This window comes from Rhodococcus sp. Ni2 (assembly GCF_021352185.1).
GTDB classification, from domain to species: domain Bacteria; phylum Actinomycetota; class Actinomycetes; order Mycobacteriales; family Mycobacteriaceae; genus Rhodococcus_F; species Rhodococcus_F qingshengii.
The window spans coordinates 1,967,676-2,025,346 of the sequence record NZ_WOXZ01000002.1 but is presented as its reverse complement, the minus strand read 5'-3'; the positions used below and the strand labels follow the sequence as shown (position 1 = coordinate 2,025,346).

At 62.0% G+C, this 57,671-nt stretch carries 56 protein-coding genes and 1 pseudogene (2 of these 57 cut by a window edge); 25 read left to right on the top strand and 32 right to left on the bottom strand.

The features are described from left to right. A protein-coding gene (locus GN300_RS23025) for an Lrp/AsnC family transcriptional regulator (RefSeq protein WP_228402203.1) crosses the window boundary here: on the bottom strand, window positions 1–416 show its start. It extends 583 nt beyond the left edge of the window; only the first 416 of its 999 coding nucleotides appear in the window; its start codon is at window positions 414–416; its stop codon lies beyond the left edge, outside the window. A 136-nt stretch (window positions 417–552) separates the two neighbouring features. Here GN300_RS23025 and GN300_RS23020 point away from each other — a divergent pair, with 136 nt between their 5' ends. The 7 genes from GN300_RS23020 to GN300_RS22990 all read left to right on the top strand — a co-directional run bounded on the left by GN300_RS23020 (window position 553) and on the right by GN300_RS22990 (window position 8,955). Then, a complete protein-coding gene (locus tag GN300_RS23020; RefSeq protein ID WP_007734920.1) occupies window positions 553–1,896 on the top strand; it encodes a DUF3100 domain-containing protein in 1,344 nt (447 codons plus the stop codon). 52 nt (window positions 1,897–1,948) lie between these two features. Continuing rightward, complete coding sequence (locus GN300_RS23015; RefSeq protein ID WP_063316567.1) at window positions 1,949–3,163, top strand: amidohydrolase; 1,215 nt, start codon at window positions 1,949–1,951, stop codon at window positions 3,161–3,163. Continuing rightward, on the top strand, window positions 3,160–4,518 hold the full coding sequence (locus GN300_RS23010) for an L-serine ammonia-lyase (protein ID WP_050656486.1): 1,359 nt from the start codon (window positions 3,160–3,162) through the stop codon (window positions 4,516–4,518). The genes GN300_RS23015 and GN300_RS23010 overlap by 4 nt, the downstream gene beginning before the upstream one ends. 126 nt (window positions 4,519–4,644) lie before the next feature. Next, entirely contained in the window at window positions 4,645–5,550 is a 906-nt protein-coding gene (locus tag GN300_RS23005; RefSeq protein ID WP_218960095.1) for a hypothetical protein, read from the top strand. 126 nt (window positions 5,551–5,676) lie between these two features. Next, window positions 5,677–6,825 (top strand): serine hydrolase, encoded by a 1,149-nt coding sequence (locus GN300_RS23000; protein ID WP_063316568.1) that lies wholly within the window; start codon window positions 5,677–5,679, stop codon window positions 6,823–6,825. A gap of 306 nt (window positions 6,826–7,131) precedes the next feature. Next, window positions 7,132–7,818, top strand: coding sequence for a TetR/AcrR family transcriptional regulator C-terminal domain-containing protein (locus GN300_RS22995; RefSeq protein WP_050656496.1), 687 nt, complete (start codon window positions 7,132–7,134; stop codon window positions 7,816–7,818). Window positions 7,819–7,827: 9 nt separating this feature from the next. Continuing rightward, window positions 7,828–8,955, top strand: coding sequence for an NAD(P)/FAD-dependent oxidoreductase (locus GN300_RS22990; protein ID WP_063316569.1), 1,128 nt, complete (start codon window positions 7,828–7,830; stop codon window positions 8,953–8,955). A gap of 15 nt (window positions 8,956–8,970) precedes the next feature. On the opposite strand, the gene GN300_RS22985 is transcribed toward GN300_RS22990, so the two are convergent. Then, window positions 8,971–9,822, bottom strand: coding sequence for an SDR family oxidoreductase (locus GN300_RS22985; RefSeq protein ID WP_063316570.1), 852 nt, complete (start codon window positions 9,820–9,822; stop codon window positions 8,971–8,973). Between the two features lie 102 nt (window positions 9,823–9,924). Beyond that, a complete protein-coding gene (locus GN300_RS22980; RefSeq protein ID WP_063316571.1) occupies window positions 9,925–10,668 on the bottom strand; it encodes a GntR family transcriptional regulator in 744 nt (247 codons plus the stop codon). Between the two features lie 96 nt (window positions 10,669–10,764). Between GN300_RS22980 and GN300_RS22975 the strand changes: the two genes are divergently transcribed. Genes GN300_RS22975 through GN300_RS22950 form a run of 6 tightly spaced genes read left to right on the top strand, consistent with a single transcriptional unit; the run spans window position 10,765 to window position 16,507 of the window. Then, on the top strand, window positions 10,765–11,892 hold the full coding sequence (locus GN300_RS22975; RefSeq protein ID WP_050656491.1) for a TIGR03364 family FAD-dependent oxidoreductase: 1,128 nt from the start codon (window positions 10,765–10,767) through the stop codon (window positions 11,890–11,892). Between the two features lie 25 nt (window positions 11,893–11,917). Next, window positions 11,918–12,595 (top strand): phosphonatase-like hydrolase, encoded by a 678-nt coding sequence (locus tag GN300_RS22970; protein ID WP_020907384.1) that lies wholly within the window; start codon window positions 11,918–11,920, stop codon window positions 12,593–12,595. A gap of 25 nt (window positions 12,596–12,620) precedes the next feature. After that, entirely contained in the window at window positions 12,621–13,670 is a 1,050-nt protein-coding gene (locus GN300_RS22965) for a 2-aminoethylphosphonate ABC transporter substrate-binding protein (protein ID WP_063316572.1), read from the top strand. A gap of 2 nt (window positions 13,671–13,672) precedes the next feature. Next, complete coding sequence (locus GN300_RS22960) at window positions 13,673–14,848, top strand: ABC transporter ATP-binding protein (protein WP_063316573.1); 1,176 nt, start codon at window positions 13,673–13,675, stop codon at window positions 14,846–14,848. Then, on the top strand, window positions 14,845–15,747 hold the full coding sequence (locus GN300_RS22955) for a 2-aminoethylphosphonate ABC transporter permease subunit (RefSeq protein ID WP_042450795.1): 903 nt from the start codon (window positions 14,845–14,847) through the stop codon (window positions 15,745–15,747). The genes GN300_RS22960 and GN300_RS22955 overlap by 4 nt, the downstream gene beginning before the upstream one ends. Continuing rightward, complete coding sequence (locus GN300_RS22950; RefSeq protein ID WP_003942733.1) at window positions 15,722–16,507, top strand: ABC transporter permease; 786 nt, start codon at window positions 15,722–15,724, stop codon at window positions 16,505–16,507. Before GN300_RS22955 ends, GN300_RS22950 begins: the two co-directional genes overlap by 26 nt. Window positions 16,508–16,563: 56 nt before the next feature. Here GN300_RS22950 and GN300_RS22945 read toward each other — a convergent pair whose 3' ends face one another. Further along, on the bottom strand, window positions 16,564–18,186 hold the full coding sequence (locus tag GN300_RS22945) for an AMP-binding protein (protein ID WP_003942743.1): 1,623 nt from the start codon (window positions 18,184–18,186) through the stop codon (window positions 16,564–16,566). Between the two features lie 178 nt (window positions 18,187–18,364). Between GN300_RS22945 and GN300_RS22940 the strand changes: the two genes are divergently transcribed. Continuing rightward, complete coding sequence (locus GN300_RS22940) at window positions 18,365–19,174, top strand: LuxR C-terminal-related transcriptional regulator (RefSeq protein WP_042450799.1); 810 nt, start codon at window positions 18,365–18,367, stop codon at window positions 19,172–19,174. A gap of 4 nt (window positions 19,175–19,178) precedes the next feature. Here GN300_RS22940 and GN300_RS22935 read toward each other — a convergent pair whose 3' ends face one another. From GN300_RS22935 to dxr, 5 genes are all read right to left on the bottom strand, one after another. Then, complete coding sequence (locus GN300_RS22935; protein WP_063316574.1) at window positions 19,179–20,993, bottom strand: penicillin-binding transpeptidase domain-containing protein; 1,815 nt, start codon at window positions 20,991–20,993, stop codon at window positions 19,179–19,181. A 69-nt stretch (window positions 20,994–21,062) separates the two neighbouring features. After that, window positions 21,063–21,899 carry a GNAT family N-acetyltransferase gene (locus tag GN300_RS22930; RefSeq protein ID WP_003942692.1) on the bottom strand — a complete coding sequence of 279 codons (837 nt, stop codon included), beginning with the start codon at window positions 21,897–21,899 and terminating at the stop codon, window positions 21,063–21,065. Between the two features lie 111 nt (window positions 21,900–22,010). Beyond that, the gene (gene ispG, locus GN300_RS22925; protein ID WP_007734888.1) at window positions 22,011–23,168 is read right to left on the bottom strand and encodes a flavodoxin-dependent (E)-4-hydroxy-3-methylbut-2-enyl-diphosphate synthase; all 1,158 of its coding nucleotides are present in this window, start codon (window positions 23,166–23,168) and stop codon (window positions 22,011–22,013) included. A gap of 87 nt (window positions 23,169–23,255) precedes the next feature. Next, window positions 23,256–24,467, bottom strand: a complete 1,212-nt coding sequence (locus tag GN300_RS22920; protein WP_030535658.1) for an RIP metalloprotease — start codon at window positions 24,465–24,467, stop codon at window positions 23,256–23,258. Window positions 24,468–24,474: 7 nt separating this feature from the next. Then, window positions 24,475–25,632, bottom strand: coding sequence for a 1-deoxy-D-xylulose-5-phosphate reductoisomerase (gene dxr, locus GN300_RS22915; RefSeq protein ID WP_063316575.1), 1,158 nt, complete (start codon window positions 25,630–25,632; stop codon window positions 24,475–24,477). A gap of 120 nt (window positions 25,633–25,752) precedes the next feature. Between dxr and GN300_RS22910 the strand changes: the two genes are divergently transcribed. Further along, window positions 25,753–26,022 (top strand): DUF2631 domain-containing protein, encoded by a 270-nt coding sequence (locus GN300_RS22910; RefSeq protein ID WP_003942762.1) that lies wholly within the window; start codon window positions 25,753–25,755, stop codon window positions 26,020–26,022. 78 nt (window positions 26,023–26,100) lie between these two features. On the opposite strand, the gene rlmN is transcribed toward GN300_RS22910, so the two are convergent. Then, window positions 26,101–27,210, bottom strand: a complete 1,110-nt coding sequence (gene rlmN, locus GN300_RS22905; protein WP_003942816.1) for a 23S rRNA (adenine(2503)-C(2))-methyltransferase RlmN — start codon at window positions 27,208–27,210, stop codon at window positions 26,101–26,103. A gap of 102 nt (window positions 27,211–27,312) precedes the next feature. Between rlmN and GN300_RS22900 the strand changes: the two genes are divergently transcribed. Together GN300_RS22900 and GN300_RS22895 are read left to right on the top strand one after the other, a co-directional pair. Continuing rightward, complete coding sequence (locus tag GN300_RS22900; protein WP_073512295.1) at window positions 27,313–27,723, top strand: lipopolysaccharide assembly LapA domain-containing protein; 411 nt, start codon at window positions 27,313–27,315, stop codon at window positions 27,721–27,723. A 95-nt stretch (window positions 27,724–27,818) separates the two neighbouring features. Continuing rightward, window positions 27,819–28,661: a CoA ester lyase gene (locus GN300_RS22895; protein WP_030535660.1), complete on the top strand. Its 843-nt coding sequence runs from the start codon at window positions 27,819–27,821 to the stop codon at window positions 28,659–28,661. Between the two features lie 79 nt (window positions 28,662–28,740). Here the strand turns inward: GN300_RS22895 and GN300_RS22890 are convergent, their stop codons facing one another. From GN300_RS22890 to rpsB, 6 genes are all read right to left on the bottom strand, one after another. Further along, a complete protein-coding gene (locus GN300_RS22890) occupies window positions 28,741–29,469 on the bottom strand; it encodes a class I SAM-dependent methyltransferase (RefSeq protein WP_063316576.1) in 729 nt (242 codons plus the stop codon). Between the two features lie 6 nt (window positions 29,470–29,475). Beyond that, window positions 29,476–30,372, bottom strand: coding sequence for a phosphatidate cytidylyltransferase (locus tag GN300_RS22885; RefSeq protein WP_003942673.1), 897 nt, complete (start codon window positions 30,370–30,372; stop codon window positions 29,476–29,478). Window positions 30,373–30,420: 48 nt separating this feature from the next. Further along, window positions 30,421–30,978 carry a ribosome recycling factor gene (gene frr / locus GN300_RS22880; protein WP_042924420.1) on the bottom strand — a complete coding sequence of 186 codons (558 nt, stop codon included), beginning with the start codon at window positions 30,976–30,978 and terminating at the stop codon, window positions 30,421–30,423. Between the two features lie 43 nt (window positions 30,979–31,021). Then, window positions 31,022–31,750: a UMP kinase gene (pyrH, locus tag GN300_RS22875; RefSeq protein ID WP_003942722.1), complete on the bottom strand. Its 729-nt coding sequence runs from the start codon at window positions 31,748–31,750 to the stop codon at window positions 31,022–31,024. Between the two features lie 200 nt (window positions 31,751–31,950). Further along, entirely contained in the window at window positions 31,951–32,778 is an 828-nt protein-coding gene (gene tsf, locus GN300_RS22870) for a translation elongation factor Ts (RefSeq protein ID WP_054781688.1), read from the bottom strand. Between the two features lie 152 nt (window positions 32,779–32,930). Beyond that, window positions 32,931–33,788, bottom strand: a complete 858-nt coding sequence (gene rpsB / locus GN300_RS22865) for a 30S ribosomal protein S2 (protein WP_003942709.1) — start codon at window positions 33,786–33,788, stop codon at window positions 32,931–32,933. 307 nt (window positions 33,789–34,095) lie between these two features. Between rpsB and GN300_RS22860 the strand changes: the two genes are divergently transcribed. Further along, window positions 34,096–34,596 (top strand): M23 family metallopeptidase, encoded by a 501-nt coding sequence (locus tag GN300_RS22860; protein WP_063316577.1) that lies wholly within the window; start codon window positions 34,096–34,098, stop codon window positions 34,594–34,596. Window positions 34,597–34,621: 25 nt separating this feature from the next. Here the strand turns inward: GN300_RS22860 and GN300_RS22855 are convergent, their stop codons facing one another. Next, window positions 34,622–35,731, bottom strand: a complete 1,110-nt coding sequence (locus GN300_RS22855) for a MinD/ParA family protein (RefSeq protein ID WP_003942711.1) — start codon at window positions 35,729–35,731, stop codon at window positions 34,622–34,624. A gap of 123 nt (window positions 35,732–35,854) precedes the next feature. Then, window positions 35,855–36,781, bottom strand: coding sequence for a tyrosine recombinase XerC (locus tag GN300_RS22850; protein ID WP_003942767.1), 927 nt, complete (start codon window positions 36,779–36,781; stop codon window positions 35,855–35,857). Between the two features lie 84 nt (window positions 36,782–36,865). On the opposite strand from GN300_RS22850, the gene GN300_RS22845 reads away from it, so the two are divergent. After that, entirely contained in the window at window positions 36,866–38,038 is a 1,173-nt protein-coding gene (locus GN300_RS22845) for a multidrug effflux MFS transporter (RefSeq protein WP_007734871.1), read from the top strand. Here the strand turns inward: GN300_RS22845 and GN300_RS22840 are convergent. From GN300_RS22840 to GN300_RS22820, 5 genes are all read right to left on the bottom strand, one after another. Continuing rightward, window positions 38,035–38,805, bottom strand: a complete 771-nt coding sequence (locus tag GN300_RS22840; RefSeq protein WP_063316578.1) for a siderophore-interacting protein — start codon at window positions 38,803–38,805, stop codon at window positions 38,035–38,037. The genes GN300_RS22845 and GN300_RS22840 overlap by 4 nt on opposite strands. Window positions 38,806–39,098: 293 nt before the next feature. After that, window positions 39,099–39,458 (bottom strand): Lsr2 family protein, encoded by a 360-nt coding sequence (locus GN300_RS22835; protein ID WP_003942721.1) that lies wholly within the window; start codon window positions 39,456–39,458, stop codon window positions 39,099–39,101. Window positions 39,459–39,919: 461 nt separating this feature from the next. Further along, window positions 39,920–41,047 carry a DNA-processing protein DprA gene (gene dprA, locus GN300_RS22830; protein ID WP_063316579.1) on the bottom strand — a complete coding sequence of 376 codons (1,128 nt, stop codon included), beginning with the start codon at window positions 41,045–41,047 and terminating at the stop codon, window positions 39,920–39,922. Beyond that, window positions 41,044–42,552 carry a YifB family Mg chelatase-like AAA ATPase gene (locus GN300_RS22825; protein ID WP_063316580.1) on the bottom strand — a complete coding sequence of 503 codons (1,509 nt, stop codon included), beginning with the start codon at window positions 42,550–42,552 and terminating at the stop codon, window positions 41,044–41,046. Before GN300_RS22825 ends, dprA begins: the two co-directional genes overlap by 4 nt. Beyond that, on the bottom strand, window positions 42,552–42,908 hold the full coding sequence (locus GN300_RS22820) for a YraN family protein (RefSeq protein WP_063316738.1): 357 nt from the start codon (window positions 42,906–42,908) through the stop codon (window positions 42,552–42,554). The genes GN300_RS22825 and GN300_RS22820 overlap by 1 nt, the downstream gene beginning before the upstream one ends. Window positions 42,909–43,174: 266 nt before the next feature. Here GN300_RS22820 and GN300_RS22815 point away from each other — a divergent pair, with 266 nt between their 5' ends. Further along, window positions 43,175–43,909, top strand: coding sequence for a hypothetical protein (locus tag GN300_RS22815; RefSeq protein WP_030535439.1), 735 nt, complete (start codon window positions 43,175–43,177; stop codon window positions 43,907–43,909). 115 nt (window positions 43,910–44,024) lie between these two features. Here GN300_RS22815 and GN300_RS22810 read toward each other — a convergent pair whose 3' ends face one another. Further along, window positions 44,025–44,831: an AraC family transcriptional regulator gene (locus tag GN300_RS22810; RefSeq protein ID WP_063316581.1), complete on the bottom strand. Its 807-nt coding sequence runs from the start codon at window positions 44,829–44,831 to the stop codon at window positions 44,025–44,027. Window positions 44,832–44,975: 144 nt separating this feature from the next. Between GN300_RS22810 and GN300_RS22805 the strand changes: the two genes are divergently transcribed. From GN300_RS22805 to GN300_RS22795, 3 genes and pseudogenes are all read left to right on the top strand, one after another. Further along, window positions 44,976–45,983 carry an iron-siderophore ABC transporter substrate-binding protein gene (locus GN300_RS22805; RefSeq protein ID WP_207623858.1) on the top strand — a complete coding sequence of 336 codons (1,008 nt, stop codon included), beginning with the start codon at window positions 44,976–44,978 and terminating at the stop codon, window positions 45,981–45,983. Window positions 45,984–46,064: 81 nt separating this feature from the next. Beyond that, a complete protein-coding gene (locus tag GN300_RS22800; RefSeq protein ID WP_003942716.1) occupies window positions 46,065–46,283 on the top strand; it encodes a hypothetical protein in 219 nt (72 codons plus the stop codon). Between the two features lie 97 nt (window positions 46,284–46,380). After that, a pseudogene (locus GN300_RS22795) lies at window positions 46,381–47,556 on the top strand (RtcB family protein); the annotation flags it as partial. Window positions 47,557–47,646: 90 nt separating this feature from the next. Here the strand turns inward: GN300_RS22795 and GN300_RS22790 are convergent. The 6 genes from GN300_RS22790 to GN300_RS22765 all read right to left on the bottom strand — a co-directional run bounded on the left by GN300_RS22790 (window position 47,647) and on the right by GN300_RS22765 (window position 53,342). Next, window positions 47,647–47,952: a DUF2469 domain-containing protein gene (locus GN300_RS22790; protein WP_003942715.1), complete on the bottom strand. Its 306-nt coding sequence runs from the start codon at window positions 47,950–47,952 to the stop codon at window positions 47,647–47,649. A gap of 37 nt (window positions 47,953–47,989) precedes the next feature. Further along, window positions 47,990–48,670 (bottom strand): ribonuclease HII, encoded by a 681-nt coding sequence (locus GN300_RS22785; protein WP_024487346.1) that lies wholly within the window; start codon window positions 48,668–48,670, stop codon window positions 47,990–47,992. A 50-nt stretch (window positions 48,671–48,720) separates the two neighbouring features. Further along, window positions 48,721–49,524, bottom strand: a complete 804-nt coding sequence (gene lepB, locus GN300_RS22780) for a signal peptidase I (RefSeq protein WP_172403453.1) — start codon at window positions 49,522–49,524, stop codon at window positions 48,721–48,723. A gap of 55 nt (window positions 49,525–49,579) precedes the next feature. Continuing rightward, window positions 49,580–49,921, bottom strand: coding sequence for a 50S ribosomal protein L19 (gene rplS, locus GN300_RS22775; RefSeq protein WP_003942791.1), 342 nt, complete (start codon window positions 49,919–49,921; stop codon window positions 49,580–49,582). Window positions 49,922–50,010: 89 nt separating this feature from the next. Continuing rightward, window positions 50,011–50,898: a hypothetical protein gene (locus GN300_RS22770; RefSeq protein WP_003942742.1), complete on the bottom strand. Its 888-nt coding sequence runs from the start codon at window positions 50,896–50,898 to the stop codon at window positions 50,011–50,013. Between the two features lie 104 nt (window positions 50,899–51,002). Next, entirely contained in the window at window positions 51,003–53,342 is a 2,340-nt protein-coding gene (locus GN300_RS22765) for a Tex family protein (RefSeq protein ID WP_047271289.1), read from the bottom strand. A 75-nt stretch (window positions 53,343–53,417) separates the two neighbouring features. Here GN300_RS22765 and GN300_RS22760 point away from each other — a divergent pair, with 75 nt between their 5' ends. Next, window positions 53,418–54,404, top strand: coding sequence for a serine hydrolase (locus GN300_RS22760; RefSeq protein WP_007729299.1), 987 nt, complete (start codon window positions 53,418–53,420; stop codon window positions 54,402–54,404). 26 nt (window positions 54,405–54,430) lie between these two features. Here GN300_RS22760 and rffA read toward each other — a convergent pair whose 3' ends face one another. Beyond that, window positions 54,431–55,573, bottom strand: a complete 1,143-nt coding sequence (rffA, locus tag GN300_RS22755) for a dTDP-4-amino-4,6-dideoxygalactose transaminase (RefSeq protein WP_003942806.1) — start codon at window positions 55,571–55,573, stop codon at window positions 54,431–54,433. Beyond that, window positions 55,563–56,549, bottom strand: a complete 987-nt coding sequence (locus GN300_RS22750) for a glycosyltransferase (protein ID WP_003942691.1) — start codon at window positions 56,547–56,549, stop codon at window positions 55,563–55,565. Before GN300_RS22750 ends, rffA begins: the two co-directional genes overlap by 11 nt. Before the next feature lie 172 nt (window positions 56,550–56,721). Between GN300_RS22750 and GN300_RS22745 the strand changes: the two genes are divergently transcribed. Then, window positions 56,722–57,671: the 5' end (the start) of a hypothetical protein gene (locus GN300_RS22745; RefSeq protein ID WP_063316740.1), read on the top strand. The gene runs 1,249 nt beyond the window's last position; only the first 950 of its 2,199 coding nucleotides appear in the window; it begins with the start codon at window positions 56,722–56,724; its stop codon lies beyond the right edge, outside the window.

Sequence of the window (57,671 nt, the reverse complement as noted above, 5' to 3'; positions counted from 1 at the left end):
TGAGTTCGCATCGCGGTGATCATCGGCAAGGATTGTGTTCGCTCCAACACGTACCTGGACAATTGATCGAGGTCAGTGCAGGTGAGCGTGACGAGCAGATCCCGATTGCCGGTTGTGAGATCGACTGTGAGAACTTCGGGATCGTGCGCGATCTGTTCGGCAACGCTCATGGTCTGTGCCGGTGCGCATTCGATCTCGAGAAGTGCGGTCGCCGACACGATGGGTCCACCACGGTACGCAGCGATCCACGCTATGCCTTGCGAGTGCAGACGCTCCCAACGCCTGGTCAGGGTGACCGGGTCGGAACCGATCGCGCGTGAAAGCTCGGACCACGACGCTCGCGGCCTGATCTGCAGTGCGTTCAACAGCCGAAGATCGTCGTCCTTGAGCATCTGATCCTGCACCGAGGACCTCACTTTCAAAAGAATGCTGCACCGAAACAGGATCGAAACGCGTCGATCCTAACTTCATCACATCAATAGTCCACCAAATCCTGAGCCTCGAGAACCCTTACTTCTTGCGTTCGTTCGCCCCCTCGAGAAAGACACCGACATGACCGAAGCATTCCCTGTCTCGCATGACGATTCCCCAGTCAGCGATCAAACCGCGACGCAAAAAGTCGTTTTTGCCATGCGGTCGCCACGGCTGTGGATCGTGGTGATTCTGCTCCTCGGGCTTGCGGCAGGCGCGCAACTGATCGGCCCCGCAGTGATTCCCGTCGGCGCTGCCGCCATCACGATCCTGCCCATGGTGTGGGGACTGATTGCCGGCGGTGTCGTCTCGAGCCAGAAGTGGAAACCACTCGGCCTCGACCTTCAGGCTGCGGCCTCGGCAATCATGGGCCTGGCTGTTCTCTTGCTTTGTGCAAGGTTGTCTTTCACCATCGGCCCGAACATCCAATTGTTGTTCGAGGCGGGCCCCGCACTGCTACTGCAGGAATTGGGGCACTTGTTCGGCACTATCGCTCTCGCACTCCCGCTGGCGGTACTCCTTCGGATGGGGCCGGCCACCGTCGGAGCAACCTTCTCCATCGACCGCGAGGGTTCCTTCGCGATGGTCAGCGAACGCTACGGCCCCGATTCCGACCAGTACCGTGGAGTCCTGTCGATGTACGTCTTCGGCACTCTGTTCGGTGCCGTGCTGATCAGCCTGATTGCGTCACTGGCTACATCCTTCAACATCTTCGACCCCCTCGCATTGGCGATGGGTGCCGGCGTCGGATCCGGCTCGATGATGGCTGCCGCTGCCGCCAGCGTCGTTTCGGCGCACCCCGAGATGGCCGACCAGGTACTCGCCGTGGCGGCCACATCCAACATCATCACCGGCCTCCTCGGCGTGTATGTCGGCATGTATGTCGCACTCCCCCTTGCTGATCGAATCTACGGCGCACTCACCAAGCGCTCGAAGACGACCAGCGAACGGAAAGCCGACACTGCCCCACGAGCGGTTGCGCCGAGCGTCACCGTGCCGCTGACCACGATCGTTCCGATTCTGTTCGTCGGTGGGGTCATCGTCTCCTCGATCGCAGCGGGTGGCGTATCTCGATCGATCATCGTCGGATACTTGATCCTCACCGGATTGTTGCTCCTGGGCGTCGGCGTGGCCCGCCTGACCCGCGGCAAGATCGCGGCGATGATCGCAATCATCACCATCGGCGCCTTGGCGACAACACCGTGGTCCCCCATCGGTGATTTCGTCTCGAGCACCGTCGGGACTGTCGACTTTCTCTCGATCTGCACCCTCACCTTGACTGTCGCAGGTCTCAGCCTCGGCAAGGACCTTCCCTTGCTCAAGACGATCGGCTGGAAGATCGTGCCCGTCGGAATCGTCGCGATCCTCGCCTCTTACCTACTTTCCGTGGTCGTCGCGGAGTTCGCGCTGGGCCTCTGGCACTAGAACTGCACCCGAAAGCGCTGAGAACCAAAGATGTTGAAAGGAACCAATACCCATGTCCATCGCTGACACCCGCACCCGCACAGACTCGGTTTCGAGCACGATCGAGAAGTGGGCATCACGCCTCATCGATGTCAGCCACACGATCCATGCTCACCCAGAGCTGGCATTCGAAGAGCATCGGGCATCCGCCCTCTTGGCGGACGCCGCACAGGAAGCCGGCTTCACGGTTACTCGCGCCGCCTACGGCCTCGAGACGGCATTCGAAGCGGTGCGGGGCTCCGGCCCTTTCCGCGTCGTCGTCTGCGCCGAGTACGACGCCCTTCCCGACATCGGTCATGCGTGTGGACACAATGTCATCGCCGCTGCCGGACTGGGAGCAGCGATCGCGCTCGGAGAGGTCGCGGAGGAACACGGCCTGACCGTCGTCCTTCTCGGTACGCCGGCCGAAGAACATGGCGGCGGGAAAGTCTTGCTGCTCGAACGTGGCGCATGGGAGGGCGCGGCGATGTCGATCATGGTCCACGGCGCTGCAGGTGAAGACGTCAGTTGCACCGTCACCGGAACGCAGGCAGTCGACCGGTTCGACGTGACCTACACCGGACGAGCCGCACACGCGGCCGCTGCGCCACACAAGGGCATCAACGCAGGCGACGCCGCCACGATCGCCTTGGTCGCCATCGGACTCCTCCGTCAACAACTTCCCTCCGACGTCAGGCTGAACGCCTACGTCGAGCACGGCGGCGAAGCAACAAACATCATTCCGGCCTCGACGTTGGTGCGAGCGGAAGTTCGGGCCGCAGAACTCGACGTGCTGTTGGACGCCAAACGTCGTATGCTCTCCTGCTTCGAGGGCGCAGCTGTGGCCAGCGACTGCTCCTGGTCGACCGAACGCGCCGAACCGCGCTACGAGGAGCTTGTTCAACATCGCGTGCTGGCGACGATCTGGGACGAGGAGATCGCGAGCCTGGGCCGCACCGCGGCCGCCCGAACTCCCCTGACCGGCGGCTCGACAGACATGGGCAACGTGTCGAAGGTGGTTCCCTCGATCCACCCGATGATCGCGTTACGCGGCGTTACCGGAGTTCCTCACACGATCGAGTTTGCCGCTGATGCCCGCTCCGCAGCGGGCGACGAAGCTGTTCTGCACGGAGCAATTGCAATGGCACGCACTGTGATCCGAGCCGCCACCGGGGACTCGCGCTCCAACCTCCTGACGATTACGGCCCAGCGCGAGTCAGGAGCGACTACCGTCACGAGCGCCGAATGAGCACCACCGGCGTCTATGTTTCCGCGCTCGAATTCTTCTCCATCGGCATCGGGCCCTCCAGTTCACACACGGTCGGTCCGATGCGAGCCGCCCGCACTTTTGTCGGCGAGCTCTCCGACGCCGGCTTGACCGCGTCGGTCGACCGAATTCGCTGCAATCTGCACGGCTCTCTCGCCGCCACCGGAATAGGGCACTGCACTCCCGACGCGGTGATCGCGGGACTTCGTGGGTTGGATCCTGAAACGTGCGAGCCGAACGACATTCACGGGCGCTGGGCCGAGCTCTCGGACGGCGGATCGGTGAAGCTCGTCGGCGGCTCACTCGGGCACGTTGTGTTCACTCACGAGGACATGGTGTTCGAGCCGCTCGTTCGCCGTCACGGGCACCCCAACTCGATGACACTGACCGCCTTCAGCGGTCGCGAAATCGTCTGTACGAGTACATATCTGTCGATCGGTGGCGGATTCGTACTGCGTGCCGGAACGGAGACGCAAGCAAGCGCGCATTCGATCAACTCACGCTATCGAACCGCGAAAGAGCTACTGGCGGAATGCGGCTCCGGAACTATCGCCGAACTGGCACTGTCGGACGAAATCGCGATACACGGCCAGGATCGGGCATTCACCGGCATCGACGCGATCTGGTCCGCGATGCGCGACTGCATCGAACGCGGCACCCAGACCGAAGGTGTATTGCCCGGGCGTCTCGGAGTTCGCCGAAGAGCACGGTCTGCGAACATTCAACTGGAACAACGTAACTGCGCACCCTCCTCACGCGAGTGGCTGACCGTCTACGCCATGGCGGTCAACGAAGAAAATGCAGCAGGTGGCCGCGTGGTAACGGCTCCGACGAACGGTGCCGCAGGAATCGTGCCGGCAGTGCTATACCACCACATACGTGCGGCGGGCGCCGGTGTTCACGACGTTCGAACCTTTCTCCTCACCGCTGCCGCAATCGGATCGATCATCAAGGCGAATGCCTCGATCTCGGGCGCGGAGGCGGGGTGCCAAGGCGAGGTCGGAGCTGCCTGCGCGATGGCGGCAGCCGGCTTGTGCGCTGTCATGGGCGGATCACCACGACAAATCGAGAATGCCGCTGAGATTGCCATGGAACACCATCTGGGGCTGACCTGCGATCCGGTTGGTGGCCTGGTCCAAATCCCATGCATCGAACGAAATGCCGTAGCCGCCTCGACTGCAGTCACCGCAGCTCAGCTCGCATACCTCGGTGACGGGACGCATGTGGTGAGCCTCGATACCGTCATCGAAACCATGCGCCAAACCGGAAACGACATGTCCGTGCGTTACAAGGAAACAAGTGAAGGCGGGCTCGCCGTCAATGTCGTCGAGTGCTGAGGGGGATGTCGACGGCAGCGGCGAGGGCGGGCGGACGCCGTCGCAGGAAATATCATCCTCTCGAACGATGAAGTCCGGTGTACCGATTTCTACACTCGGTGACATGACTTTGTGGACGGTGACCAGATGATCGCTCATCACGCTGGAGGAATCCCACTGCACAATTCTTCACGGCACAACACTGCGGGGCCGTCGCGCTCGACGCAGTCCTCCGGTCGCAAGATCGCCGCGTTGATCGCGTTGGTCGCCGGATTCTCCGCTGCCTTCGTTCTCGCCCCGGGCATGCTGACGAGTAGGCCGGGTGATGGGTACGCAGACCAGGGAGAACTCGTCGAGACGGTCCGCGCCGCGTTCGTCGAATACTGGAGTTCCGGTGTCCAAGCCTTCTCGCCGAGCTTGGAGTCCGCTGTCGACTACTGGCTGCGGTACCACGTGGCCAAGGCCGTGATCGCGGTAATCCTGCTGACGGTTCTGCTCGCACTCGGCCGGATGCTCAAGGCGTCGTTCGTGAACGCCGGCCCTCTGACGGCTGGAAAGAAACTCGCATTCGCCTCGGCGGGAGGGCTGGTCACGCTCCTCGCGATGTTTTCCTCGGTACTCGTGATGGCAAATATCCAAGGTGTCGTTGCACCCTTCTCTTCGCTGATCTCGATGTTGCCCGTGGCCCAGGCGGATGGGGCACTTGGCGACACTGTCGGGCAGGTCCGCCAACAGCTCGCTCAGTCGACGGGCACCGGAAACCAGCAAAGCCCTGTCCTCGAACTGATGATCAGCGACTTCGCGCGGTATCACTTGGCCATGGCGGTGATCGCGCTGATCGCGGCAGCAATATCACTGACCGTGACTGTGGTCGTGTGGGCACGCTTCGCGAGAACGGCGCGATCCGAGCGACGGACGAGATTCGTGTCGGGGTCGATCGGTCTTCTCACTGCACTGTTCACGCTGGGATTGATCGTTGTCGGCGTAGCAAATATGGGCACCGCGGCAGACCCGGCACCCGCGCTGGCGGCGTTCTTCGACGGCGGAATCTGACCCAAGCCAAGGGTTCAGGCCAGGGTTCCGTAGTCCCCCGGTACCGGTTGAGGAGGTACCTGGGGACTGCGTCTGCCGTACCCGGGGTCGATGTGTGAGTGCCCTCGGACGGGCAGAGTTCGACTCATGAAAACCGGAGCAAGACGCATCCTGCTTGTCGGCCTGTGCAGCGCCATGGTTGTCGGAGCTGTAATCAGCTGCAGCACGGACAAATCCACAGACACATCCGACAAGATCATGGACTCGACCATCACCGACCAGCTCGATTCGATCGTCGACGCAGCGGTGAATTCGACCGGGATTCCCGGTGCGATGGTGGGCATTTGGGGGCCCGACGGCAACTACGTCAAGGTTGCAGGAGTCTCGGATACGGCAACCAAAGCGCCGATGGAAACCGACTTCTACCACCGGATCGGCAGCGTCACCAAAACATTTACCGTGACCGCCCTGCTGCAATTGGTCGACGAGGGAAAGATCGGTCTCGATGATCCGATCTCCAAGTACGTCGACGGCGTCATGGAAGGTGATGCGATCAGCTTGCGTCATCTGGCAGGAATGCGCAGCGGCCTCGTGGACTACACGACGTCCGAACAGTTTGTGATGGAATATCTTTCGGATCCCCGCCGAACTTTCACACCGGAGGAACTCGTCGGATACATCAAGGACCTCCCACTCCAACTTCGACCAGGGACCACCGTCGACTACTCGAACACCAACACTGTTCTGCTGGGCATGGTGATCGAAAAGGTCTCCGGCTCAACACTGTCGGACGTCATCGACACCAAGATCACGACACCACTCGCAATGGAGCACACCAGCTTTCCCACCACCAACGCGTTCCCGACACCACACGCTCAGGGGTACACCAACCAAACGCTCGACGAATCCGTGACCGCGGCGACGGACTGGAATCCGTCGTGGGGCGGCGCCGCGGGTGCAATGATCTCGTCGTTGGACGACATGCGCATCTGGGTTCCGGCGCTGGCCAAAGGCGATCTCCTGACCGACGCCACTCAGAAGCAGCGCCTGCAAACCGTGAGCTTGAGCGAAGGGGACGACAGCTCCGGCTACGGACTCGGTTTGTTCAACAGCGGCGGCTGGATCGGTCACAACGGAAGCCTGCCCGGCTACAAGACAGTCTCGGTCTACTTGCCCGAGAAGGACACAACCCTGGTCGTCTTCATCAACACCGACATCGACGGAGAGACCGACCTGACCAGTGCTTTGATGGTGCCGATCACCAAGTTGATCAGCCCGGGCAACGTCTACGGCTGATCACCTCGGGTCCGATCCACAATTCGGACGAAAGTGACATCTCGGGTTTCGATCTGTCGATAGGCTCGACCGTCGACAGATCGAAACCCGAAAGAGGCACTCATGGGATCGTTGAACGACTGGCTTCTCGACAGCGACAGCCCGCTCGTGGGGATTGTGGGTGGCATCCTACTGACGATCGCAATGCTCTCCGGCGGTTCAGGCATGTAACCCACCGCTCCCGATATGGCTCCGCACAGCGGTGGACGTTCAGTGCGTGATCCAACGAACATGTTCGTTACGAACATGTTCGTGTACGGTGAAATCATGCCCACTCAGCCAACAAGTCCGTCGAGCCGTCGCAATCGTCCGGCCAAACCCGCTCTGACACGCGAGGGCATCGTCAGTACCGCGGTGGAAATCTTGCGGTCGGAGGGCTTGCAGAAATTGACGATGCGTCGACTCGCCCTCGAACTCGACACCGGGCCGGCATCGATGTACGTGTACGTGCGCAATACCGCCGAATTGCACGCCGCCGTTCTGGAAACACTTCTCGGAGTGGTCGACCTCGCCGAAAATTCCTCCGACACTTGGCAAGCTCGCCTTGAACGGGTGTTGACCTCGTACACGGCCGTGCTGTTCGATCATCCCGGTCTCGCCCAGTCGGCACTCGTTTCCCGACCCAGCGGAGTTCACTACGTACGCCTGCTCGAGCGCCTGCTGGCATTGCTCGAAGAAGGCGAAGTCCCTCCAGATCAAGCCGCGTGGGGCGTGGACTTGCTACTGCAGTACGCGACGTCCACTGCTGCCGAACACTCGGCGCCGAACAATTCCGCCGACGCGGATGCCCGATGGAGCGCGTTGACCGACGCAATCCAGAACGCAAACCCGCAGACGCACCCACTCGTCGCAAGACATGCAACAGCTCTACTTGCCGGTGAACCCTCGGCGCGCCTCTCCTGGGGATTCCGCACGCTCATCACGGGCATCGAGAACACCCCACTCACTTCTTAGGAACCCACCATGAACCAGTACCCCATCGCAATCATCGGCGCCGGCCTCGGTGGCCTCACCCTCGCCCGAGTCCTCCATCTCCGCGGAATCGATTCGGCGGTATTCGATCTCGAATCCGGACCGACAGCCAGAACTCAAGGCGGGATGCTCGACATCCACGAAGACTCGGGTCAGATCGCGCTTCGTGCCGCCGGCCTCTATGAGGAGTTCCGCGCCCTCGTTCATCAAGGCGGGGAAGAGACACGCGTCCTCGATCGAAATGCCGTCGTGCACCTGAGCGAGCAGGACACCGGAGACGGCGACCGCCCGGAAATCGACCGCGGCCAGCTCCGTGACCTACTGCTCAGCTCAATTCCGAAGGAAACTATCCACTGGGGAGCCAAGGTCCGCAGTGCTCATCCGTTGCCGGATGGTCGACACGAAGTTCACCTCGCGGATGGAACCCACTTCACCACCGATCTCCTGGTCGGCGCCGACGGTGCGTGGTCGAAAATCCGTCCATTGGTTTCAAACGACACTCCTGCGTACACCGGAATATCTTTCGTGGAGTTCGACCTTCACGACGCCGACAACCAGCACGTGGATGCCACTGAAACCGTCGGCGGCGGAATGATGTTCGCACTCAGTGCCGACAAGGGCTTCCTTGCCCACCGTGAGACCGACAACAGTCTGCACATCTATGCCGCCCTGCGAGTTCCCGAGAGCTGGGCAGCGAGTGTCGACTTCTCCGACGATCACATCGCGAAGAAGGTTCTGCTGGAACACTTCTCGGACTGGGACGAGTCACTGCGTTCACTGATCGTCGAAGCCGACAGCTCGCTGACCCCTCGCCCCATCCATGCCCTTCCCATCGGCCACAGTTGGAGCCGTACTCCCGGGGTCACTCTGCTCGGGGACGCGGCACACGTCATGTCGCCGTTTGCCGGAGAGGGTGCGAACCTGGCAATGCTCGACGGCGCGGAACTCGGCCAGGCGATCGCGTCGCACAGCAGCACGGAGGAAGGGCTAGCTGTCTACGAAGAGCGACTCTTCCCACGCAGCGCCGCGGCGGCACAACAGTCCGCTGATGGACTGGACATGTGCTTCGGCGAGAACGCACCCCAGGGGCTCGTGGACATGTTCACCTCACTCCCGTGACCTGACAAACTCGGATCAGGTCGTCACGTCCACGTGGGCAAGCGACGAGGACAAACCGCGATGGGCTTCAACTTGATCGAGTAGTTGGTGGGCTTTCTGCTCAACCACGGACACTGCATCGGCACCGGCGACCCAACGACGTGGGGGTAGCGGCGAATCGACAAGTGCCACAAGTGCCGCGGCAAGTTTCACCGGATCCCCGCCCTGGGCACCGTTCATACTCTTCCACGCTTCGACGGTCTCGCCAGTCCGAGCGTCGTAATCGTCTATCGACAATTCCGGCCAGACCGACGACGCACCCTCGACAAGCAGTTCGGTCCGGAAGAATCCCGGCTCCACGATCATCGTCCCGATTCCGTACGGTTCGACATCGAATTGCAATGATTCCATCCAACCCTCCAGCGCAAACTTCGACGCCGCGTAGGCTGCGCAAAACTCCTGACCAACCAGGCCCGCAAGCGAGCTGACAGTCACGACACGTCCACTCCGTTGCCTACGCATTACCGGCAACACCGCCCGTGTCACATTGATCGGCCCGAAAAAGTTGGTCTCCATCTGAGCGCGAAGTTGCGCCGGACTGACAACCTCGAAGAACCCGGCGTAGAAGTTTCCGGCGTTGTTCACCAGTACATCGATTCCACCAAATCGTGCAACTGCCGTGTCCACCGCAGCATATGCGGCTTGTTCGTCGGTGATGTCCAAGGCAATCACCAACAGGTCGTCATGCTCACCGATCGCTGCAGAAACACGGTCCGCATCACGCCCCGTTGCCACCACCGCGTGCCCGCCGGCAAGAGCCGCCTGAACAATGTCGACTCCCATGCCCCGGCCTGCGCCGGTTACGAACCAGACTTTCTTGTCACCCATGTTCACTGTCCTCCCGTTTGATGGAGTCCAGTACAGAACAGATTCCACGGGCCTGGGAGTGCCTATCGTTCCCGGTAACAGCAGACCCCCTCGACGCCCCTCCTACTCGCGAAGAGTCGTCAAGAAGGCAATACGGTCACCACGGTAGAGCGAACGAACGCGCTCGATCGGCACACCCTCCGGATCGACGGAGGTCCGGTGCAGCAGAAGCATCGGCATCGAGGTCGTGGACTCGACGAGGGTTGCCTCCCGCGGTGACGCGAGCACCGTCTCGATCCGTTCGGTTGCGGAGGCGAAGACCACGCCGATGGAACGGATAGCCGCGTACAGCGACGTCGTCGCATCGAAAGCGTCGAGCATCTCACCGAACCTGCTGTCCGGCAGGAACGTTGATTCGAGTCCGATCTTCTCTCCGTCGGCGAAGAGAACACGCTCGAGATGAACGACGCTGTCGCCCACCTCGATACCCAACTCCGTGGCGAGACCGTCGTCGGCCGACATTCGTTCGAACGTCACAACCTTACGACTGGGTACTCGCCCAGCGCTCAGAGCACCTTCGGTATAGGAACGAATCGATAGCGGCTGAACCAACTTCGGACTCGCGACGACAGTGCCCCGTCCCCGCCGCTCGATTCGCCCTTCGACAAGAAGATCACGAAGCGCTTGACGGACCGTCTCGCGAGCGACTGTGAACCGCGCCGCCAATTCCCGCTCGGACGGGACTGCGTCGCCCTCCTCGAGCCCACTGAGAATGGTTTCGATCTCGGTGCGCACCCGGTAGTACTTCAACTCCGGTTCGATCACGACGCTCGAGGTCCCCGGCCCGGTGGACGTCTGCTCATTCATGGCGCAAGCGTACAAGAATTCGGTCTATACCAATTGTTAACCTGGAGTTCGTCTCGATTCCCCCTATTGGTCTAGACCAAACGCCACTATCTCTACATGCGAATTTTGATTGTGGGCGGAGGGATCCTCGGAACGGCGCACGCCGACGAGGCAATCCGTCGGGGACACGACGTCATCCATCTCGAACGTGAGCCCGAAGCCCGCGGTGCCACGGTACGGAACTTCGGCCTCGTCTGGGTATCCGGGCGAGCCCCGCACGAACTCGAAGCTGCGCTGCGCTCGCGCGAACTGTGGGCAGACCTTGCCGCCCGTGTCCCCGGCGTCGGATACCGCCCAGCCGGCTCCATCACCCTCATGCGCACCGAGGAGGAGGTCGCGGTCGCACAGGAAGCGTTCTCTCGGCCGGACGCCGACAACCGAGGGTTCGCGCTTCTGGATCCCGACGCCGTTCGCGTCGTCAACCCCGCGCTCCGGGGCAAGTTTCTCGGCGGACTGCACTGCACGCTGGACGCCGCTGTCGAGTCACGGCAAGCGCTCCCCGCCATCCGTTCTTACCTCGAATCCACCGGCCGTTACACCTTCCACGCCGGAACGGAAGCCCGCGAGATCACGACGACCACCTCCGGCGCACACATCCGCGACGACCACGGTCGCAGCTTCGACGCCGATCTCGTGATCGTCTGCCCCGGAGCAACACTCGGCGGATTGGCTCGCGATCTCGCCGGCGATCTCCCGTTGCGCCGTGTGCGCCTGCAGATGATGCAGACAGCCCCACTCGGCGAAAAGCTCACCACCGCAATCGCTGACGGTGACAGCTTCCGCTACTACCCGGGTTTCGCCGGATCTGCCCTCGATCACCTCCGTACAGTACAGCCGCAGGAACCGACTGCCGAGGAGCACCGCATGCAACTCCTGTGCGTGCAGCGCTTGCACGGCGGTCTGACCATCGGCGACACCCACGAATACGAGGAGCCCTTCGACTTCGACGTCGACGAGGCGCCCTATCGCCATCTGTCCGGAGTCGTGGAAACACTTCTGGGACGCGATCTTCCGCCAATCGTCAAGCGTTGGGCGGGCGTCTACAGCCAGTGCATCGACCCCTCACAACTTGTTCACCGCGCACAAGCCGCCGACAACGTCTGGGTGGTTGCCGGCCCCGGTGGCCGCGGTATGACGCTCGGCCCGGCACTGGCGGAACAAACCGCCGACCAGCTCGGTCTCTGAATCTCTCCGACAAGAAAGACTTCTCATGTCTCCGATCACCCTTGCCGTTCTCGACATGGCCGGCACCACCGTCGCCGACGACGGACTGGTTCTTCGCGCCTTCGCAGCCGCCGCTGAAGCCGGCGGACTGCCCGCCGAAGGCCCGGAAGCCGACGCTGCTCGCCAGTACGTCCTCGACACGATGGGCCAGTCGAAGATCGTCGTGTTCCGGGCGATCTTCGGTGACGAAGACCGCGCCCAGGCCGCGAACGCCGCCTTCGAAACCACGTACGACTCCCTCATCGACCAGGGCCTGGCCGAGCCGATCCCCGGCGCCGAGAAAGCCATCACCACTTTGCGCGAGGCCGGCATCAAAGTTGCCTTGACCACCGGGTTCAGCCGATCGACCCAGGACAAACTCCTCGTCGCGCTCGGCTGGGAAACCCTCGCCGATCTCACCCTCTCCCCCGCCGAGGCCGGTCGCGGTCGACCGTACCCGGACCTGATTCTGACTGCCCTGCTCAAACTTTCGATCGACGACGTCCACCAGATCGCCGTACTCGGCGACACGTCCAACGACGTGCTCAGCGGCATTCGTTCCGGCGCATCCATCGTCGCCGGAACTCTGACCGGCGCACACGACGAGCAACAGCTTCGCGACGCCGGAGCCACCCACATCGTCCCGTCCGTGACGGAGTTCGCCGAACTCCTCACCCACTCCTGATCTCACCTCCGAAAAAGGAATCGTCATGCGTCTACGCCCGAGCATCGCTGCGGCCGCTCTCGCCGTGTCCGTCCTTTCGTTCACCACTGCCTGCGGTGGCACCGGCACTGCTGCCGGATCAGACACCGAGACCGTCACCGTATACAGCGCCGACGGCCTGTCCGGTTGGTACAAGGGAAGATTCGACGCCTTCACCGCGCAGACCGGTATCGCCGTCAACCTCGTGGAAGCCGGATCCGGCGAGGTCGTCTCCCGCGTCGAAAAGGAGCAGTCCAACCCACAGGCAGACGTGATCATCACGCTGCCCCCGTTCATCCAGAAGGCCGACGCCCAAGGTCTGCTCGAGCCCAGCGGAATCGACACCTCCGCCGTTCCTGCCGGAGACAAGGACGACGCCGGCAAGTACGTACCCGTCGTCGAGAATTACCTCTCGTTCATCGCCAATCCGACTGCATCACCCGCCCCACAATCTTGGGACGATCTGCTCACTGACCAGTTCAAGGGCAAGTTGCAGTACTCCACGCCCGGCCAGGCCGGCGACGGTACCGCGGTGCTCTTGCTGCTCCAGCACCTGATGGGTAAGGAAGGAGCACTCGACTACCTCGGAAAGCTCCAGGCCAACAACGTCGGACCCTCGTCTTCCACCGGAAAGCTCCAGCCCAAGGTCAGTAACGGAGAGCTGCTGGTCGCCAACGGTGACGTCCAGATGAACCTCGCCTCCATCACCGACGACGGATCGAAGTTCGACATCTTCTTCCCCGCTGGAGCCGACGGCACTCGCACCACCATTGCACTGCCCTACGTGATGGGCCTCGCCAAGAGCGCACCGAGCAGCGAACAAGCCAAGAAGTTGATGGAGTTCCTGCTCTCCGAAGAATCCCAGAAGACCGTCGCCACCGATGCACTCGGCGTATCGGTCCGCGAGGACGTCCGAAGCGCTGCCGGTGAATCCACCGACAAGAACACGCCTTCCGGAGTTCTGCAGGGCGTCAACGTGTGGACCCCGAACTGGAACGACGTCCTCAGCTCGCTCGACGCCGACATCGCCGCTTACCAGAAAGCCACCGGGAGCTGATCATGGCAAGAACCAGACTGGGGCGGACGCTCCCCGAGACCGTCGGCGTTCACGGAGCGATCGAACATTCTGCTCCGGCCATCACCTTCGATCGCGTCAACGTCGCCTACGGCCGCGGGAAGACCGCAACCCATGCACTCGTCGATTTCAATCTACGAGTGGCGCCGGGTGAAACTGTGGCACTGCTGGGGCCCAGTGGATCCGGCAAGTCGACCGCTCTGAAGGCCCTCGCGGGATTTGTCCGCCCCACGTCCGGTTCCGTCAAGCTCGGCACCCGAGACATCACCAATCTGCCTCCCGCACAACGCGGTATCGGCGTCGTCGTTCAGTCGTACGCTCTCTTCCCGCACATGCGAGTATCCGAAAACGTAGCCTTCGGACTCCGAGCCCATCGCGTGCCGCGGTCGGAGATCGGCCCTCGCGTGGCCGAAGCCCTCGACATGGTCGGGATGTCGGCGTACGGAAAGCGGCTTCCCCGTGAACTTTCCGGCGGTCAACAGCAGCGAATCGCCATTGCCCGAGCGTTGGCAATTCGCCCTGGAGTACTCCTCCTCGACGAACCGTTGGCCGCCCTGGATGCTCAACTTCGCGAGAGCATGCTCGGCGAACTGGCGAGACTGCGCGCAGCACTACCTGACACAGCCATGCTCTATGTGACGCACGATCAGAGTGAAGCCCTGGCGCTCGCAGACCGAATCGCAGTGATGCGCAACGCCAGACTCGCGGACATCGACACCGCTGAGGCCTTGTGGAAACGTCCGCCGTCCAGCTTCACCGCGGCGTTCCTCGGGGGTGCCAACCTGCTGCCCTGCACCGTCACACGCGTCATCGGCACCTCCGCGCTGGTCTCGATCGGTGGCACGCCGTTCACTGCTCACGCCCCGCAGCCCGAGATCGGGCACATCGAATGGGAGTCCGACATGGACGCCTACCTGTGTGTTCGTCCACACGCGGTAGCCGTAACCGGCCTCGGCGCACGAGGATCATTCCCGGCGCGCATCGTCTCGAGCGTCTGGCGCGGTTCCACGACGCGTCTGACGCTGGCTGTACGTGGCCTCGACGATGTCCGCGTCGACGCGGATGTTCCAGGGCACGACGAACGACCGGTCGACACCGAAGTGGGCGTCGTCCTGCCCACGGACGGCAGTGTCCTGGTTCCGGCGGATCGCCACCCATGACGACAACCCTGGAACGCCCCGAAACCGCTGCGCCCCAGCACAAAGACCCGATCGCGTGGCGCCGGATCGGCTGGACGCTGCCACCACTGCTTCTTGTCCTCGTGTTTGCTGTCTATCCCACCGCACGTGTCCTCACGGAATCTCTGAGCACCGCAGATGGCACCGGGTTGTCCACGTGGTCTTCGGTGCTCGGTTCGGAACTGTTCAGAACCGCGCTCTGGCGGACCATCCAAATCGCCGTGGCGTCGACCCTGGGTTGCCTGATCCTGGGAACCTTCCTCGCCTTGGTGCTTGCCTTCGTTCCGTTCGCCGGATCCAAGGTGGTGGGGCGATTGATCGACACGGTGCTCGCCCTGCCGTCTTTCCTGATCACGCTGGCGTTCACGTTCCTGTACGGGACAGCCGGCGCCGTCAACGCCTTGATCGTCCGCATCACCGGCGATGCGAGCGGCCCACTGAATTTCCTCAACACTCCGTTCGGTGTGATCGCGGCCGAAATCACTTTCTTCACACCCTTTGTCGTGCGTCCGCTATTGGCAGCGTTCACCCAGATTCCGCGTGAACAACTCGACGTGGCAGCCAGTCTCGGCGCGTCACCCGTCCGAGTTCTGCGACAGGTGGTGATGCCGGAAGCGTGGCCGGCCCTCCTGGCCGGTGGATCGCTCGTGCTTCTGATGACGCTGAATGAATTCGGCATCGTGCTCTTCACCGGGGCTAAAGACGTCGTAACTCTGCCGGTCCTCATCTACACCCGCGGCATTGTCACCTTCGACTTGCCCGGCGCGGCAGTGATCGCGACGGTCCAGGTCGCACTCTCACTCGGCCTGTACTGCCTCTACCGATTCACCTTCAACAGATTGATGGGAGGCAGCCGTGCTGCTGTGGACACGAAGCTCTAGGGCCCTCGTACTCGGATTCTTCACCCTGGTCGTCGCGGTGGTTTTCGTCGCACCCATCGCCACCGTCGTCGCGGCTGCCTTGGCCGGATCGTGGACCGGTCCACTTCCGTCGAATCTCGGCGGCAAGAACTTCTCCACGGCGCTGTCCGACGAGAACTTCGCCAGCCTGATCGTCAGTTTGCAGACTGCATTCATCGCGGGGGCATTGGCATTGATCGTAGGAACGTGGGCCGCGCTGGCCTCGCGTGAGGCACCGATGTGGCTGCGGCGCATCACCGATGCCGTATTCCATTTACCGATTGCGGTTCCGTCGGTCGCGATCGGCTTGGGTCTGCTCATCACTTTCAACGAGCGCCCGCTACTGCTCGGCGGCACCAAGTGGATCGTGATTCTCGCTCACACGGTTTTGGTGCTCGCCTTTGCCTTCAGTTCCGTATCGGCCGCGCTCGAACGGCTCGATCCCGCCTACCGTCAAGCTGCCGAATCACTCGGCGCCGGCCCGGTGCGGGTGCTGACACGGGTAACGCTACCGCTGCTGCTCCCAGCGTTGGGTGCGGCCGCCGGGCTTTCCATCGCACTGTCGATGGGTGAGCTGGGCGCAACGGTCATGGTCTACCCGGCGACATGGAAGACCTTGCCGGTCAGCATCTTCGGACTCACCGACCGTGGCCAGGTATTTCTTGCCGCAGCAAATACGACACTGCTGCTTGCAGTCACCCTGGTCGCCCTCATGGTGGTCGGCAGAATTCGTCGGCGCTGACCTTGCTGTGCGCCTTTATTAACCGCCGGGGGTTAATAAAGGCGCACAGCAGGGGTTTATCCCTTCCGCAAGATGTACCGCTGAACCTTCCCACTCGGGGTCTTGGGCAGGTTCGGAACAAAGTGCACCGTGCGCGGGTACGCGTGCGCGGCGAACTTCTTCTTCACCAACGTCTGCAGTTCCTTCTCGAGTTCGTCGTCGCCGTCGACGCCTTCGCGAAGAACGACGAACGCCTCGAGAACCTCACCACGCAACTCGTCGGGCATGCCCACCACGGCGGCCTCGATGACGTGCTCGTGCATGACCAGCACGCTCTCGACGTCGAAGGGACCGATGCGGTAGCCCGCCATGATGATGACGTCGTCGTCGCGCGAGGAGAAGAAGAAGAATCCGTCCTCGTCCGTCATTCCCGCATCACCGGTGATGTACCAGCGGCCGTCTTCGCTGAATCGCTGCTTCGTCTTCTCCGGCGCATCGACGTACCCGGTGAACCACATCAACGGGCTGTTGTGAGTATCGATCGCCACGCGGCCCTGAGTGCGGGCCGGTGCAATGTCATCCGAATTGTCTTCCAGCACAGCGGCAGACCAACCCGGCAACGGACGGCCCATGGATCCGGGACGGACATCGTCGCGAAGTCCGTCGGCCCAGGCGTTGACAATGAACATGCCGTGCTCGGTCTGGCCGTAGTGATCACGGACCTCGACGCCCAACGAGTTCTTCGACCACGCAACAACATCCGGAGTCAAGGGCTCACCGGCCGAGGAAGCGCGGCGCAGCGAGATGCCTTCCGGAACGGGAGCCTTGTCGGCACGCAGACTGCGGTAGACGGTCGGAGCGGCGGCAAAATTGGTGACACCGAACTTCTCGATGATCTGCCACGTCAGCGGCGCGGAGAATCCGGCGTGCAGCAGAAGGCTTCGCGTGCCGGCGGCAAGCGGGCCGAGCAACGCGTAGTACAGCCCGTACGCCCAGCCCGGGTCTGCGGCGTTCCAGAACACGTCGTCCTCTCGGACGTCGAGGCCGAACTCCTGGTAGGCGTGGAACGAGGCGAGCGCGCGCACCGGAACCGGCACGCCCTTGGGTGTTCCCGTGGTGCCACTGGTGAACAACTGCACCATCGGTGCGTTGCCGCCGACTGCCTGAGCAGCGCCCTTCGGGTCTTCGGCATCCTGAGCTGCGACAAGTGCGTCGAAGTCCAACTCGTCACCGGCCGCGCCGCCCGCGACGATGACCTGCCACGCTGCGTCGGCGGGGATGTCCTCTCCCGGCGCGAGCTTCTCGAGCTGATTGGCGTCGGAAATGACCACCTTCGCGCCGCTGGCCGTCAAGCGGAAAGCGATGGCCGGCGAAGCGAACGCCGTGAACAAGGGCACGTGGACCGCTCCGCGGCGCCAGATTCCGAGGAGCGCGACCACCAGGTCCGCAGACTTACCCATCAAGGTCGCGACGTTGTCACCCGGCTCGACTCCGAGGTCGGCCAGAGCTGCCGCGAAACGCGCCGACTGCTCACGTAGATGACCGTAAGTGAGGTCCACCGAGCTAAGGTCTGCCTCGACGACGGTGAATGCAACGCCATCCGCGGGATGCCGATCGCAGAGCAATTCTGCGGCGCTGGCATGCGGGGTGTCGTACTGGTCCAGCAGCTCGCGCACCCGTGCGGTGGGATCGGTGCTCATCAACTTGCTCCTTATCGATCGTCGTATGGTTGGCCCGACCGGTTACGTTGGTGGCTCGTCATACGTACTGTTCACCCCCTATGATCTAGCTCACAAGAGAACTTCACTACCCCCAGAAAGGGGTACCTGCGTGAACCGACATGCTTCGTCACTTCTGCGCCCCCGCGACGGGGACGCAATGCGAGGTGAACTCCGCACAATCGCAGCTCAGGGCGTTGTTCCCGTGCTGTTCGGAGGCGAGGTCCAGGACGGAACCCTGCACCTGAGCGAATTCGTCGGCACCCGCACCAACAACCTCAAGGGCTTGGCCATCCCGCCGCGCTCGGGCATGGGCGGACGCGTCGTAGCCCAGGGTTCACCGATCACCGTCAACGATTACGGCAATTCGCAGTCCATCACTCATCACTTCGACCGTCCTGTTCTCAGCGAGGGCCTGCATTCGATCATCGCCGTTCCGGTCATGGTTTCGGGAAAATCGCGCGCTGTGCTCTACGCCGCGATCCGCGATTCCGCTCCGTTGGGTGACCGAACAGCAGACGTCATGGTCGGCGCATCCCGGCGTCTCGGGATGGAGTTCGCCATCCGCGACGAAGTCGATCGTCGCCTGCAACTACTGCAGGCCGCCGCCGCGACTACCGCCGACGGTATGTCTTCGGAAGAGATCCGCGGAGTCCACGCCGAACTACGCAGTGTCGCCCAGACCGTCACCGACACCGACTTGCAGACCAAACTCCGCGGACTCTCCCAGCGTTTGGCCAACCTGCTGCGTCCTACCGCCGACGCCGAATCCGACGTCACGCTCACCCCGCGTGAAGTGGATGTTCTCTCTCAGGTCGCACTCGGCTGCACCAACATCGAAGCCGGCCAACGGCTTTCCCTTCGCCCGGAAACAGTCAAGAGCTATCTGCGAAGCGCGATGGGAAAGCTGGACGCGAGCTCACGCCACGAAGCCGTGGTGACCGCCCGGAGGTTGGGACTGCTCCCCTGACGGGTCAGTAGCCTTCAGGCAGGGCGGTGAGCATGTCGCGGGTGACTGCGACGGCGTTGTCCGAACTTCCGCCCCGCACAACCAGAGTCGCGAAGGCCAGGTTCCCGCGATAGCCGACGAACCACGCGTGCGATCCCCCTTCGACCTCGGCTTCCCCGGTCTTGCCGTACACCTCACCCTGATCTTCGACGCGTTCTGCAGTACCGCTGGTGACCACGAGTCGCATCATTCCGCGCAGGCCGTCGACCATGGCGGGCGAGATCGCCGGGCGCTCACCGTCGATGGTGGTTTCGCGCCCTGAAATCAGTTGCGGCACCGGAGTCGAACCGTTCGCGACCGTCGCCGCTGCCATCGCCATTCCGAACGGACTGACCACGACCTTTCCCTGACCGAACCCGTCTTCGGTCCGCTGCACCAGGTCCGACGCCGGCGGCACCGAACCGGAATCGATCGGCAATCCCACCACGTTGTAGTCCGGGCCGATGCCGAACTGCGCTGCGGCAGTGGTCAACGTGTCTGGTTGCATCTCGCTGGCCAGCTTGGCGAAGGACGTGTTGCACGAACGCGCGAAGGCCGTTGCCATCGGCACCGTGCCGAGTGAGAACTCGTTGTAGTTGGGGACGCTGCGCTCACCGATCTCGATCCGGCCAGGACATGGCACCATCGTGTCGGGGGTCGCCTGACCGGTCGAAATTGCGGCGCCTGCCGTGATGATCTTGAACGTCGAACCGGGCGGGTACTGACCCATCGTCGCGACCGGTCCGTCGCGGTCTGCTGCCTTGTTCTGTGCGACAGCCAGGATCGCCCCACTCGACGGTTCGATGACCACCATCATCGCCTGATCCTTGTTCACGTTCACGGCACGCTGAGCAGCGATCTGAATGTTGCGATCCAAACTGATACTGAACGACGGAACAGGTTGCGGCGCAGTCTCGGTCAGCACATCGGTGTCGACGCCGTTCTGGTTGACCGTGACGACACTCCAGCCGGCTTTGCCGTCGACCTCGTCGATGATCGTCTTCTTGATCTGCCCGAGAAGGTCGGGCGCGAACTCCGGGTCCGTCGAGACGAGATCCGATTCGTCCGAGACAGATACTCCCGAGATGGCTCCCAGTTGCGCCGATACCTGGTCGTAGTCGTCACTGCGCAGGCGGGTCACCAGATAGTCGCCCTTGACGGCCGTCGAGGATTCGGCGATCGATTGACCCGTCAGCGAAGAATCGAACCGACCGAGAACACTTGCGAGACTGTTCGCGGAACCGATGATGTCGTTGCTCTTGGAGCGATCGAACTTCACTCGGTAGACAATTCCCGGCACCAGGACATCCGTGCCCGAATGCTCGTTGACCCGCGCTCGCGGCGCCGCGGTTGCCCGCAACGACATCGTCTGCTTGTCACCGAGGCGCGGGTGAACGTCCGTCGAACTCCACCGGACGGACCAGTCGCCGTCCTTGCGTCCCATCTGCAGCTCGCCGTCGTACGTCCACACGCGGTCCTTCGGAAGGTGCCACTCGTAGGTGTAGCCGACCGTCGCAGTGTCACCGTTCATCTTCACCGACGTGGTCTCGGCAGTCATCGACTCGGCCTGGAGCGCATCCCAGGTGTCACTCAATACAGGACCCGCGGAATCAGGCCGGTCCGTCAGTTTTGCTGCCTCGTCGATATCCCTGTCACCGAACGCACTCAGGAACTGCTGCGCGACGGGCTCGGGGCCGGCGGGTTTCGGAGTACACGAACTGATCCCCACCGCCAAGAAAATCACGGTGCAGGAGGCCAACAGTTGGGCCGAGCGACTACGAGAGAAATGCCGAGTGTTCATCGAGCCCCATAGTAGGGCGACAAATGCTCCACCCAGCGTAGGCGCGACCATTGCACGCAGCTTGTACGGTCAGTCGAGCAGCACCGTCGAGAAGGTCGCGACCTGTCGGAACCCCACCCGCGAATAGGTCGACCGCGCAATCGTATTGAAGCTGTTGACGTACAGGCTCGCAATGCGACCGGTCGCCATGATCGACTCCGCTACAGCCGCTGTACCGGTCACGCCGAAGCCCTGCCCACGAAATTCCGGGTTGACCCACACACCCTGGATCTGGCCACAGCGAGCAGACATCGAACCGACCTCCGCCTTGAAAACGACCTGGCCGTCCTCGATGTGCGCCCACGCTCGACCAGCGGCGATCAGGCTAGCGACACGGTGCCGGTATCCGCGCCCACCGTCGTTGGCACGCGGGTCGACTCCGACCTCTTCGATGAACATCGCGATCGCGGCAGGCAGATAGATCTCGAGTTCGTCCGAGCGAACCTGCCGGACCAGTGGATCCGACGGGCACGCCAGCGGCTCGGAAACCGCGAGCAACGGCTGTTCGGGGCGAACCTCCCGCGCAGTTCCCCAGTCGAGCTCGAGCATCTCCCACAGCGGCAACGCCAATTCGGCGCGGCCGACCACCGACGAGCACATGCGCGGAATCCGACAGGCACGGTCGGCGAATGCCCGAATGTCATCCGGATCGCCTCGAAGCGGAACCAGGTTCGCCCCGGCAAAGCACAGTGAGGACAACGGCCCGCCTCGACTCCACAGCTCGCCGTGAATCATTCGTGGGTCGACGCCGCATTCTTCGACGCGCGCGGCAATCATGCAGGCCGCCACCGGATCGGCGTCGAGTACCCGTCGGACGTCTTCGAGATCTCGACTTCCGACCTGCTTGGCTCCGAGGAGTTTGAGCATCCGTCAACCCCCTCGACTCGACTGCGCGTCCACGAATATCACTACCCGATCATGATGCACTCAGATTGCCACGAACCTGACACCGACGGGGAAGATTCATCCGGCAATCACTCAACTCACGGTGACGACCGGCGCACCCTCCGAGGCGTCACCCTCCATGCTTTCGGCAATTTTCATCGCCTCTTCGATCAACGTCTCGACGATCTGCGCCTCGGGCACCGTCTTGATAACCTTGCCCTTGACGAAGATCTGGCCCTTGCCGTTGCCGGACGCCACACCGAGGTCGGCCTCACGCGCTTCGCCCGGTCCGTTCACGACGCAACCCATGACTGCCACGCGCAGCGGGATCTCCATGCCTTCGAGGCCGGCGGAGACCTCGTCGGCAAGTGTGTAGACATCGACCTGTGCACGGCCACACGAGGGGCATGAGACGATCTCGAGCTTGCGGGGACGCAGGTTCAGAGACTGCAGAATCTGGTTACCGACCTTGATTTCCTCGGCCGGCGGGGCCGAGAGCGAAACCCGGATCGTGTCGCCGATACCCTCCGCGAGCAGCGCACCGAAGGCGACCGCGGACTTGATCGTGCCCTGAAACGCCGGCCCTGCCTCCGTGACGCCGAGGTGCAACGGGTAATCGCATTTGGCGGCGAGTTGGCGGTAAGCCTCGACCATGATCACCGGATCGTTGTGCTTGACGGAGATCTTGATGTCACCGAAGCCGTGCTCTTCGAACAACCCGGCCTCCCACAGCGCGGACTCGACCAACGCTTCGGGCGTCGCCTTGCCGTATTTCTCCATCAACCGAGGATCGAGCGATCCCGCGTTGACACCGATACGGATCGGAATGCCTGCGTCACCGGCAGCCTTGGCCACCTCTTTGACACGGCCGTCGAATTCCTTGATGTTGCCCGGATTGACGCGCACCGCAGCGCATCCCGCATCGATTGCCGCGAAGATGTAGCGCGGCTGGAAGTGGATGTCGGCGATAACCGGGATCTGGCTCTTCTTCGCAATGATCGACAACGCGTCCGCGTCTTCCTGACGCGGGCAGGCGACACGGACGATGTCGCAACCGGACGCGGTCAGTTCCGCGATCTGCTGCAGCGTTGCATTGACGTCGTGCGTCTTCGTGGTGCACATGGACTGCACCGAGATGGGGAAATCGCTGCCCACACCTACCGTGCCGACCTGCAGCTGCCGTGTCTTGCGTCGAGGAGCAAGAATCGCTGCGGGTGCCGAGGGCATTCCCAGTCCGATAGGGATGGTCACGTCTGTGCCTTCTTTCATAGCTTCACTGCAAGTTTAGCCGGGCGATCGCCGCACTACCGCGCGGCAACCGTCACCCTTCTCACACGGTCAGAAGATCTTGATCGGATTGACGATGTCAGCCGTGAGTGTCAGCAACATGAACGCGCCACCGATCACGATGAATACGTAAGTAATCGGAAGGAGTCGCGTGTAGTCGACCGGGCCGCCGGGAATCAAGCCTCGGCGGGCGCGGAACCAATCACGGATCTTCTCGTAGAAGACCACCGCGATGTGACCGCCGTCGAGCGGCAACAGCGGCAGGATGTTGAAAACACCGAGGAAGAAGTTGATCGATGCGAGCAGTCCGACGAACATCGGCCACTCGGCTCGATCTGCGGCCTCGCCACCGATCACGCTGGCACCGACCACGCTGATCGGTGTGTCCTGGGCGCGTTCGCCGCCCGTGATCGACTCCCACAGAGCCCCCACCTTCGACGGAATGTCAGCCAACGCCTTCACCGAGTCGACCATGATCTGGCCGGTGTAGTCGAAGGCTGCCGGAACAGCCGTGAGAGCGTTGTACTCGACCAGCGCCGAGCCCGGTCCACCGATTCCGACAGCGGATACTTCCTGCTTCACGGGAACGCCACTGGCCGAGTTCACATATCGCTGGACTCGTTCGGGCACGACCGTGATCGACAAGGCCTCTCCGTCGCGATCAACCGACAACACGATCGGACCATCCACACCTCGAATAGCTGCTGCCACCTCAGGGAAGGTGCTCGTCGACTTTCCGTCGACTGCGGTGATCCGATCTCCCGATTGCAGGCCCGCATCTCCCGCGGGGCCCCCACCCGAGCACTCTGTCAGCTCGAAGTTGCCGTCCTGGCCCAGCTGATCGGGGGCCACACACGTGACCTCTTGGACCACTGGCTGAGCGGGCTCAGTTCGGCCCCAGCCGAGAAGCAATGCGTAGATCAGGAGGAACCCGAGAATGAAGTTCATCGCGATACCGCCGGACATGACGACGACGCGCTTCCACGCCGCCTTCTTGTACATCGCGTGCGGCTCTTCTTCAGGCGTCATCTCGTCGAGGGCCGTCATGCCCGCGATGTCGCAGAATCCGCCCAGCGGCAGCGCCTTGAGGCCGTACTCGGTCTCACCTCGACGGAACGAGAAGATCTTCGGTCCGAAGCCGATGTAGTAGCGGCGAACCTTCATTCCCAAAGCCTTGGCCGTCCACATGTGACCGGCTTCGTGCAGGGCGATGGACACGCCGATGCCGAGGGCAAACAGCACTACGCCCAGTGCAAAAACCATGAAAGCTCTAGCCCTCCTGCTTCACGAGCTGACGCGCTCGTGTGCGTGCCCAGCCGTCTGCGGCCAGAACGTCGTCCACGGTAACCGGTTCTGCGGACCATTGACCTGCATCGTCGAGAACAGCAGCCACCGTGCGGACGATCGCCGGGAAGGAAATGACACCGTCGAGGAATGCCTGAGCCGCCACTTCGTTGGCCGCGTTGTAGATCGCGGTGAAGCAACCTCCGGATTTTCCTGCGCTTCGCGCCAGATCGACGGCGGGGAACACCAACGAATCGAGCGGCTCGAATTCCCAGGTGGAGGCGGTGGTGAAGTCGCATGCCGACGCCGTACCTTCGATGCGGTCCGGCCAGCCGAGAGCGAGAGCGATCGGGAGCTTCATGTCCGGTGGACTCGCCTGTGCCAGCGTCGATCCGTCGAAGAAGGTCACCATGGAGTGCACGATCGATTGCGGATGCACGGTGACGTCGATGCGGTCGTAGTCGATCCCGAACAGCAGGTTCGTCTCGATCAACTCGAGGCCCTTGTTGACCAGAGTTGCCGAGTTGAGGGTGTTCATGGGGCCCATCGACCAGGTGGGGTGCGCTTTTGCCTGAGCCGGATTCACACTTTCGAGCTCCTCGGCGCTCCAGCCACGGAACGGCCCACCCGAAGCGGTGAGAACCAACCGGGCCACCTCGTCGCCTGTTCCACCACGTAGGCACTGGGCAAGCGCCGAATGCTCCGAGTCGACCGGCACGATCTGACCGGGGGCGGCGGCTTTCGTCACCAGCGCTCCGCCGGCGACAAGCGATTCCTTGTTCGCCAGCGCCAGGCGCGCTCCCGAGTTCAAAGCCGCCAGTGTCGGTTCGAGTCCCAACGAACCGACGAGCGCATTGAGGACAACATCGGCACCGCTGTCCCGAACCAGTTCTGTCACGGCGCTCGGTCCCGAACGGGCGGTTACCGATTCCAGCGCCGATGCCGCTGCAGGATCGGCGACGGCGACGTCCGTGACGCCGGTTGCACGAATCTGTTCGGCCAACAACTCGACGTTGTTGCCGCCCGCTGCAAGACCGACTACTTCGAAACGGTCGGGGTTGGCAGCGATGACCTCCAGCGCTTGGGTACCGATCGAACCGGTACTGCCGAGGAGGAGGACGCGGGTACGTGTGGTTTCCTGCACTCGCCCATTGTTCCTGATAACACCTGAGAACAACCTTATCGACGCCCAACTACGTACGACAGGCAGTCGTATGTCACCATATTGGGCAGTAGTGCAACCGAATGAGCAGGAGGATCGACCGTGGCCGATACCCAGTTGGACGTCAAGTCCAGCGCCCCCGTCGTGGTCTCGCACGTCGATGAGGCCGAGGTTCCCTCTGCCGCATGGGGGTGGAGTGGTGAAGGACTCAAGTTTTTCCGTTTCCTCGGATGGTTCTTCGCAATATTCCTGCTTCTGATGATGATCGGAAACCATCACGGCAAGGTCGAGGATCTGTGGCTCATCGGCACCGCCGGATTGATGATCTTCATTCTGGTCCGCGACATCGTCATCCGTCGCCGCCCGCGCTAGAAACCTGACAAAGAGAAGGCCTCCACGAACGAAAGTTCGTGGAGGCCTTCTCTTTACGTGTTTCAGGCCTGGAACGTTTCAGTTCTCGGCTGCCAGCTGGCCACAGGCTGCGGCGATTTCCTGACCGCGCGTATCGCGCACCGTGCACGAGACGCCCTGGGCGATGACCCGACGCACGAACTCACGCTCGACGTCCTTGGGGCTCGCGTCCCACTCGCTGCCCGGAGTCGGGTTGAGCGGAATCAGGTTGACGTGCACCAACCCGCCAAGTGCTTTCTTCAGCTTCTTGCCCAGCATGTCCGCGCGCCACGGCTGATCGTTGACGTTCTTGATCATCGCGTACTCGATGGACACACGGCGACCGGTCTTGTCTGCGTAGTACCGGGCAGCCTGAAGTACCTCCGACACTGACCAGCGATTGTTGACCGGGACAAGAGTGTCGCGCAGTTCGTCGTCCGGTGTGTGCAGCGATACCGCCAGCGTGACGCTCAGGCCTTCGTCAGCGAGCTTGCGGATAGCGGGAGCGAGGCCGACGGTCGAGACCGTGACGGACCGCTGAGACAGGCCGAGGCCGTCGGGTGCAGGCGAGGTGATCCGTCGTACCGCTGCCACCACACGCTTGTAGTTCGCCAAAGGCTCGCCCATACCCATGAACACGACGTTCGAGAGGCGTCCGGGGCCGCCGGCGACTTCACCGTCGCGCATGGCGGCCGCTGCCTCGCGAACCTGATCGACGATCTCGGCGGTCGAGAGGTTGCGGTCGAGGCCGCCCTGACCCGTCGCACAGAACGGGCAGGCCATTCCGCAGCCTGCCTGACTCGAGATGCAAAGTGTTGCCCGGTCGGGATAGCGCATCAAGACGCTTTCGAGCAGCGTTCCGTCATGTGCCTTCCACAGGGTCTTGCGAGTGTCGCCCGAATCGCACGCGAGGTGCTTGATCGGGGTCAACAAGGTCGGGAACAGCGACTCCCCAACCTTCTCGCGCACCGATGCGGGGAGATCGGTCATCTTCTCCGGATCGGCTTCCAGCCGCGCGTAGTACTGACGCGCCAGCTGATCGGCCCGGAAAGCCGGAAGGCCGAGCTCTTTCACCGCTTCTTTGCGCTCGGCGGAATCGAGATCGGCGAGGTGCCGTGGAGGCATTCCGCGCTTGGGTGCAGTGAAAACGAGGGGAAGAGAGGCAGCCATAGTTACACCATTGTCCCATTGTTTTGGGGTGCTACCCCACTGCCACCCGATTGTGGCCGGATTACCCGTGCAACTTCGCGCAGGTTGAGTGATGATCATGTCATGTCAACCACACCAGAGGATCCGTCGAATTCCCCCGTGTACGGCCCAGCCGACGGTTTCGGCCCCGATCCGGAACTTCCGAAGGTGGACGAGAACAAGGCAGTGGAAAAACACGATCCGGAACCGACACCGACGCCTGAACCGGTGCCGACCGGAACGTCGGTCACCGACCGAACCAGAGCCGCCACGACCTGGGTTGGCCTGGTCATAGGTGCAATCGTGTTGATCTTACTGCTGGTGTTCATCCTGCAGAACCTCGAGAGCGTCTCCGTCAAGATCCTCGCCTGGCAGATCGACTTTCCGCTCGGAATCACGATCCTGCTTTCCGCCATCGCGGGCGCATTGATCATGGCGTTGGCAGGCGGCGTTCGCATCATTCAGATCCGGCGCGCAGCGAAGCGGCAGATGTGACTGAAATCTAGTTACGCAATTGGGTCGATCGATGGGCCAGCAGGCATCATTGATGTCGTGGAAATCACCGGAAAGGCCCTGATGTGACTACTCACATGGAGAGACCTGTGACCTCGCGAATTGCCCCGCAGCAGGCAAGATCCTGGCTCCTCGTCCCCGCGTCCAAACCGGACACCTTCGACGCCGCACTCGCGAGTGCGGCCGACGCCGTCATTCTCGACCTCGAGGATGCCGTCACCGCACCCAACAAACCAGCTGCCCGCCGCGATGTCGCCGCATTCCTGAGCGAACACAATCACGCCTGGGTTCGGATCAACGACGCCACGACACCGTTCTGGGAAGAGGATCTGGCCGTACTCGCGGGCCTCCCCGGACTCGAGGGTGTCATGCTCGCAAAGACCGAAAGCGGTCAGCAGGCCGACGCCACGGCCGAGCGACTTCCCGACGGCACCAAGATTCTTGCTCTCGTCGAATCCGCGGTGGGACTCGAGGCTGCGCCCGAGATCGCACGCACTGACGGCATCTTCCGTCTCGCATTCGGCAGCGGCGACTTCCGGCGCGACACTGGGATGGACGACTCCCCCACGTCGATGTCGTACCCGCGTTCGCGGCTCACCATCGCCAGCCGCGCGGCACGCATCGCTCCGCCGATCGACGGTCCCACGCTCGGCCCCGATCTGGATCTGCTCGCCCGAGACTGTGCGATCACCTTGTCACTCGGCATGGCCGGCAAACTCTGCATGACCACCGCGCAGACTGCCCCCGTCAACGCAGGACTGAGTCCCTCTGTAGCCGACGCGATCTGGGCTCAGAATGTCATCGACGATCTCGGCGAAGACGGCTCACGCGTGCGCGACGGCAGCGACTTGCCCAAGCTCGCCAAGGCGAAGAAGATTCACAAGCTCGCCACCCTGTTCCACATCCCCACCGATCACTGATTTTTTTACTACTGAATCGGTGCAGAAAACGTCAGGCGCTCAAGTCGGAGCGCCTGACGTTCGTCTTTTGAGCCCGCCTTCACGCAAGTTCGAGTGATCGTGGTTTGGACCGAACATGGATCCGGTATCGCACCGTGAAGCCCAATCCCGTTACTTGCGAGAACGCACGCTCGGCAGTCTTCTCGGTGAACTCGATTCCGAGTACCCGCCGCATATCGTCTCGATTCTCGAACTCCCACCGGGTCTCGACGCGCGTGAGCGAGAATCCTTGAGCCTCGAAGAACGCTTCGACCGCCGCGGGATCGTATTTGGGCAGATCCGCCCTCATCCACTCCCCGTACGGGCCGGCGCTCACATCGACATCCACGATCAGCAAGACTCCCCCGGGCCTCAGGATGCGCATGGCCTCACGAATTCCCGGGCCGCAGCCTTTTCCGAAGAAGTACGCCGTACGGGCATGAACGAGATCGACTGAAGCATCCACCAGACCCGTGGACTCTGCTGAACCCTGGACTACGTCGATCGACGCCGAATCGCGGGTTCGTTCCCGCGCGGCCCTCACCAGCGGTGCGTGCGGCTCCACTCCGACAACACGACGGGCAGTACGAGCGAACTCCGGTAGATGGAACCCCGCCCCACAGCCGACATCGACGACATCGCGTCCAGACCAGTCGACCTGGGCTCGCATCGCGGCCCAGAGGGAACCGTCGACGTCCTGCGCGCGGTTCTCGATTTCGTACACGTCCGGCCAATGCCAGATGTTCGGGCTGGGGATCGGCTTGGAACGGCCGGAGAAGAAATCACGCACGAGAAATCAGACGAGTGCGTACAGAATCAGCCAGGTGACAAATGCCGACGGCAGGAGTGAATCCAGGCGGTCCATGATTCCGCCGTGGCCGGGAAGCAAGGTTCCCATGTCCTTGATGCCGAGTTCACGCTTGATCTGCGATTCGATCAGGTCGCCGACCGTCGCGACTACCACCAGGACGACACCGAGCAGGACGCCGATCATCGAATTCGCGTCGAGGATCAACGTCACCGAAAGCAAACTGCCGATGACGCAGAAAATGAGGGAGCCGACGAATCCCTCCCAGGACTTCTTCGGGCTCACAGCCGGCACCATCGGGTGCTTCCCGAACAGCACTCCAGCCGCGTAGCCGCCGATGTCGGAGCACACGACACCGATCATCAAGACGAAGACGCGACCGGGGCCGTCGTCTTCGAGCACCATCAACGCACCGAATGACGCCAACAGCGGGATCCACGCCAGAACGAACACCGTGATGGAGGTGTCTCGCAGGAAGTTCTTCGGGGTCGCCTTGAGCCCGTGGTCGAACAACCGCCACACCATGCACACCAGAACGGTCGCGGTGAATCCGCTGAGCACCCCGACCGGTCCCCACGGCCAGCCGAGCCAGATCGTGGCTTGCCCGCCGACGAGAAGCGGAATTCGCGGCACCTCGATGTCGGCTTCACGAAGCCGCGTGGTGACCTCCCACGTCGCGATGAACATCGCGATCGCGACGACAGCGATCCATCCCGGGGGCAGGAAGATCAAAGTGCCGATGACCAAGGCGCCGAGGCCAGCTCCGACGCCGATGGCGGCAGGTAGGTTCCTGCCCGCCTTCGACTTCGGCGGTTGCGCGCCCTCAGCGCCGCCCGTAGGCCCGTCCGTGACGGGACCACCGGCGGTTCCCTCTTGTGCGTGCACCCAAACTCCCTGATCTACTCCCGACGACAAACACTGCAAATGAGGAGGCTATACCTCCATCAACTCTGCTTCCTTGTGCTTGACGAGTTCCTCGACCGTGTGCACGTACTTCGCCGTGGTCTTGTCGAGTTCTTTCTCTGCGCGACCGACCTCGTCCTCGCCGGCTTCACCGTCCTTCTGGATCCGGCTGAGTTCGTCCATCGCCTTGCGGCGGATGTTGCGCAGCGTGACCTTCGAATCCTCGCCCTTGGACTTGGCCTGCTTCACCAGTTCACGTCGACGCTCTTCCGTGAGCTGCGGAACCGAAATGCGGATGATGCTGCCGTCGTTGGACGGGTTCACACCGAGATCCGAGTTGCGGATCGCCGTCTCGATCGCGTTGAGCTGCGAGGCCTCGTACGGCTTGACGATGACCATGCGGGCCTCGGGGACGTTGATGCTCGCGAGCTGCGTGATCGGCGTGATCGAACCGTAGTAGTCGATCACGATGCGCGAGAACATACCGGGGTTCGCGCGTCCGGTGCGAACCGAGCCGAGATCGTCCTTGGCTACCGTGACAGCCTTTTCCATCTTCTCTTCTGCCTCGAAGAGCGCTTCATCGATCACGGCTGTTCCTCCATGTTGTTCTGCATCATTTTTTGGGTGTCACTCACGACTTGATCAGGGTGCCGATCTTCTCACCGGACACCGCGCGAGCGATGTTTCCTTCGGTGAGGAGGTTGAACACCATCATCGGCATCGAGTTGTCCATGCACAGGCTGAATGCCGTCGCGTCCGCGACCTTGAGCTCACGTTCGATGACCTCACGGTGCGTGATCTGTTCGTACATCGTCGCGTCCGGGTCGAGACGCGGGTCGGCCGAGTAGACGCCGTCGACAGCCTTGGCCATCAGCACTACCTCGGCACCGATCTCCAGCGCGCGCTGCGCAGCAGTGGTGTCAGTCGAGAAGTAGGGCATACCCATCCCGGCACCGAAGATGACTACGCGCCCCTTCTCGAGGTGCCTGCGTGCGCGAAGGGGGAGGTACGGCTCGGCGACCTGGCCCATGGTGATGGCCGTCTGCACGCGAGAATCGACGCCCGCCTTCTCCAGGAAATCCTGCAGAGCGAGGCAGTTCATGACGGTGCCTAGCATGCCCATGTAGTCGGAGCGCGCGCGATCGAGGCCACGCTGCTGCAGTTCCGCTCCGCGGAAGAAGTTTCCGCCGCCGATGACCACTGCAACCTGTACGCCCGATCGAACGACCTCTGCGATCTGCTCAGCCACCTTGGTGACCACGTCGGGATCGAGACCGACTTTGCCGCCTCCGAACATTTCGCCGCCGAGTTTGAGCAGGACCCGCTTGAATCCTGGACGTTCGTTGGCTGGTTCGGACATTGTTCTCCTCAGTTCGATACAAGACCTTGTAGGTCCTTCATTCTTCTTCTGCCGCCGAATCGGACACCGCGGCATAGGAAAGCCCCCGGGACTCGTCCCGAGGCACTCTCATCCTGCCTCATCGGAGGCCCCAGGTACACGTAGACCCCGCCGGTAGAGCAAATGCTCTTCAGGCGGGGTCCATGTGTGCGGGCTCCGAATTAAGCGGAGGCGCCGACCTCGAAACGCACGAAGCGCTTGATGGTCACGCCTGCATCGTCGAGGATCGCCTTGACGGTCTTCTTGGAGTCCGTGACCGAAGACTGCTCGGTCAGAACGACGTCCTTGAAGTAACCGTTGACGCGGCCTTCGATGATCTTCGGCAGTGCCTGCTCGGGCTTGCCTTCTGCGCGGGCGGTCTCTTCGGCGATGTGACGCTCGGAAGCGACGATCTCCTCGGGAACCTCGTCACGCGTGACGTACTTCGCCTTGAGTGCTGCGACCTGCATTGCAGCGCCGCGAGCGGCCTCAGCAGCAGCATCGCCTTCACCGGTGTACTCGACGAGAACGCCGACAGCGGGCGGCAAGTCGGAGCTGCGCTTGTGCAGGTAAACGGCAACGGGGCCGTCGAAGGAAGCGACGCGGCTCAGTTCGAGCTTCTCACCGATCTTCGCGGACTGCTCCGCAATGACGGTGTCGATGGTCTTGCCGTCGAGCTCGAGCGCCTTGAGAGCGTCGAGGTCAGCAGGCTTACCAGCAGCAGCGACGGTCACGATCTCGTCGGCCAGCTTGATGAACTCGTCGTTCTTGGCCACGAAGTCGGTCTCGCAGTTGATCTCGATCATGACGCCGTCCTTGGCGACGACGAGACCCTCAGCGGTGGTGCGCTCTGCGCGCTTTCCGACATCCTTCGCGCCCTTGATGCGCAGCTGCTCGACGGCCTTGTCGAAATCGCCGTCTGCATCTGCGAGTGCGTTCTTACATGCCATCATTCCGGAGCCGGTGAGCTCACGGAGCCGCTTGACGTCAGCGGCGGTGTAGTTCGCCATGATTAGCGAGCCTCCTCATGTGTCTGTTTCGGACCTAGGACTAACGGTGAAGCACGGCCTAACGGTGAAGCACGGCCTGACGGTGGTGCTCGGGCCTAACGGTGAAACGGCCCTGACCAAAAGAACTCTTGGTCAGGGCCGGTTTCAACGAATCAGGCCTCGGTGGCCGGTGCCTCTGCGGCGGGGGCTGCCTCAGCCTCTGCAGCCGGAGCTGCCTCAGCCTCTGCGGCCGGAGCTGCCTGCGAGAGCAGTTCCTGCTCCCACTCGGCGAGGGGCTCGCCTGCGCCGGCTTCGGGCTTCGCGTCCTTGTCGGCGCTCAGTCCTGCACGTGCCTGCACACCTTCGGCAACCGCGGAAGCGACAACCTTGGTCAGCAGTGCTGCGGAACGGATGGCGTCGTCGTTGCCCGGGATCGGGTAGTCGACGAGGTCGGGGTCGCAGTTGGTGTCCAGGATCGCGATGACCGGGATGTTCAGCTTGCGAGCCTCGGCAACTGCCAGGTGCTCCTTGTTGGTGTCGACGATCCACACCGCGGAAGGAACCTTGGCCATGTCGCGGATACCACCGAGGGTGCGATCCAGCTTGGTCATCTCACGCGTGAGCATGAGGATTTCCTTCTTGGTGCGACCTTCGAATCCACCGGTCTGCTCCATTGCCTCGAGCTCCTTGAGGCGAAGCAGACGCTTGTGAACGGTGGTGAAGTTGGTGAGCATGCCGCCGAGCCAACGCTGGTTGACGTAGGGCATTCCGACGCGAGTCGCTTCGGAAGCGATGGACTCCTGCGCCTGCTTCTTGGTACCGACGAAGAGAACGGTGCCGCCGTGGGCAACGGTCTCCTTGACGAACTCGTACGCCTTGTCGATGTACGTCAGCGTCTGCTGGAGGTCGATGATGTAGATGCCGTTGCGGTCGGTCAAGATGAATCGCTTCATCTTCGGGTTCCAGCGACGGGTCTGATGTCCGAAGTGGGTTCCACTATCGAGCATCTGCTTCATGGTTACGACAGCCATGGCTGTGTACCTCAAACTTTCAATCCGGTTGATGCAGGCGATCGGGTGATCCCTGCCCTGGCACCCGCACGGCCGTCGGACCTGTTTCGTGAGAACCAGGACCAGCCGAGGCCGGAAAACGTGCGCGGGCGCGCGAAGTCGGACTGTGCGAGCACAGACCGCTCGACAAGTGTACGTCCTCGTCCCCCGATGCCATAACCACCCCGGAAGCAACAGACCGAACCGGCGGTTGTGGATCGGTGGCTACCTTGTGGATTACCCGTCTGATCTGCATTGAAGCGTGCGCTACTCCACGCAAGATCAAGGAATGACGATGTTGCGCGGAGCTCGACGAGGCGTGGTCTTTGCCGTGATCTCCTGCTGTGTCGCCGTAGGCACGGCGTCAGCAGACACGCGATTCGACTGGCCGCTCGCTCCTCGGCCGCACGTGGAACGCGCTTTCGACAAACCGGCCGAGAACTGGCTGCCGGGTCATCGCGGGGTCGATCTCGGCGGCAGCGCCGGCCAATCCGTCCTCGCGGCCGGCGACGGCATCGTGGTGTTCGCGGGAGTGGTCGCCGGAAAGCCGACGGTGTCGATCGATCATTCCGGCGGCCTACGCACGACCTACGAACCCGTCACCGCAGTCGTTCGCACAGGTGAACGCGTCGCAGCCAGGTCAGTGATCGGAACCCTTGAAACCGGGCACGAAGGGTGCGCTGTCGAAGCATGTTTGCACTGGGGCTTGCGCAGAGGACGCGAGTATCTCGATCCACTCGGACTGGTTCGGTCGCAACCGCTCAGGCTCAAGCCATTGAAAGGAGGCTGATCGGTCGCAGAAATCGGTCGCAGAATCAGTGCCACTCGGAGACGGCGTGCCGACCCACAGCGTCCGCGAAGTCGTCGGCCACCATCGCTGCCAGTTCCATGAACGCTCGTCTGGTGGCCGGTCGCATCAATTCGAGGTCCATCACCGACCCCTCCGCGAGATGCTCGTCGAAAGGAATGACCTCGACGGCGCGGCATCGACGCATGAAATAGTCCACCAACGCGTCCATGTCGATGACGCTCGACCCTGGTCGGGCGGCGCTGATGACGACGACGGTCCGCTCGACCAGATGGCCGTATCCGTGCAACTGAAGCCAATCGAGCGTTGCCGCCGCACTGCGCGCTCCGTCGATTGCCGGCGAACTGACCAGAACCAACGAATTGGCAAGATCGAGAACGCCGTTCATCGCCGAGTGCATGATCCCGGTACCGCAATCAGTGAGGATGATGTTGTAGTAGACCTGCAAGATGTCGATGACCTGGCGATAGTCGGCCTCGCTGAATGCCTCCGAAATCGCCGGATCCTGCTCACTCGCCAGCACCTCGAGACGACTCGACGACTGGGATGTGTGCACTCGAACGTCCGAATAGCTCTTTATGTCCGGTCTAGCAGCAATCAGATCGCGCACTGTCGAATTGGTCTGCAGCGGAACACGTTGTGCCAAGGTCCCGAAATCGGGATTGGCGTCAACCGCCACGACGCAGTCACCACGCAGCGAAGCAAACGTCGCACCGAGTCCGACCGTGACCGTCGTCTTGCCCACTCCCCCTTTGAGCGAGAGCAGAGCGACTCGGTAGTCGTTGCGGATCGGCTGCTCGATTCGGGCGGCCAGTGCACGGTTGCGCTGTTCGTTGGTCGAATCCCCCAGATTGACCACACCTCCGGTCGCACGATGCAATCCCCTACGCCAGCCGCCACGCGGCGTCCGTTTCGGGCGTTTCAGTAAAGCTTCGGCAACCAGATCCTGGTTTGTCACCTGCTGTTGGCTCGACGGTGGCGGTGGCGTGGACCAGACCTCTTGCAGTCGCGCCACAGGCTCCGGCGTCGGCGCCGGCTCGGGAGCCGGTTGCGGCGATTCGGACAGCCAGGCTGGTTGACCGCTGTTCGGCAGGTGCTTCACATCTTGGCGGTTCACGAATCCCCCGGATATCGCATGTAATCGAGTGTCTCGATACGACGATCGAACTTTGCCGATTGTTCACTCTTCTGAGCTGCGACGCTACCAAATACCAGCCGAGAACTCGCGTCGCTCCACAAATCAGGCGCGCGGATGGGCCTGATCGTGGACGGATCGAAGCCGTTCGACCGACACGTGCGTGTACAGTTGAGTGGTCGCCAAACTCGCATGACCGAGGAGTTCTTGGACCACACGAAGGTCCGCACCACCCTCCAGCAAATGTGTCGCAGCCGAGTGCCGAAGCCCGTGCGGACCCATGTCGGGAGCCCCTGGAATTGCAGCCATGGTTTCGTGGACCACCGAACGCGCCTGACGCTGATCGAGCCGGCCGCCTCGAACTCCGAGGAGCAACGCTCGCCCGGACCGATCCGAACACAGCGCGGGTCGTCCGTGCTCCAGCCAGCCGTTCAGTGCCGATTCTGCGGGCAGGCCGTATGGCACCGACCGCTCCTTGTTCCCCTTGCCGAGAACACGAAGCAATCGTCGATCGGCATCGACCGACTCGACGTCCAGTCCACACAACTCGCCGACGCGAATTCCGGTGGAGTACAACAATTCCACGATGAGTCGGTCTCGCAGGGCGAGCGGCTCTTGTTGCTGCGCACCGCTTTCCGCCGCATCCATTGCGTCGAGGGCCTGGCTCTGACGCAGCACCGTCGGCAGCGTCCGGCGAGCGGGTGGAGCCGCCAGACGTGTGCCCGGGTCGACGGAAATGCGTCCGGTCTGCGCGAGCCACGCAGTGAACCCACGCGCCGAAGAAGCCCGTCGAGCTACCGTCGTACGGGCTGTTCCTACGGCATTCTGGGCGGCCAACCACGAACGCATGACACTTAGGTCGAGGCGGTCGAGATCTGCATTCTCCGAACCCGCGGAGAAATGGGTCAGCAATGCCCGCGCGTCACCGACGTAGGCGCGGATCGTGTGTTCCGACCGGCCTCGGCTCAGTCGGAGGTGCTCGGCATACGCATCGAGGTGAACGCTCAAGCTCGCCGGCAATGCGTCAGTCATGAACACACGCTCGCTCGCCGCGATTGAAACTGCAAGCTCCCTCGCCGATAGGGTTGATCGGTGAATCGAGCAATTCCTGTGAAGATGTTGTGCGTACTGGCACTGATTTCCGCAATCGCTCCACTGTCCATCGATATGTACCTGCCCGGCCTACCGTTGATGGCGGATGCACTCGACACTACTGCGGCCAGCGTTCAGCTCACGCTGACCACCTTCATGGCAGGCCTCGGAATCGGCCAGCTGATCATCGGTCCGATCTCCGACGGACTTGGCAGGCGACGAATACTGCTGGCCGCGACAATCATCACGGCACTGAGCGGCGCGGCATGCGCGGTGGCGCCGAACATCGAGTTTCTCATCGGTGCACGACTCGTCCAGGGCTTGAGTGGAGGCGCTGCCATCGTTCTTGCCCGCGCTTGTATTGCCGACCGAGCGCGCGGCGACGACGCAGCGAAGCTCTTCAGCATCATGATGATCATCGGCGGTATCGCTCCCGTGGTCGCGCCACTGATCGGCGGCGCACTTCTCGGCCCCGTCGGGTGGCGCGGGATCTTCTGGGTCCTGGCGGTCGCGGGCGCTGTAATGGTGGCTGGTGTCGTTTTGCTCGTTCCCGAGACACTTCCGCCCGAGCGACGCCACGGCGGCGGATTGAAGGCCCTGATCTCGAATCTGCGATACGTGGTCCGCAATCGGCACTACCTCGGATATGCGCTCGCATTCGTCTTCGGATTCGGCGCCTTGTTCGCGTACATCTCCGCGTCACCGTTCGTCGTTCAGAACGTTCTCGGGCTGAGTCCGTCACAATTCTCGATCGCGTTCGCAGTGAACGCCACCGGAATGGTCACGGCAGCGATGATCACCACTCGCCTGCTCGGTCGCGTCGGAGCACGCACGCTGCTGCGTTTCGGGGTGTGCCTACTCCTCATGGGCGGCGCCGTATTGTTCTGCACCAGCGTGGTTTTCAGTTCCACGAATACCTGGTTGATCTTGGTCCCACTGTTCGTGGCAATTTCGAGCATCGGGTTCATCATGGGCAATGCGACCGCTCTCGCCCAAGGAGAGGTCACCAACGCGGCCGGGACCGGTTCAGCGCTGATGGGAGCGGGCCAGTTCGGCTTGGCGGCGCTGGTTTCGCCGTTGGTGGGAATTGCGGGAGAAGACACGGCAGTTCCGATGGCAATCGCAATTCCCACCTTCGGAGTTCTCGCGGCCGTTGCGCTCGTGTTGCTGACTCGCGGCACGGCCGCCGCGAGTTAGTTTTCGGCCGCGGCGAGTTCGGACTTCCAGACCCGGAAGCCCTCTTCGGTGCGACCACGACGCCAATAGCCGGAAATAGAAGCAGCCGACGCCGGGACATTTCGTTCCTTGCGAATGTACGGTCGGAGGTTGTGCATGACGGCTTGTGCTTCACCGTGAATGAACACGTGCGGTTCGCCCGGCAACCATTCGAGTGCCTTGACCTCGGCGACAACCGGAGCGTTGTCGCCCGCTAATTCTTCGCCGACCGCATCGGACGATGCCCCGCGATGTAGCCAGGTCACGGCAATACCTTCTGGGGCATCGAGCGCGATTTCGTCTTCCGGTCCCCCGACTTCGACAACGGCGTAGCCGACCGCATTCGGCGCCAATCGCGCTATCGACGCGGAAATAGCGGGTATTGCGGTCTCGTCTCCGACGAAGAGATACCAATCAGCGGTTGGTGACGGCAAAAACGCGCCACCAGGTCCCCGCAGAGTAATCTCAGCGCCCGGCTGAACTGACGCGGCCCACGGACCTGCGACACCCATGTCGCCGTGGACGACAAAATCGATTGCAATCTCTTTGGCATCAAGATCGTACGAACGAATCGTGTAGGTGCGCAGTGTCGGCTGATCAGGAGTGCCGAATTCGATCTTTACATAGGAATCGCTGTATTCGCTGGGAGTGAACGACTCGAAGCCTGGTCCCCCGAGAAACACTCGTACCATATGGGGGGTCAATTGTTCGGTCCGCAGAACCGTCAATGCAGTTGTCGGCTTGGCCACAGAAAGATCCTTCCGAAAGTTAGTGTTACCTAACTAATGTACACGACAATTGCAGCACGAGGGCGAAATACCTCGCCGGCGACTCCACACAGCGCTCTGTCGACCTTTGTACAGAGCGAAAGAAACCGACCAATCTGCTGGGTAAATTCGGTGCTGTTTAGACGAATTATTTGATCTGCTTCACACGGACGACCTGTCGGACAAAGCTGTCCGAGAACTCGGCAAAGCAACAGTAAAATACACCTCTGGCTCCCGGCGAGTTCGCCGAGAGCCAGAGGTGTATTTAATTCAATCTAGTGTGCAGCGTCGAAAGCGTCGATGATTTCCGCTTTGATACGCCCACGCGGAGCAACTTCGTAACCGTTCTTACCTGCCCAGTCACGGATGGCCTGGAGCGTCTCCTTGGAGCGTCCGGAACCTGATGTGGCCTGCGGAGATGCAGCCTGAGCCTTCTTGCCGCGCTTCCCGCTCACCTTCGCAGCAGCCTCGACGAACGGCTTCACCGCAGCGTCGAACTTCTCTGCATTGGTGGCGCGCAGATCGATCACGTAATCCGTTCCCTGGTAAGAGAACTCAATTCGATCACCGAATCCATCGTCAATCGGCTTACCATCAAGGTCGTCGATGAGTTGCCGAATCAGCTTCTCAGCCATTGCACTCCTCTTTCAATGATCGATTCAATTCTCCTTCACAATACACAGATAGAGCGTTGATGAACAAAAGAAGTTCGAAAGCCTTCACCGTTTCCGAACAGACTCAATGGTCCGAATTAGCAGCGGGTTAGCGGCATTGCCTCGACCGAACACGACCCTGAAAATTCTGCACATTCATCCCTCGGATGCCGGGTGTCAATCAATGCCCGCCGTCATCGTGATCCAGACTAATCGGACTTCCATGCACATTGACCTGAGGCTTTCCTGAGACCCGTCGAACTTGCAGGTCGGGTCGGCGAAACGCATCGAGAATTACATTGCACACAGTCGAGCAAATTCGTGAAAAATAGCCCTGACGTGCCATTTCCGATGCGCTGCGGGTATTGACGATTCACGGTCTTCGCAAACGATTAGTGAGCATCGCCACGCATGGTCTGACGGGCGCAGAAGTAGTTCACGTACTACCGCGTCCGAAACCATCCACTCGAATCAGAACTTGCAAATCCCTCCAGTTCGAGCAGAGGAAGAGTGGCACGAACCTGAGCTATGAGCAATCCCGATTCCTCGGACAACTCACGCGTACTGCGAGACCCCGTTCCCGGCAATGCTTCGTATACCAATCGAGAATTGCCTCGCAATGCGTCGATGTCACGCGTCGCGGCCGCATCCTCCGCGGAATCCCCGACACCAAATGGGCCTGACGCTTCGACTACATCCACGGCATTGGAAACGAGTTGCGCTTCACCTTCTCGGATCATCCGGTGGCATCCGGTCGACGATGCCGAGGTAACCGGTCCGGGCACCGCCATCACGGGACGGCCTAACTTCCGAGCCCAATTGGCGGTATTGCGTGCACCACTGCGCCAACCCGCCTCGACCACCACTACTCCGTCCGACAACGCAGCTACCAGTCGATTCCTTGCCAGAAACCGGAACTTTGCAGGTGTTGTGCCCGGTGGATATTCACTTATCACTGCACCCGAACTCGCTATCTGTTTGAGTAGTCGCGCATGCCCTGACGGATACGCTCGATCGACCCCACAGGCCAAGACAGCCAGTGTGGTTCCACCTACGCCCAATGCAGCGCGGTGCGCGGCCCCGTCGATACCGAAGGCCGCCCCGGAAATCACGGTCCACCCGTCGACAGCCAGGTCACCGGCAATCTCTGCCGTCACGTGTTCGCCGTACGCAGTAGATGCCCGCGTGCCCACAATTCCAACCGATCTCTCGGTCAGATCAACCAAATCCCCGGACCCCAACACCCACAACACAAATGGTGCCGTCTCACCCCCGGAGGGATCGAGTCCGTCAAAGGAAAGCATTCGCCACGCCGGCCAATCGGCGCAGTTCGGTGTTACGAGTCTGCCACCCATCGCCTCCATCAGGTCGAGGTCTCGTTGGGCTGTGTCGATGTGAGCGCGGGCTCGCGTCTTCTCCTCGATCGCGGGTGGCAGATCGCCGTTGCGAACCGCCCTCGCAGTTTCTTCGACCCCGAGCTCGTCGATCAACATGGACATATACGCGCTGGGCCCTTGCACGACGCGGGACAGATATGCCCAGGCAAGTAGTCGTGGGTCGTGTGCAGTCATTGGAATCCCCTGTCGCGGAAGTCGAGTGCGGTGACAACTTGATCTGGTCCGGGCATCGCCTCACCTGCCAGATCGGCGACACTCCAGGCAACCCGCAACGCTCGGTCCGCCCCTCGAGCTGTGATCACCCCTTTACGTAGCGCCCGTTCCACCGGCGCCAGCGCCGCACGCGAGAGTCTGAACTTCTGTCTCAACGCCGGCCCTGGTACCTCCGCGTTGGTCCGCCACCCGTACTCACTCCACCGCTGGGCCGCAGTGTCTCGAGCTGCCGCCACGCGCGCACGAACATCGCTGGTGCTTTCCCCCACTTCGTCGATCAGCGCTCCGGTTGCAACCGCCTGCATCCGGACTCTAATGTCGACCCGGTCCAACAACGGGCCGGACAATTTACCCAGGTATCGGCGACGTGCCGCGGGCGCACAGACGCAATCCGCGTCTCGGGGCGGCGCGCACGGGCACGGATTCGCGGCCAGGATGAGCTGGAATCGCGCCGGATAACGCGCCACTCCGTCCCGCCGGGCGATTCGCACTTCCCCGTCTTCGAGTGGCGTGCGTAGCGCTTCGAGCACCTTCACCCCGATCTCGGCACATTCGTCGAGAAACAGCACGCCGCGATGGGCGCGGCTGACCGCACCAGGACGAGCCATCCCACTACCACCACCCACCAGCGAACTGACCGACGAACTGTGATGCGGCGCAATGAAAGGCGGCATATCGATCAACGGCCGATCCTCCGGCAACACCCCCGCCACCGAATGAATCGCCGTCACCTCCAACGACTCCCCCTCCGTCAACGGTGGAAGAATCCCCGGAAGCCTCTGCGCCAACATCGTTTTCCCGATCCCCGGCGGACCCGTCAACATCAAATGATGCGCACCCGCCGCAGCAACCTCTATCGCCCACCGAGCATCCGTCTGCCCGACAACCTCACTCAGATCCCGCGCCGTCACCACATCAGCGCGCTCGAAGACATCGGGAACAGCCAGCGCCAACTCACCACGCAACCACCCGATCACCGCAGACAAATCATCGGCACCCAGCACCTCGATCCCCTTGACCAGGCCCGCCTCTGCCAACGCCCGAGCTGGAACCACCACAGTCCCCCATCCCGCCCGCTTCGCCGCAAGCACCGCAGGCAACACACCGCGCACCGTCCGCAAACGACCGTCGAGTGCCAACTCCCCCAAAAACACAGTCTCCCGCAACAACTTCCGCGGCAACTTCTTCGCCGCATCGAGAACAGACAACGACAACGCCAAATCGTAAACACTGCCCACCTTCGGCAACGTCGCCGGCGACAACGCCAAAATCACCTTGCTGTCCGGCCACTCCTCACCAGAATTGGTCACCGCGGCCCGAATCCGATCACGCGACTCGTGCAACGCCGTATCAGGCAGCCCCACCAAATGCACCGCAGGCAACCCGCGCCCGATATCCGCCTCGATCTCCACGATCTGCCCGTCCACACCACTGACCGCAACAGAATGCGCCCGCCCCAACGCCATCAGAACGCATCCACAAAATGCTCGACCGAAGGCACACCGTCGCGACCGATCAACACAGCCACCACATCAAAACGCACCCTCGACCACGACCGACCCGAATCAGTGAGCCACTGCATCGCCAACACCCGAATCCGACGCTGCTTCGCGAACGTCACCGACTCCGCCGGACTCCCGTACCCGACACCCGACCGAGTCTTCACCTCCACGAACACAATTCGATCACCGGACGTCGCAATCACATCCAACTCGCCGTACCGACAACGCCAATTGCGTTCGACAATCTCCAAACCCGCATCGATCAGGAACTCGACAGCCACATCCTCGCCCCGAGCCCCCAACGCCATATTCCTCGCCATCGCAGCCCCCACCACTCACACGACCGCGCGCCCGCCCCATACGAAGCGCGTCCCAACCACCACCCTCGACCCACCACCACAAAACCAAGCCATCCGAAAACAACCTGTTCACAACTCGGAACCTGTGGAATTCGGCAGCGCGACACACCAACGGCGACCCGAAACCTGACAATTTTCTGAAATCAGCCACATCTTGGACGAAAGTCCAGTAGAACTAGTTACAGTTTTGCTCAAACCGTCACGCACCCCGCTGAATGGAGTTCTACATGGCCCGCCGCTCACTTCGCCACGCAGTAGCAACCACTACATCCCTCGTTCTCATCGCCGCCGGCGTCACTGTTGGACTTGGAGCCTCGGTGGCGCAAGCAGCACCGGCATGCGCGCTCAACCAGTCGGTCACCGACAGTTGGGCCGGTTCCCTCGGGACGCCGTACACCGTCAGCAAGGAGGTTGTCGGCGACGGCAAGGTCGCCCCGGGACAGACGGTCACCTACCTGACAAAGGTTTCCGGTTCGGGAGCACTCGTCAATCAGATCCGCGATTTCCACCCGGCAGGATTCCAGCTGGTCAAGGCTCGCCTGAACGTCAAATGGCTTATCGGCGACCAGAAGTGGGACGACGTCACCAAGACCGTCGTCGTCGGCAACAACTCCGTGGTGGCAAAGGGCGGCGGATGGACCACTGCTGGTGGCGGCATCATCGCATTGGAGACCACCTACAAGGTTCCCGATAACGCAGTTGTCGGCTCTCAGCTCGACAGCGGCGCCGGCACCAACATTGTGCTGGCGGCGGGCGACTGGGACATCAATCCGATGGGCGTGTGTGTCACCATCCGGCAGCCGAACCCCGTCGAGGCCGGCGCCGGAAGCCTCGAAGACATGGGCTTCGGCTCGCTCAACTCCGGATCGGGCCAGGTATTCGGCTCCCTGACCGACCCGCAGGGGTCGATGACCAATGTCATCAGCGGCGTCCTGGGCAATGTGCTCGGCAACATGAGCTGACTCAGTTCAGATTAGTAAATGGGCCGAGCCAACAGCACATGCTGGCAACTCGGCCCATTTCTACGTTGCCGAACAAAGCTTTGCCGTCAACCGAGTTCAAGAAATCATCAGCAAATCACCGCGTCAGCTTTCCGCCGTACCGGGCCGGCGTCGTACCGAAGGTTTCCCGAAATGCGGCGATGAACCCGCTACTGGTTCGGTAACCCACCTGCGGGGCAACGTCGTTGACACCCTCACCCCGCGCGAGCATCTCGAGCGACGCATACATTCGGGCGCGAGTCCTCCACTGTCCGAAGGTAATCCCGGTATCGGCGACAAAGGCACGCATCAAAGTCTTGGAACTGACCCCGAGTTCACCCGCCCACTCCCCAAATGTTCGCGAGTCTGCCGGATCGGCAAGGATGCGGGCAGAAACCGAACTCGCCGCAGCATTGCGAGGAACCGCGAGGACGTCGTGCCGTTCGGGCGCGGCAGCAAGAATGTCGTAGAGCAACTCCTGACTCATCAACCGCCGAGCATCGTCGATGGTCCGATCTGCGAGATGGCGCAGCAATTGAGCGGATAAAGCATCGACTTCGAGAACAAGTGGCTGAGTCCACCTGGGCCCGCCAGGGCGTAGATCCGGACGCGCATAGGCCGCGATCATGCATCCCGCCGACAGAAGCGTCATGTCGTGGAGAACGGTGCCCGGCAACCAGACCAAGTGCTCGCTGTGCAGGTGCCACACGTTGCCCCCGGCAGCAATCTGCATCGTCCCTTCACTCATCCAGGCGATCTGATGCTCCGGGTGGCGGTGAGCCCCGTACGCGGTCACGCCCTCGACGACGTTGGTGTAGACCTGAAAATCTTTGAATGTCCGTCCGCGACTATCGGGCAGCGCTAGCAAGGACTTTGGGCGAGTCGAGTACTCGATAGTGGACATTTTGCGTCTTTCTGGGCGTATCCGAGTCCATCCTGAAGGATGGACCGACGATCCTGCAAAGGTTAGCCTCACTTTATTGCTGACGCGACCAGCTCAGCACTTCACGCGGACCTCAGATCACTTCGCCCACGACTTCGAAGGAGCATGCACGTGCCCTCACATAGCACCCGAATCCTCGCCGCCTTATTCACGACGGCCGCGATCATCGGGTTCTCGACCGCCTGTGGAACCTCGCAAGGCTTCGACACCGCATCAGCGACCCAGAGCAACGACGCATTCCCCGTGACGATCGAGCACGCACAGGGTTCGACGACAATCGATGCCGAACCGCAGCGGGTAGTGACACTCGGATACACCGATCACGAACCACTGCTCGCCTTGGGAGTCGAACCCGTAGGCATGGCCGAATGGTGGGGGTCCGGCATGGATGAAAGCTGGCCGTGGACGAAGAATTACTGGAAGGGGAAAACTCCGACCTACATCAACAGCGGCGGAGACTTCAACTTCGAGCAAATCGCCTCCCTCGCACCAGATCTGATCCTCGCGCTGTACGCCGACATCGACACGGAAACCTACAAGAAGCTGACCTCGATTGCGCCGACTGTCGCGCAGAGCAAGGACTACGACGCGTACACAACGCCGTGGACCGACATGACGCTCACCGCCGGGCGCGCCCTCGGCAAAGGACCACAAGCTCAGCAACTGATCACGGATACCGAAAACGCGTTTGCCGCCGCCCGCGCTGCACACCCGGAGTTTGCCGGGCAAACCGCAACGATCGTCAACCTCGACACTCCCGAGGGCTACGTGTTCTCGTCGCACGATCCACGCGGCATTTTCCTCTCGTCACTCGGGTTCACCCTCCCCGCGACCGTCGACGCATTCGTCGGCGACCAGTTCGGCGACTGGATGCCGAACGAGCGATACGACATCCTCGAACCCGTTGATCGTTTGATCGTGATGGCCGACCCGGAGGGAGAGAAGGCCCTCGCCGGCAACACGCTCTACCAGCGACTACCCGCCGTGAAGAGCGGAAATGCGATGGTCGTGCGGTACACCGCAGATCCACCCGTCGGCGCGGCGATGTCCGGCAATACCGTCCTGAGCATTCCGTATGCCATCGACCAACTGACAGCCACGTTGTCGAAGTAAACTACAGGGCAGGTATCGAAAATATGTTCGAAGAGTGTTAGCCTCGGGGTCAGGAAGCACTCACGGACATCGAGGATCACCATGGACGAGGTACCGGACACCGCGTTAGATCTGGCTCGACTGGTCGACGAGCTGACGGTTCTCGACCAGCGACGCGTCGACATCGGCGAGAGTTTGGTTCATCTCGAGTACCTCTACTCCCAGATGGGCGCACGGCAACAAGCAGATGCTGCCCGAAAAGCCTTCCAGGAGAAGTACGTCGGACGAATCTACGAACTCGCAGACGGCCTGCGAACCTGAAAAGGGGTTGCACACAACCACTGACCGAGCGCATGGTCATTCCTGCACGACACACCGGACCGATCGGTTCGGCTGTGAACTATGTGGGAGAAATCTGATGGAGAAGATCACCAAGAGGCTGTGGAACTGGGCATCGATACTCGACGAGAACACTCGCGAGCAAGCGCTGCGTACGTCCCAGATGCCTTTTGTCCGTCCACATCTGGCGCTTATGCCGGATGCGCACCTCGGTGCGGGAGCGACGGTGGGTTCGGTCATTCCGACGGAAGGCGCAATCATGCCCGCCGCCGTCGGAGTCGATATCGGCTGCGGAATGATCGCGGTCAAAACCCAGTTCAGCGCACGCGACCTTCAAGGCCGCGACCTGACCGTACTTCGCCACAGCATCGAACGCTCCGTCCCGCTCTCGGCAGGTGTCTACAACAAGACGCTGAGCGACACGGCGAAAATCCGCATCGCAGAACTCGAGGCGATGGCGGGCGATCGCCTGTCCTTCTACGACAAGTTCAAGAACGACTGGAGGTTTCAGCTCGGAACGCTGGGCTCTGGTAACCACTTCATCGAGGTGACGCTCGACGAGAGCGACGGCGTCTGGCTGTTCCTGCACTCGGGAAGCCGCGGTATCGGAAACAAGCTCGCGCAGCATCACATCAAGATCGCCAAGGACTTGTGCGAGCGGTGGTACATCAACCTTCCCGATCCGGATCTTGCCTACCTGGTCGAGAAGACGCCCGAATTCGACTCGTACATCACCGATCTCAACTGGGCTCAGCACTTCGCTCTGCTCAACCGCGAAGAGATGATGGACCGCGTCGTGAAGGACTTCGCGCACTTCATGGGAGACGGCAAACCCGCGATCATCGACGAAGTCGAGCGGATCAACTGCCACCACAACTTCACCCAGAAGGAGTTCCACATGGGCAGGGGTGTGTGGCTGAGCCGTAAGGGTGCGATCAAGGCAGACGAGGGCACGCCCGGGCTCATCCCCGGTTCGATGGGGACGGCGAGTTACGTCGTCGTCGGGAAGGGAAACGTACCGTCGTTCAAGTCCAGCCCCCACGGCGCGGGTCGGGTGTACGGACGTAACCAGGCACGCAAGACCTTCACCATCGAAGATCTCGACAAGGCAATGGTCGGCATCGAATACAAGCGTTCCGCGGCGTTCCTCGACGAGATCCCGGGTGCGTACAAGGACATCGACGTCGTGATGGACGACGCGAAGGACTTGGTCGAGATTCGACACACGCTGCGTCAGATTGTGAACGTCAAGGGCAACCGACCCCGCACAACTCCGCGAAATACGAAGTGCCCCGCCGATATCGGCGGGGCACTTCGTTGTCGAGATCAGTCCGGCAAGCGCAGATCAGTCAGGAAGGCGCAGATCCGGCTTGTCCAGCTCTTCGATGTTGACGTCCTTGAAGGTCACGACGCGTACGTATTTCACGAATCGCGCCGGGCGGTACATGTCCCACACCCAGGCGTCGGACATCCGCAGCTCGAAGTAGATCTCCCCGTCTGAATTGTGGGGCAGCAACTCGACCGTGTTGGCCAGGTAGAAACGTCGTTCGGTCTCCACGACGTAGGAGAACTGTCCGACGATGTCCCGGTATTCACGGTAGAGCGACAGCTCCATCTCGGTTTCGTACTTCTCGAGATCCTCGGCACTCATCGGTTTAGCCAGTCCTCCCAGTTCGTCTGAACGTCCATCATCCCGTACGGCCCGCGCGTTGTTCCAACCGGACTCCCGCAGCCACCACGTTGGCATAGGTCATGCGGTGCTCAGGGCACGGCCCCAGCTCGTCGAGTGCGTCCATGTGCAGTGGCGTGCTGTATCCCTTGTGAATCGCGAAGCCGTATCCCGGATGAGTGTCGTCCATCTCGGTCATCACACGATCTCGGGTCACCTTCGCGAGAACGCTCGCCGCGGCGATGCATGCAGCGGCGCCGTCACCGCCGATGACCGGTAGCGACGGAGCCGTCAGACCCGGAACCCGGAATCCGTCGGTGAGAACGTAGCCCGGTTCGAGGTCGAGGCCCGCAACTGCTCGTCGCATCCCCTCGATGTTGGCGACGTGGATGCCGATCTGATCGACTTCCGCAGCGGGAACAGAGATGACACTCCACGCCAAAGCCAAGCGCTTGATCGCCGGGAAAAGCTCCTCGCGCGCACGTTCGGTCAGCTTCTTCGAATCGTCGAGCCGCGCGAGGGCTGCTTGCGGTTTCGGCGCCAGGACACACGCTGCAATGACAAGTGGACCAGCGCACGCTCCGCGCCCGGCCTCGTCGACGCCGGCCACCGGACCGAGTCCGGTTCGCGCCAACGCAGACTCCATCGTCCGCAGACCTGCCGATCTGCGAATGACAACGCGAGGGGGCCAACTACTCACTGTCTCTGCCTACTCGGAACTACGCGAATCCATGTGTGCGGTCCGACAACTCAGTTGCCCTGAATATCAGGCGCATCGATGCCGCCCATTCGCGACGGGGGAAGAACGATGAAACGAGCTTGACCGATGATGTTGTCGATCGGGACGGTTCCCTGGAACTCGTCGTCGACGTGGTAGCGCGAGTCGGCGGAATTGCTGCGGTTGTCACCCATGACCCACACGTGGCCCTCGGGAACGGTGATCGGTCCGAAGCAGCGGCCCGACTTCAATTCGGTGTCACACGTTTGCGTTCCCGGAGTGAACGGGAAATCCATCTTGATGTACGGCTCGTCGAGCGGCTTGCCGTCGACCAGGACTCGGCCCTGCTCGTCGCAGCATTCGACGGTCTGGCCGCCGGTAGCGATCACTCGCTTGACCAAGTCGTTCTCGTCCGGCGGAACGAGGCCGACCCACGAACCGACCTCTTGAATGCCGCGGACGACAACGTTGTCGGACCGATTGGACACATATTTCGTGTTCCACGAATCGGGTCCCTTGAAGACGACGACGTCGCCGGGTTCCGGATCGCCGAAGCGGTATCCGATCTTCTCCACCACGATGCGGTCACCGGTACATCCCGCACAGCCGTGCAGTGTCGGTTCCATCGACTCGGATGGGATGAGAAAAACTCTGAAGACAAATGCCTGAAGGACGATGCTGAGTACCAGCGCTACGCCGATCAGAACAGGGAGTTCTCGCAGAAACGATCGCTGTTTCTTCTGCGGCCGATGTGAGGTCGGTTCCGCGGAACCGCTTGATCCCTCGTGATTCTCGGGTCCGGACGACAATGCCTGCTCCTTCGAAGAATCTGCCACAGAAACCAGATTAGCCCGACACCGCGCGTACGCGGTGCCGGGCTCATCGGAAAGATCAGCGCTTTTCCTTGATCTTCGCCTTCTTGCCACGAAGCTCACGGAGGTAGTACAGCTTGGCGCGACGGACGTCACCGCGGGTCAGAACCTCGATGGAGGCCAGCGTGGGGCTGTGAACCGGGAAGGTGCGCTCGACGCCGACGCCGAAGGAGACCTTACGGACGGTGAAGGTCTCGCGAACGCCGCCGCCCTGGCGACGAATAACGACGCCCTTGAAGACCTGCACGCGCTCCTTGGAGCCTTCGATAACCTTGACGTTCACGTTGAGCGTGTCGCCGGGACGGAACTCGGGGATGTCGTCGCGGAGCGACTTTTTGTCCAGGAAGTCCAGGGTGTTCATATGTCATCCTTGTATTTCGCAGGAGCAGAGGAACCGAGCGGCACGCGTTTCGGTCTCCCGAAACGGCGCTCGTCTGGTTCGTGCCCAGATCAAGTGCTGCTGCCTGGTCCAGGCAACCCGTCCATTGTGCCAGACGCGGATACCAGCGGGGAAATCGGTGGCGGCGGAGCTGCGTGGATGGTGTGGTCCAGTTCCTGCTCGGCCGCGGTCATCGCATGTTCGACGCTCGGCGATCCGGCTATCAGATCCTGGACGTAGATCTTGGCCCGGATGACGGGCCGACGCCATTTCCGTTCGCGTTCGAGCGCGCGGTTCATCCGTTTCGGCTTGCGCGTGTACCGCCAGCGAGCCCACGGTGCACCCGGCCGGCTCAGGCGGACCGCTCCGATTACCAGCAACGGGAAAACGAACAGACCGACGAGCCCCGTCCAGATCTTCCCCTTGAGAATCACGATGGCTGCCAAGGCGAAGTTGATCAACGCGACGAAAACGAAGACCAATTTGATCCACGGATCGCGTTCTTCACGGAATCCGGCGACGTCGAGAAGTTCGAGCGGGCGGAAACCCAGCAGCACCAGGCCGGTCACGGCGATCGCGACGAAGACCGCATCCACCGAGGTCCGACCTTGTTCGGACCAGTACACATCCTTCAGATAGAAGATCAGTGCGAACTCGTCGAGCACCAACGCCGCACCCATACCGAAGATCGCCGCCAGGACGGCACCGGTGGTCTGCGAACCATCGACGTAGACCGCGATCAACGCACCACCGGAGATCATCATGGCGATCACACCGAACACGACGTGATGCACATGCTGGCCTCCGGGCGCGATGTTGCCCGGCCACCATTTCACTTGCGCGCGAATCATCCGGACGCTGAGGCGGATGAAAAGGAAGGCGGACAGGAACCCGAGCAGGAAGAACAGCAACGGCAATCGGCCATGGGCGATGATCTCGCGCTCGAGCCACTCCCGCATCACTGTCCTCCCTTCACCGAATTCATGATCCGACCCTGATCGGATTCATACCCCCAACCGACTCGATTGTGACGATACGGACTTCGAAAACCCGGCGGACGGATTTACTTGCCGAAGCCCGCCTTGCGCAGAGCGTCGGCCATCGACCCGGCAGCAGGCGCGCGGTTGTCCGGTCGCTGCTCGCGTCCGCCCTGGCGTCCGCCATTTCCTCGTTGCTGACCCTGCCCTTGACGCTGGCCCTGCGGCTGGCCCTGCCGCTGAGGTTGCCCACCTCGCTGGCCTTCGGACTTGCGGGGCGCTCCCACCTCGTCGTCGAGACGAAGCGTCAGCCCGATGCGTTGGCGTGCCTCGTCCACTTCGAGGACCTTCACCTTGACGACGTCACCTGACTTGACGACCTCGCGTGGGTCCTTGACGAAGTTGTGTGACATCGCCGAGACGTGAACCAGACCGTCCTGATGAACTCCGATGTCGACGAAGGCACCGAAGGCTGCGACGTTGGTGACCACGCCTTCGAGAGTCATGCCTGGCTTGAGATGCGCGACCTTCTCGATACCTGCGGCAAAGGTTGCGGTCTTGAATTCGGGTCGTGGATCTCGTCCCGGCTTCTCCAACTCGGAGATGATGTCGGTGACGGTCGGTAGACCGAATCGCTCGTCGACGTAGTCGGACGCCTTGACCGATCGAAGTGCCTGCGAGTTTCCGATCACGGTGCGCACGTCCCCGCCTGCACTCGCAACGATCTTGCGAACCACCGGATATGCCTCCGGGTGGACGCTCGACGCGTCGAGAGGGTCGTCGCCGTCGGTGATCCGCAGGAAGCCTGCGCACTGCTCGAATGCCTTGGGTCCCAGGCGGGAGACATCCTTGAGACCCTTGCGGGATTTGAACGGACCGTTCTGGTCCCGATGCGCGACGATGCTCTCTGCAAGGGATCCTGCAATTCCGGACACCCGAGCAAGCAGCGGCACGGACGCGGTGTTGACGTCGACGCCGACCGAGTTGACGGCATCCTCGACGACGGCGTCGAGGGAACGCGAGAGCAGCGATTCGGTGATGTCGTGCTGGTACTGACCGACGCCGATGGACTTGGGATCGATCTTGACCAACTCCGCCAACGGATCCTGCAGGCGACGCGCAATGGACACCGCACCGCGAATCGAGACGTCGAGGTCGGGAAGTTCCTGCGACGCGTAGGCCGAAGCCGAGTACACCGATGCGCCTGCCTCGGAGACGACGATCTTGGTCAGGTTGGGCGCGCCGGTCTTCTTGATCAGTTCGGTAGCGAGCGTGTCGGTCTCGCGTGAGGCCGTGCCGTTGCCGATGGCGATCAGTTCGACGCCGTGTTCGGCGACCAGTCGGGCAAGCGTCGCGAGAGCCGCGTCCCACTTGTTCTGCGGCTGGTGCGGGTAAATCGTCTCGTAGGCAACAACTTTGCCGGTTCCATCGACGACGGCAACCTTCGTTCCGGTGCGGAATCCGGGGTCGAGTCCCATGGTGGGTCGGGCGCCGGCGGGAGCTGCGAGGAGTAGATCCTTGAGGTTGGTGGCGAAGACGTCGACGGCGTCCTTTTCGGCCGACTGCCGCAGACGCATCCGAGTGTCGATACCGAGCGTGACGGCGAACTTCGTCTTCCACGCCCACTTGACGGTGTCGAGAAGCCACCCGTCGGCGGCCCGACCACGGTCGGCGATCTCGAACCGCGACGCGATGCGGCCTTCGTAGACCGTGCGCTCCCCCGGCGCGAGTTCTTCGGTGTCTGCCGCCATGTTGAGCGACAGCACTTCTTCCTTCTCGCCGCGCAGGACGGCGAGGATGCGGTGCGAGGGCAATTTGGAGAACGGTTCCGAGAACTCGAAGTAGTCAGCAAACTTCGAGCCATCGGTTTCCTTGCCCTTGCGGACCGAGGAGACGACCTGGCCGCGATTCCACATCAGCTCACGCAATTCACCGACCAGATCGGCGTCCTCGGCGAAGCGCTCGACGAGGATCGACCGGGCACCGTCGAGCTGCTCGTCCGAATACTTCGCGGGATCGGTGGTGGGATCTCCGATGAGAGCATCGGCGACGGGCTCGTGGCCGGCCTCGCGGGCGATCTGCGCCTTGGTGCGCCGCTTCGGCTTGAAGGGGAGGTAGATGTCCTCCAGCCGCGCTTTCGTCTCGGCCAGCATGATCTGACCGCGCAGTTGATCGTCGAGTTTGCCCTGAGAGTCGATCTCCGTGAGCACGGCGTCACGACGGTCGTCGAGCTCGCGGAGATACCGCAGCCGCTCGTCCAGGAGTCGCAGCTGGGCGTCGTCGAGCGTGCCGGTGACTTCCTTGCGGTACCGGGCGATGAAGGGCACCGTGGCTCCGCCGTCGAGAAGGTCGACTGCTGCTGCAACCTGGCCTTCGCGGACGTCGAGTTCCTCGGCAATGCGCTGGTTCACGGTCTTGAGAATCACGAGATCCGACCCTACCGCTATCCTGAGACAAGAAGATCGGCAACAGTGCCGTGTCAGGGCTACCGGGGGAAACAAATGAGTACGCGGTACGTCCGGATTGCCGCAATGGTGGCCGCAGTTACTTTTGCGGCTTCGTGCAGCGGTGGACAGAACCCGGATGATCCGATGCAGACCCCCGCCTTTCCCGACACCAATGTTCCGGTAGCCGAGACCCTCGACGGCCGTCTGGGACAGGCTCAGGTGGCTGCGCTCGGGCGTGGTGCGGACGTCTCCATCGCCATCCTCGACCGCTCCTCGGACAAGTACCTCGACGTCGCCGGTGACCAGCAGATCGAAACAGCCTCGGTGGCAAAACTTTTCATCGCCGAGGATCTACTTCATCAGGATGCGCGCGGTGAGCGACCCATCACGGACGACGATCGCACCCTCATGGCGGCGATGCTCGAATCCTCCGACGACACCGCAGCCAACCTCCTGTGGGACGAGGTCGGCGGCCAAGAGGTGATCACCCGCGTCGCCGAGCGTTACGCACTGACCGCGACGACGCCGCCCTGGGACGGAATGTGGTGGAACACCGAGACCACGACACGTGACCTGGTCACCTTCTACAGCGGTGTCCTCGACGACTCCGATCAACTCGGACCTGAACGGGTCGAGCAGTTCGTCGAGTACCTGCGGCAATCCACTCCCGAAGGAACCGACGGTTACGACCAGAGATTCGGCCTGCCCGAGGCCTTGTTCGGCGAGCCCGTCATAGGAGTCAAACAGGGCTGGATGTGCTGTGTCGAGGACAAGTGGATCCATCTGTCCACCGGCATCGTCGGTGACGACAACCGATACATCATCGCGATCGGTTCGCGAGAAGACGTCCAGTACACGGATGAGGACAGCTTCTATCCCGACACCTCGTTCACCGATGCCGTCGACGACGAAAGTGCACTGCACGCACGCGACACGGTCACCGGCGTCACGCAGATTCTCTTCCCGAGCGGAAGCATCGACGACTGGGCAGCGGCATCCACGACCGCGGATTCGGCGATGCCCGAAGCTTCCGGGCCCTGATTCGATCCACGCGGTCGTGTTCGTCCTCAAGCCTGCTTGTACTCGAGCACCGAACCGATGACACGGTCCTGTTGTTCGAACGTGAGCATGGGCCACAGCGGCAGTCGAAGGATCGACGCGGAGAACTCGGCACTACGCACGCACGGCTGCGGTGTTCGTCCGTAGCGCACACCGGCCGCACTCGTATCGAGCGGAACGTAGTGGAACGGCGCCACGATTCCGTCACCGGCAAGGTGCCGAATCAAGCCGTCACGGCTCTCTTCGGTCGGCATCTTGAGATAGAACAGGTGCGCAGTGTGCTCGCGATCATCGGGCACCGCCATGGGCACGACACCGTTCGCGGCCGCCCACTCGCCCAGACTCACGCTGTAGGCATCCCAGACGCGATGCCTGGCCGCCTGAATCGCGTCGAACTCGGAGAGTTGTGCGTCGAGGACGGCGGCATTGAGTTCACTGGGCAGATAACTCGACCCGATGTCCTGCCACGAATACTTGTCGACCTGCCCGCGCAGGAAACGCGCACGGTCGGTCCCCTTCTCACGGATGATTTCGGCGCGAGTCATCAACTGATCGTCGGAGAGCAACAGCGCGCCGCCCTCACCGCAGTGAACGTTCTTGGTGTCGTGAAAACTCTGCGTTCCGATTGTTCCGATGGTGCCGAGCGAGCGCCCGCGCCACTTTCCGCCGAGTCCGTGAGCGTTGTCTTCGATCAACGCAACGCCGTGGAGTTCCGCGAGGTCGAGGAGAGGTTCCATGTCCGCGGCGACTCCGCCGTAATGCATGACCAATACAGCTTTGGTGCGTTCGGTGATCGCCGCCGCGACGCACGCCGGGTCGATGTTGCCGGTACTCGGATCGATGTCGACGAAAACAACAGTGGCCCCGCGCAACGCGACGGCGGTCGCCGCCGAACTGAACGCGAAGCTCGGAACTATTACCTCGTCGCCCGGGCCCAATTCGAGCAGCAGCGCACCCAATTCGAGTGCATGCGTGCACGAGGTGGTCAGCAGAGCATGCGTGGATCCGGTGATCGCCTTGAGCGCTGCAGTCGCGGACTTGGTGAAACGTCCGTCACCGTGAATGTGGTCGGACTCCAGAACCGTTGCCAGATTCGACAATTCGTTCGATGCCCGATAGGGGCGGGAGAAGATGATGCGATCAGTGCTCACGACTACGCCGATCGATCGAGGTTCCGGGCCGCGGGGAGTCGACAGTCAGATACAGCGGCTTTCCGACAAGGACGTGCAGTGCCACACCGAGATATTCGGCAATGAGCCCGAGCGAGAACAGAATCGCACCCGAACAGACCAGCAGCGCCATGATGATCGACGCCCATCCTTCGGGATCATTGTTGTCGCCGGTCATGGCCCCGATGAAGATCACCGCGGCCATGATCACGCCGGCCGACGCCAGGGTGACTCCGAGCAGGCTGACCAGCCGCAGACCGCGTGTTCCGCTACACAACACCATCTTCCAGAACAACGAGAACAAACGGCGGTAGTTGTACCCGGATTCTTCGCGGCCTTCGGCTCGAAGTGTCACCGGCGCCGTGGCCGTGTTACCGACAACCCACGTCAGCGCAACGTCCAGATACACGCCGTTGGCCGCGACGCCGGCCAACTGTCGGCCGATGTCACCGCGGATCAGGCGATAACTTTCGAATCTCGTCGAATCAGGGAACGCGAATACCGTCGCCAAGACGATCTTTGCGCCGCGCGAGGTCAGGTTCCGCAAGAATCCGTGCGGGCGTGTGTTCGTGGGTTTGGAATACACGAGATCGGATCGCTCCGTCAGCGCGGTGTCGAGGAAAGCCCCGATGTGCACCGGGTCGTGCTGGCCGTCCTCGTCCATCGTCACGATCCACTGTCCAGTTGCAGCGGCCATGCCGGCGATGGTCGCCGCGTCCTGGCCGTAGTTGCGGCTGAGCCACACGACACGCACCTGCTCGAAACGGCGCTCCAATTCGAGTAACACGACGTCGGAGCGATCCGGGCCGTTGTCGTGAACCAGCACGATCTCGTCGACGGAGAACTGCGCACCACCGGGCGTCGCACTCGGTGTGCCCAGGCCGTCCAACTCCTCGACGAGCGCCGTGATCGTCTTTTCGCCCTGATAAACGGGCACTACGACGGAAATCGAGTGCACTCGCTTCCACTCCCTTCAGGGGGCTCGACTGGCGCCGAGAGACAGGCACGATCGGGCCCACACCGTCGCGAACTTTAACACGCAGAGATGTCTTGACTTCGGATGCCGGCGGCGCGTGACGCGCTCGCGTCTCCGCACGCCCCACCTGCCCTGTTAAGGTCTGGAACTCGTGGTGGAAACTCGCACTCTCGCCCGGGCAGACGTGTACAAGTGGGGCGCCGTCACGGCGATCGGTGTCATCGCCGGTTATCTGGCCGTGGTGCTCGCGAATGCTCGTCACTTCTACACCGACGACACCGAGTCCCAATACGCGCCGCTGTGGGTCATGCTCGGCCGCAGTCTGCGAGAAGGACACCTCCCGGTGCTCGTCCCCGAGAACTGGATGGCGGGCAACTACGCGATCGAGGAAGCAGGCCTTCTCAATCCACCGCAACTCCTGATCGACCTGATCGCACCGTCCTTCGACAACCTGGCGTTGTACGCGACGATCGTGAAGTTGATCTTCGCGATCATCCTTGCACTCGGCGTCTATCGGATCTGCCTCGAGTACGGCTCGAAGCCCACGTGGGCTGCCGTCGCCGGCGTCTCGATTCCGTTCACCGGTTTCCTGCTGTTCTTCGACTCGGCCAGTTGGATGACTGCCTTCACCGGCACTGCCTGGATGGTTCAGGCGTGGGCGTCGGCAATCCGCTACGCCCGAGGTAAGAGCGGTCCGATCCCGACCTTCGTGTTCTTGTATCTCGCGATGTCGGTCCAATATGTTTTCCCCGCAGTCGAATCCGGCTTGATGATCGGCGCGGTCGCAATCGGCGAAGTTGTCTATCAGCGGCGTTGGCTGCCGTCACTGCGGCTTCTGGCGGTGTCCGCGTGTGCCGCTCTGGCCGGTCTCGCGACGTATCTGCCGAGCCTGCTCACCGCGGACGTCACCTGGCGCGGTGCATCCGAAGTCAAGAACGATGCATTCCTCGCCGTCCCGTGGTCGGAATCGCTGAACGCGAGCCTGCCGAGCACGATGCCCGCGTTCACCTCGTGGTGGGGATACATCCAGACCATGCCCATGGTCTACATCGCCTGGTTCCTCATACCCGCCCTGGCATTCATCGACTGGGGCAAGGCACGCGC

Excerpts from the sequence above, each read along its gene's own strand:
- GN300_RS22815 (WP_030535439.1), top strand. The coding sequence starts at position 43,175 with ATGGCCCGCCGCTCACTTCGCCACGCAGTAGCAACCACTACATCCCTC.
- GN300_RS22835 (WP_003942721.1), bottom strand. The coding sequence starts at position 39,458 with ATGGCTGAGAAGCTGATTCGGCAACTCATCGACGACCTTGATGGTAAG.
- rplS (WP_003942791.1), bottom strand. The coding sequence starts at position 49,921 with ATGAACACCCTGGACTTCCTGGACAAAAAGTCGCTCCGCGACGACATC.
- GN300_RS22940 (WP_042450799.1), top strand. The coding sequence starts at position 18,365 with ATGCGAGGTGAACTCCGCACAATCGCAGCTCAGGGCGTTGTTCCCGTG.
- GN300_RS22990 (WP_063316569.1), top strand. The coding sequence starts at position 7,828 with ATGAACCAGTACCCCATCGCAATCATCGGCGCCGGCCTCGGTGGCCTC.
- GN300_RS22760 (WP_007729299.1), top strand. The coding sequence starts at position 53,418 with ATGAGTACGCGGTACGTCCGGATTGCCGCAATGGTGGCCGCAGTTACT.
- GN300_RS22845 (WP_007734871.1), top strand. The coding sequence starts at position 36,866 with ATGTTGTGCGTACTGGCACTGATTTCCGCAATCGCTCCACTGTCCATC.
- GN300_RS23000 (WP_063316568.1), top strand. The coding sequence starts at position 5,677 with ATGAAAACCGGAGCAAGACGCATCCTGCTTGTCGGCCTGTGCAGCGCC.
- GN300_RS22975 (WP_050656491.1), top strand. The coding sequence starts at position 10,765 with ATGCGAATTTTGATTGTGGGCGGAGGGATCCTCGGAACGGCGCACGCC.
- GN300_RS22895 (WP_030535660.1), top strand. The coding sequence starts at position 27,819 with ATGGAGAGACCTGTGACCTCGCGAATTGCCCCGCAGCAGGCAAGATCC.
- GN300_RS22945 (WP_003942743.1), bottom strand. The coding sequence starts at position 18,186 with ATGAGCACCGATCCCACCGCACGGGTGCGCGAGCTGCTGGACCAGTAC.
- dprA (WP_063316579.1), bottom strand. The coding sequence starts at position 41,047 with ATGACTGCACACGACCCACGACTACTTGCCTGGGCATATCTGTCCCGC.
- GN300_RS22955 (WP_042450795.1), top strand. The coding sequence starts at position 14,845 with ATGACGACAACCCTGGAACGCCCCGAAACCGCTGCGCCCCAGCACAAA.
- GN300_RS22820 (WP_063316738.1), bottom strand. The coding sequence starts at position 42,908 with ATGGCGAGGAATATGGCGTTGGGGGCTCGGGGCGAGGATGTGGCTGTC.
- GN300_RS22825 (WP_063316580.1), bottom strand. The coding sequence starts at position 42,552 with ATGGCGTTGGGGCGGGCGCATTCTGTTGCGGTCAGTGGTGTGGACGGG.
- GN300_RS22850 (WP_003942767.1), bottom strand. The coding sequence starts at position 36,781 with ATGACTGACGCATTGCCGGCGAGCTTGAGCGTTCACCTCGATGCGTAT.
- GN300_RS22970 (WP_020907384.1), top strand. The coding sequence starts at position 11,918 with ATGTCTCCGATCACCCTTGCCGTTCTCGACATGGCCGGCACCACCGTC.
- GN300_RS22770 (WP_003942742.1), bottom strand. The coding sequence starts at position 50,898 with ATGCGGGAGTGGCTCGAGCGCGAGATCATCGCCCATGGCCGATTGCCG.
- GN300_RS22980 (WP_063316571.1), bottom strand. The coding sequence starts at position 10,668 with ATGAATGAGCAGACGTCCACCGGGCCGGGGACCTCGAGCGTCGTGATC.
- GN300_RS22860 (WP_063316577.1), top strand. The coding sequence starts at position 34,096 with ATGACGATGTTGCGCGGAGCTCGACGAGGCGTGGTCTTTGCCGTGATC.
- GN300_RS22995 (WP_050656496.1), top strand. The coding sequence starts at position 7,132 with ATGCCCACTCAGCCAACAAGTCCGTCGAGCCGTCGCAATCGTCCGGCC.
- tsf (WP_054781688.1), bottom strand. The coding sequence starts at position 32,778 with ATGGCGAACTACACCGCCGCTGACGTCAAGCGGCTCCGTGAGCTCACC.
- GN300_RS22805 (WP_207623858.1), top strand. The coding sequence starts at position 44,976 with ATGCACGTGCCCTCACATAGCACCCGAATCCTCGCCGCCTTATTCACG.
- GN300_RS22935 (WP_063316574.1), bottom strand. The coding sequence starts at position 20,993 with ATGAACACTCGGCATTTCTCTCGTAGTCGCTCGGCCCAACTGTTGGCC.
- GN300_RS23020 (WP_007734920.1), top strand. The coding sequence starts at position 553 with ATGACCGAAGCATTCCCTGTCTCGCATGACGATTCCCCAGTCAGCGAT.
- GN300_RS22965 (WP_063316572.1), top strand. The coding sequence starts at position 12,621 with ATGCGTCTACGCCCGAGCATCGCTGCGGCCGCTCTCGCCGTGTCCGTC.
- GN300_RS23015 (WP_063316567.1), top strand. The coding sequence starts at position 1,949 with ATGTCCATCGCTGACACCCGCACCCGCACAGACTCGGTTTCGAGCACG.
- GN300_RS22920 (WP_030535658.1), bottom strand. The coding sequence starts at position 24,467 with ATGGTTTTTGCACTGGGCGTAGTGCTGTTTGCCCTCGGCATCGGCGTG.
- GN300_RS22960 (WP_063316573.1), top strand. The coding sequence starts at position 13,673 with ATGGCAAGAACCAGACTGGGGCGGACGCTCCCCGAGACCGTCGGCGTT.
- GN300_RS22985 (WP_063316570.1), bottom strand. The coding sequence starts at position 9,822 with ATGGGTGACAAGAAAGTCTGGTTCGTAACCGGCGCAGGCCGGGGCATG.
- GN300_RS23010 (WP_050656486.1), top strand. The coding sequence starts at position 3,160 with ATGAGCACCACCGGCGTCTATGTTTCCGCGCTCGAATTCTTCTCCATC.
- rlmN (WP_003942816.1), bottom strand. The coding sequence starts at position 27,210 with ATGGCTGCCTCTCTTCCCCTCGTTTTCACTGCACCCAAGCGCGGAATG.
- GN300_RS23005 (WP_218960095.1), top strand. The coding sequence starts at position 4,645 with ATGATCGCTCATCACGCTGGAGGAATCCCACTGCACAATTCTTCACGG.
- GN300_RS22900 (WP_073512295.1), top strand. The coding sequence starts at position 27,313 with ATGTCAACCACACCAGAGGATCCGTCGAATTCCCCCGTGTACGGCCCA.
- rpsB (WP_003942709.1), bottom strand. The coding sequence starts at position 33,788 with ATGGCTGTCGTAACCATGAAGCAGATGCTCGATAGTGGAACCCACTTC.
- GN300_RS22790 (WP_003942715.1), bottom strand. The coding sequence starts at position 47,952 with ATGAGTGCCGAGGATCTCGAGAAGTACGAAACCGAGATGGAGCTGTCG.
- GN300_RS22810 (WP_063316581.1), bottom strand. The coding sequence starts at position 44,831 with ATGTCCACTATCGAGTACTCGACTCGCCCAAAGTCCTTGCTAGCGCTG.
- GN300_RS22930 (WP_003942692.1), bottom strand. The coding sequence starts at position 21,899 with ATGCTCAAACTCCTCGGAGCCAAGCAGGTCGGAAGTCGAGATCTCGAA.
- GN300_RS22800 (WP_003942716.1), top strand. The coding sequence starts at position 46,065 with ATGGACGAGGTACCGGACACCGCGTTAGATCTGGCTCGACTGGTCGAC.
- pyrH (WP_003942722.1), bottom strand. The coding sequence starts at position 31,750 with ATGTCCGAACCAGCCAACGAACGTCCAGGATTCAAGCGGGTCCTGCTC.